We start from the raw sequence: 53332 nt of genomic DNA on the forward strand, positions 1-53332 counted from the left end.
TACGTTCTTCGCGAGCAAGCTCGCTCCTACAGGGATAGCGTTGATATCACGGCATCAGTTCTGTCAATTAAATTGCATACAATTGAATTGCTTACTATGTTTAATCTTCTTTTCTTCTTATCGAGGCCTTGCCATGAGCAACAACCTGCTGAGCATCCCTTGCACCACCATCAAGGGTGAGCAAAAGACCTTGGCCGATTTCGCCGGCAAGGCCATTTTGGTGGTCAACACCGCCAGCAAGTGCGGCTTCACCCCGCAATACAAGGGCCTGGAACAGCTCTGGCAGCAGTACAAGGACCAGGGATTGGTGGTATTGGGCTTCCCCTGCAACCAGTTCGGCAAGCAGGAGCCCGGTAACGAAGGCGCGATTTCCGAGTTTTGCGAGCTGAACTTCGGTGTCAGCTTCCCGCTGTTCAAGAAGATCGACGTGAATGGCAGCGACGCCCATCCGTTGTTCGTGCAACTGAAAAAACAGGCACCGGGCCTGCTCGGATCAAAGGGTATCAAGTGGAACTTCACCAAGTTCCTCATCGGTCGTGACGGCTCGGTGGTCAAGCGCTTCGCACCAACGACCAAGCCGCAGGACCTGACCCAAGAGATCGAAGCCCTGCTCAAATGACGGTCTCCCTGGCGCTGGACAATCAACTGTGTTTCAAGCTCTACGCCGCTTCCAGGGCGGTGACCCGCGCGTACAAGCCGATGCTCGATCAACTGGGCCTGACCTACCCGCAATACTTGGTGATGCTGGTGTTGTGGGAGTGGCACACCACAGCGCCGACGCAACCCACGGTCAAGGCATTAGGTGAGCGCTTGATGCTGGATTCGGGCACGTTGACGCCGCTGCTCAAACGCCTTGAGCAACTCAGTCTGGTCAGGCGCCAGCGCAGCGCCAAGGATGAGCGCGAAGTGCACCTGAGCCTGAGCGAAACCGGTGTGCAGTTGCGTGACCAGACCCATGTCCTCAAGACCCGGCTGCTGTGCGACAGCGGCATCGACCTGAACCAGGCTGACGCGCTGCGTGAGGGCTTGGACCAGCTGCTTGGGCAGATCAGAGATTTGTCGTCTTCGGCACCCACAGCTCCAGCAAACCACTGAGTTCCTCACGACGGAACGGCTTGGCCAGGTAGTCATTCATGCCCGCGGCCCGGCAACGCTCGCGCTCTTCGGACAGCGCGTTGGCGGTCAAGGCAACGATCGGCAGCTCCGGCCAGCGCCCGCTGCGACGGATCTGTCGGCTGGCTTCGTAGCCGTCCATCACCGGCATGTTGCAGTCCATCAACACCAGGTCGAAGCGTTGTTCCTCAAGAAACTTCAGCGCCTCGCCACCATGGGCGGCCACGACCACTTCACACCCCAGTTTGCCGAGCATACCCTTGGCCACCAGTTGATTGACCGGGTTGTCCTCCACCAGCAGGATGCGCGCGCGGTGCGCCAGGGGCGCGGCTTCCATCTGGATCGGGTCGAGGATCAGTTGCGCGTCGCTGCGCAAGGTACGTTGCAGTATCTGATACAGCGCATTGCGGCTCAGCGGCCGCGCCTGTTGTTGCAGCGGCGCGAGTGCGGCGACTTCTTCGCTGGGCATGAAGTTGCCATAGGCGGTCACCAGCAGGATCGGCGCGCTGAGGGTGGGGCGCAGGCGAAACAGGCATTCCGGGCAATCGGTGATCAGCAGGTCAGGCATGTGCCCGCTTAAGTCTTCATCACGCGGGTAGCAATGCGGAGTCAGCCCCCAGTGAGGCAGCAGGGTGGTCAGCAATTCGGTCAGGCCGCTGCCGGCACTGGTTATAGCGATCACTTCACCCCTCAGTGGTGCCGGTTGCACTGCGGGCAAATGGATCGGCAGAGGCAGGTCGGCGCAGAACTGGCTACCAAAGCCCACCTCCGAGCTGATGCTCAGCCGGCCCTTCATCGCTTCACACAGGTTGTGCGTGAGTGCCAGGCCGAGGCCCGTACCGCCGAACTGGCGAGTGATGCCGGCGCCGGCCTGGGTGAACGGCTGGAAGATCTTCACCTGGGCTTCTTGCGCAATGCCGATGCCGGTATCACAGACCTCGATGCGTACCAGGCCGTCCCGCGCGCTGAGGCGAACATCGACCCGGCCGAAACGCGTGAACTTCAAGGCGTTGGACAGTAGATTGCTGACGATCTGCCGTACGCGAGTCGGGTCGCCCAGCACCTGGGCGGGAAACTGCGGGTCGATCAGGCAGGTCAGTTCGACACTCGGCGCGGCGTTCTGCGACAACAGGTTGGCGGTGTCTTCCACCAACGAACCCAGGTCGAACGGGATGCGCTCCAACTCCAACTGGCCAGCGTCGAACTTGGACAGGTCGAGGATATCGTTGAGCAACTCCACCAACACCTTGCCCGAGTCATGGGCAATGGACAGTTGCTGACGTTGTTCGGCATTGAGTGGGCTGTCGAGTGACAGTGCGATCATCCCTAGCAGGCCGTTGAGCGGCGTGCGGATTTCGTGGCTCATGTTGGCGAGGAACGCTGCCCGCGCCTGGGCCATGCCCAGTGCATGCATCTTCGCCGCTTCCAGCTCATCGTTGGACTTGCTCAGCCGCTGGTTGCTGGTCTTGAGCTCCAGGGTGCGTGCGGACACGATGTCTTCCAGTTGTCCCAAGTATTCGGTCAACCGATCCTCGGCGTGGCGGCGTTGCTGAATCTCTGTCTCCATGTTTTCAAACTGCTGGTTGGCCACGTTTACCAGCACGCCGATTTCATCGTGCTCGTGGCCTGGCGGGCAATCCAGGCGTGCATGCCGGCGGTTGCTCAGCTCGCGGATGATGCGCACCAGCGGCTGGGTCAGCATCACGTAGAACAGGCCCAACAAGATGCCGGTCAGTAACAGGCTGCGGACGAAGCCGTTGAGCAGGGTGATCTCGGCACGGCGCAGGAAGCGGCTGCCAAAGGCATAGGTGTCCACGTCCAGGCGCAGCACACCGAGGGACTCGTTGGGCATGTGGCTGAGGAACAACCGATCCTCAAACTGACGGTTGGCGCCGAACAGGAAATCGCTGACGGGGCGGTAAGTGCTTTCTTTACGCGGGCGGTCGACATCGGCCAGCACCACGCCATTGTTGTCGATCAACTGGGCATGAATGATGGCGGGGGAGTGCAGCAGGCCCAGGGTTAGTTCCTGGGCCAGTTCGGCGTCGATGTTGTAGGCGATACGTGACGCGGGGTTGTGGCTGATTTCGATCAGCGAGCGAATTTCACGGTTGATGGATGCGTCTTCGCTGGCATAATCAATGCCGATTTGGATCAGGCTGAGCAAGGTTCCCAAGACGAAACCGACCAGCACAGTCAATCTGGCTTGTTTATAAGACAAGCGGTGGGCGAACTTGATATCCATCGAGTGTTGAACCACTTCACGTTTCCCTTCGCCCGGCAAGCATAGCTGAACATCCACAGGCTCTGGCTTACCCGGCATGAATCGTTTTTTACGCAGCCCCGTGCGGTCTGCCGCAGGGTTGCCAATACGCCATCTTTTGCAAGAACTTGCCAGAGGAATAATTGTGGATTCTCGATTGAATGCCTTTCTGGAGCGGGCCGATGCAGTGCTCGCCCGCCTGGAGCCCTTGTTACCCGCACCCCGCCAAGCCATCGATTGGAACCAATGCCTGGCTGCCCGCTGGCAGCGTGAAGGCCGCACGGGTTTCCTGTTGCCGCTGGATGTGAGCTTGGACATGCGCCTGTCCGACCTGATTGGTGTGGACAAGCAACGTGAAACGCTGGCGCGCAATACTCAGCAATTCATCGACGGCCTGCCTGCCAACCATGCACTGCTGTGGGGTTCGCGCGGCACCGGCAAATCCTCTATGGTCCGCGCCTTGCTGGCCCAGCATGCCAAAGCCGGCTTGCGGCTGATTGAAATCGAGCGAGACCATTTGGCCGACTTGCCGCGTGTGGTCGAGCAACTGGTCAAGCTGCCGCAGCGGTTTATTCTGTTCTGCGACGACCTGTCGTTCGAGGCCGGTGAAGGCGATTATCGCGTGCTTAAAAGCGTGCTGGACGGCTCCCTCGAACAGGCCCCGGAAAACGTGCTGCTGTATGCAACCTCCAACCGTCGTCACCTGGTGCCGGAAAACCAGAGCGACAACGACAACTGGAAGCGCGTGGATGGCGAGTTGCACCCAAGCGAAGCGGTGGAGGACAAGATTGCCTTGTCCGACCGGTTTGGTTTGTGGCTGTCGTTCTATCCGTTTACCCAGGAGCATTTCCTCGATGTGGTGGAGCACTGGATCGGCGAACTGGCAAGCAAAGCCGGTTTGCAATGGCAGCGCGATGAAGCCCTCGACATCCTTGCCGTACGCTGGGCCACCGGTCGTGGTAACCGTAACGGTCGCTGCGCGTACCAATTCGCCCGTTACTGGGTGGGCCTCAAATTGCTGGAGCGTCAATCATGATCGACCTACAAAGCGCCGGTACGGGCCTGGATGGCTATGCCATGCTCTGCGCGCAGTTGGAGTCGCTGCTCGCCGATGAGCGGGATTTCATTGCCAACAGTGCGCAATTCTCTGCGTTCTTGTTCAACCAGTTGGATGACTTGAACTGGGCCGGCTTCTACCTCAACCGTAACGAAGAGCTGGTGCTGGGTCCGTTCCAGGGTCAGATCGCCTGTGTGCGCATTCCGTTTGGCCGTGGAGTGTGCGGTGCGGCGGCCGCCTCGCGGCAGACCCAGCGCGTGGAGGATGTGCATGAGTTCCCAGGGCATATCGCCTGTGACAGCGCGTCCAACAGCGAGCTGGTGGTGCCTCTGGTCAAGGACGGCAAACTGATTGGCGTCCTTGACCTCGACAGTCCGTCGCTGGCGCGTTTTACCCCTGAGGATCAGGCGGGTATTGAGCAACTGGCGGCGATTTTCCTGCGTTTGACCGACTGCTGAGGGTTCCATCGGGGGCGAGCAGGCAGGCTCGCTCCTACCTATTGCTCTGTCTGCAAGCTGTCCAGTTGCATTCGCAGCTGCCTTTCCAGTTCAAGCATGCATTTTTCCAGAGCCTTGATGCCGGTTTCGATCAGTGGCAGTTCCTCACCTCGGGCACAGGCCTGTTCCAGCGCCTCGCACTGAGTGGCCAGCAGGTTGGCTTGCACAATGCGCGCGGCGCCCTTGATCTTGTGTGCCTGCTCGATGATGTCCTGGAGTGGCGCCTGTCGAGCCACCAGAGCAACTATTTCCTGGCGATCATGGACGCTGCTGCTCAACAACTCCTCCAGCAGGCGCCGGCTCAGTTGCGGGTCGCCTCCCGTCAGTGCGTCCAGGCTGCTCAGGTCCAGAAGTGTACCGGTGGGTTGCGGGCCGACCTGCGCCAGCTGCCGCTCCAGTACCGTAAGGCTGATGGGTTTGAACAGGCAGTCGTTCATTCCCGCTTCAGTGCAGCGCCGTTTCTCTTCCGGTTGGGCGTTGGCCGTGAAACCCAGTATGACGCAAGGGGTTAACTGCTCGCGTTGTTCATATTCACGGATTGAGCGGCTTAACTCATAGCCGTTCATGATGGGCATGTTGCAGTCGGCAATGACCAGGTCGAAGTGTTCCTGGCGCCAAGCCTGGAAGCCGGCCGCACCATGCTGGGCTGCGGTGAACTGGTGGCCGAGGTAACCTAACTGCTGGCACATCAGCAAACGGTTCGCGGGGTGATCATCCACCACCAGCACATTGAGTACCGGTGCAGGTGTGGGTGTCGCCGCCTTGAGTTCTTCTACAGCTTGCGCGGGCTGCAGGCTTTGCATCTTAAGACTTACGTGCACCTGCGTGCCCACCATGGGGACGCTGCTCAGGCTCAATTGCCCGCCCATCATTGCGCACAGGCTGCGGCAGATCACCAACCCCAGGCCCGCCCCGCTGCGGGCCAAGTGCCCTGAGTTGTCGGCCTGGGAAAAGGGTTCGAACAAGCGCAATTGGTCTTCCCGGCTGATGCCTATACCCGTGTCCTCGACCACCAGCCTCATTTCGACTTGTTGCGGCAGGTCGGTAGGTTGCACGTCCACCTTGACCTTCACCTCGCCGCGTTCAGTGAATTTGATGGCATTGCTCACCAGGTTCGACAGCACTTGCTTGAAGCGCAGCGGGTCGATCAGGACGTCGGTGTCGTTAAGCCCAGGTTTGAACTCCAGCAGCAAACTGAGCGTCTTCTGGCGCGCCAGGCCGTCGAACACGCGAACCACCGACTCAATCACATCCTTCAGGTTTACCCGCTCGGGGGCCAGGCTCAGTCGGCCTGACTCGATGCGCGCGATGTCGAGGATATCGCCGATCAGCTCCAGCAGGTCCTTGGCCGAGTGGTAGGCGACCTCGATGGCCGGGCGATCCAGATGGCCCTGATCCGCTCGCTTTAGGGTCAGTTCCAGCATGCCGATAACGGCGTTCATCGGTGTGCGTATTTCGTGGCTCATGGTCGCAAGGAAGGTACTTTTGGCGCGGTTGGCCTCGTCGGCACGCTCCTTGGCCGCGCGCAGCTCATCGAACAGTTGGCGCCGCTCGCTGATGTCGATCCAGCCTCCGATGATGCCCTGGACTTCGCCGGTCGAGTCGCGATAGGGGAGGATCCAGTGATAAATCGTCAGTTTCTTTCCGCGAATGTGCAGGGATCGATCCAGGATCAGTGGGTTGCCTTGCGCGACCACTCGCTGGTAGTCGGCGTGGTATTGCGACGCTTCTGTTTCCAGTGCCGTATTGATCTGCAGGGCACTTTTCCCGATCACATCTTCACGCTTTACATCGAATACCTGCAGGTAGCTGTCGTTACAGGTCTGCAGCAGGCCCTTGCGGTCGCGTACGTAAATCGGATGAGGCGTTTCATTGACCAGCGCGCGCATGAACTCGAACTGATCGTTGAGGGCGCGCTCGGCCATCCGGCGATGTTTTATCTGGCGGCGCATGTAGGCGTTCCAGCCCAGCGAGATCAATAGCAGCAGCCCGGTGCCGATGATGATCTTGGCAATCAAGTCATGGTAATCGCGCCAGTAGCTGTCGGAGGCGGCGGTGTAGCCTCGCCAGCGGCTGTTGATCACGCCGAGTTCGTCCGGAGCGATACTGAGCAGCGCCTTGTCGAGTATCGAGCTCAATTCCGTGGCGTCGCGTGAGGTGGCCAGCGAGAAGAGGGCGGGCAGGGTGCCGATGCTGGTGCTGATCTGTAATCTGTCCTGGAAGATGTGTGAGGAAAGCAGGTAGTTGGCGACCACCAGTGAGTTCACCGCACCTTCGACTTGCCCTTGGGCCAGCAATTCCGACGCTTTGAAGGTGTCACTGGTTTCCACCAGTTGGATGTGTGGGAAGTCCTTGCGAAGAACGACTTCCAGCGGGTTGCCCTCGGTGATCGCCAGGCGTTTGCCGGCCATTTGCTCCAGGTTTAAAGGGGCGTCAGGCTCTTTGCGCGTCAGCAGTACGTAGGAGTTTTCCAGGTAGGGGCGGCTGAAATTCAGCTCCGTCTCTCGCTCGTTGCTGGGCACAATGGCGCCGATGATATCGGCTTTACCGGTGTCGATTTGTTCGATCATCGCGTTGATGTTACGCCCGCGTTGAATCTCGAAGCGCAGCCCTGTACGCAGGCGTATCAGTTCCAGGAGGTCGGCGGTGATGCCACGGAAATTTCCATCGGCATCAAAGAACGTCAGCGGCGCAAAGGTTTCGTTGGCGATGACCTTGACTACGGGGTGTGCTTTGAGCCAACGCTCTTCGCGTTGGGTCAGTTGCAGCTTCTGATCGGTCAGCAGAATGTCGCTGCCGGCACTCCAGCGTTTGGCGATGTTTTCCCGTTCATGGGTGGGCAGTGCTGCCAGCACGGCGTTCACGATGTTCAATAGGATCTGCTGGTCCTGGCGCAGGGCAAAACTGAACCCGTAGGCTTCGTGTTTGCCGAAGTTGGCCATATGAATGTTTTTCAGGTAGCCCTTGTTGATCATGTAATGAGTGGAAATGGTATCGCCAAGAAACACGTCAGCCTGGTCGAATGCGACGGCGTTCAGCGCATTCTGATAGGAGGGGTAGGCACGAGTAATGGCCTTGGGGTACAGCTTTTGTACCTCCTCCAGTGGCAGGTAGTGGTAGACCAGGCTCAAGCGAAGACCGGCCAGGCCATCGCTCAGGCTGCGGGTTTCCCCTTCGCGTGTTACCAGAACAGGCTGATCCACAGCATACGGCGCCGAAAGGGTGAGCAATGGATGTGTGGCTTCAAAGCCGTTGGAAGAACCCAACAGATCGATTTCACCTGACGCCAGTGCCTGGATGGACGCCTCCCTGGTCGGGTAGCGCTGCACCCTGACGGGCAACGCCAGTGCCTTGGCCAAGACCCCAGCGTAATCGGCAGTGATGCCTTCATAGTCGCGCCCGCTCGACGTGATATCGAAAGGCGGGTAGTCGGGGGCTGCCGTACCCAGTATCAGTTCACGTTTGTTCAGCAGCCACCGGCGTTGAGTGTGGTCCAGTGGCGTGTCAAGTTGGACGTTCCCTGCTCGGCTCAGTAAATTGTAGTGCTCCGGTTGTGTGGCAGCTGCGAGCACGGTGGTGCTCAAGCACACGCCTGCGCTCAATATAATGAAATAGTCCTTTATACACTTCGGCATCCGCTTTCTCACACCAGCGCGTTTCGTTTTGCCAGCTCGATAAGTTCTACCAAGGACTTTGCTTTCAGTTTTTGCATGAGTCTCTTTTTATAAGTGCTGACAGTTTTGTTACTTAAAAACATGCCTTTGGCAATTTCCTTGTTTGTACGGCCTTGTGCAAAAAGTTGCAAAACCATTAACTCGCGATCATTCACAGTTTTGAACAGCTCCAGCTCTTCGTAGTTTGCTTCAGGTCCACACGTGTTCAAGGCCTGGCTGGGAAAATAGTTATAACCGGACAATACGGCGCGGATCGCACTCAGCAGCTCACTCAGATCACCTTCCTTGCACACATAACCATCAGCCCCTGAGCGCATGCAGCGGGTGGCGAAAAGAGTTGGGGTTTGCGCCGTGAGGATAAGGGTTTTCATCGAGGTATTCATGGAATTGAAGCGGCATAGCACTTCGAGCCCATCCAGTTTTGGGATGCCGATGTCGAGAATAATCAAGTCCGGAAGGCATTCGCGAACCATTTGTATCGCATCGCAGCCGTTGTCGGTCTCGCCAACGACTTTATAACCTTCGTGTTCCAGCAGCATTCGAATGGCCAGCCTGATAACAGGGTGATCATCGATGATGAAAACTGTGTTCATAATCACATTCCACGCAAGTGCAAATAAAGCGGGCACATTAGCTCAGAAGTTGAGGGGAGAGGACGAAGCAGCGGGGGGTGGGATGCAAAACAGGAATGTTCCTACAACAAAAACGGCTAAGGCTCACGCATTACGAAGGCTTTGCGGGCATTCATGCCGGCACTTCAGATTGTGTGAGGGGCAATCTCCATGCCTGATACTGTCTGACCCATTTCCGGTAAGTTATCTTAAAACAGGATGTTTAATTTCCTACATTGATGAAGGCCATGAGTTCGTCCTGGTTCAGCGGTTTCGATAAGTAACCAAGCATCGGCAGGTTACGCCGAAGGGCCTGCTTGCTCAGATTCTCCAGTTCGATCACGGGTAAACCACTGAGTAAAATGGCCGCCGCTATAAAACACCGGCGGCTGGCGATTTCTATCAACTCCAGTCCAGGCAGGTCGGGCAGGCATTGATCGCACAGCATGAGGTCGAAGGGGGCTGCGCACTGCGTCATCAGTTGGATCGCTTGCCCAGCGTTTTCAGCCAGCGTCAATTGGTCGAAACCAAAGTTGTTGAGCAGGCATTGGGTGGCGAGGAGCTGAAAGGGGTGATCCTCCACCACCAGGAGACGAAGGTTGGACTTGAGCATAGGTAGGGCACACGGTGAGTCAGATGGCGATTGGGCGAGACGTAAAAACGTGCGCGATTGTTCATCGGATGCTTGTACGAATTCGATCAGTCCGCTCTGTTCCCTTTGTAGGTAGCTTCCTTTCAGGGAGCAGGCGGATGATCAACCGCTATTGAGGGCTCGAGCGTCCGGTCATTTCCCGCGCCATTTCGGTGGCATAGCTGTCGGTCATGCCGGCGATGAAGTCGATCATGCGCAGAAACGATGCGTGCAGCGGCCATTCGGGGTTCGGCGCGTTGTTGCCCAACAGATCGAGAATGCGTCGGTTCTTGAACGACGGCGTGCGTCCGCCATGCTGCTCCAGTGCCGCACCGCAGAACGCATTCAAGAGAATTTCCAGAGTGGTGTAGGCGCCAATCTCATGCAAGGTCTTGCGCTTGTCCTGGAGGATCTTCTTGCGCGCCATGTCTTTGGCATCCAGCACACAGCGCTTGGCTGGGCCATGCATGTGTTCAACCAGGTCGCCGGGCAGTGTGCCGGCGAGCAAGGCGTCCTGTTGCTCGACGAAGGCGCTCGCTGCGGCGTTGGTCAAATGTTCGATGGCCTTGCCACGCAGGATCGCCAGCTTGCGTCGGCGGGAGTCCTGGGCGCCTAGTTGACGATAGGTCTGGGGCAGGTCATCGCCCACCAGGTTGAGCAGCAGCGACTCGACTTCGGCGTACTCCAGCAACTCCATTTCCAGACCGTCTTCCAGGTCGATCAGGGCGTAGCAGATGTCATCTGCCGCCTCCATCAGATACACCAGCGGGTGCCGGGCCCAGCGTTGCTCTTCGAGTTGTGGCAGGCCGAGCTTGTGGGCGATCTGCTCGAGGATTGGCAGTTCGCTCTGGTAGCAGCCGAACTTGTGCTTTTTGTAACCCAGGGAGTCGGCGTGCCGGGCAGTCCAGGGATATTTCAGGTAGGTGCCCAGGGTGGCGTAGGTCAACCGCGTGCCGCCGTCGAACTGGTGGTACTCAAGCTGGGTCAGCACCCGAAAGCCCTGGGCGTTGCCTTCAAAATTCAGGAAGTCATTGCGCTCGGCGCTGCTCATGTCGTCCAGCCAACCGCGTCCCGCGGCTTGCTGGAACCAGTGGCGGATAGCGTCTTCGCCGGAGTGCCCGAACGGTGGGTTGCCGATGTCATGGGCCAGGCAGGCCGACTGCACCACCATGCCCAGGTCGCTCGGGTCGCACCAGTCGGGCAGGGCGCTGCGCAGGGTTTCGCCGACGCGCATGCCGAGGGAGCGACCCACGCAGCTCACTTCCAGGGAATGGGTCAGACGCGTGTGAATATGGTCGTTGCTGGAGACCGGGTGCACTTGGGTCTTGCGGCCCAGGCGACGAAACGCGCCGGAGAAGATAATACGGTCATGGTCTTTGTGAAACGGGCTTCGCCCCAGTTCTTCCGGGCTGTGCAGCGGTTTACCAAGACGTTCGCGAGTCAACAGGGTGGGCCAATCCAAGGCGGGTACTCTCCGTGCGGTGAATGACCCTCCCAGCTTCCCGGTTCAGCGCGGCCTGGGCAAGCGAAAATCTACAGCCCGGCCGCGTCGATATCGATTAACAGTAAGCGCTGACCGTTATCGAAGAATTGTCCGGCGGTGAGGCAATACTGGTTGGTGGTGGCGTCGCGGTAGGTTGAAGACAACGTCAGGCGGCGCTCTTCCCAGCCCTCGGCCAGCAGGTGGTAGAAGTACGGGCGCCATGACCAGTTGTGGCCCAGGTAGCGGCTGTCGGATTGCCAGGCATCCTGGCGCCACTCGAAGTTCGGTGTGAGTTGAGTGCCATGCCGGTCGCACTGATAGAAGCGCAGCAGCCAGGGAAAAGCCGGCAGTTGCGGCAGTTGGTTCAGCGGCGATTGCCCCTGGGCCCAGGTTTGCAGGATCTTCATCAGTTCGGCCAATTGTTGGCGCAGTTGCATGACGCGCCCGCGTTCCGCCAGCTTCTGCTGGACGTAGGTTGTGCGCAACTGGGCGAAACGCGGCACGAAGGCCTCGGCGGCGAACCAGTCCAACTGCGCCTGGGCAAACAGATAGCCCTGCACATAGCGCGAGCCGCACTCCAGGGCGAAGCTCAACTGCGCCTCGGTTTCCACGCCTTCGGCAATGATCCAGCAGCCGGTCTTCTCGGCCATCTGGGCCAGGGCTCGCACCACTTCACTGCTCGGCCCACCACGAGCGGCGTCCTGAAAGAGGCGCATGTCCAGCTTGAGGATATCCGGCTGCAACGCCAGCACCCGGTCGAGCTGGGAGTAGCCGGCGCCAAAGTCGTCGATGGCGATGCGCGCACCGGCTTCGCGGTAGCGCGCCACCACGTCTGCCAGGCGCCGGATGTCGCCACCCAGTTCGGTGATCTCGAACACGATGCGCTGCGGGTCGACGCCATGGTGGTGGATCTGTTTCAGGCTTGGCAGGGCTTGACCTGGACGCAGCCGATTGATCCAACGCGGCGAGATGTTCAGGCTCAGGAACCAGTCCTCGGGCGCTTCGTGCAATCGGCTCAGCGCATTGTCGCGAATCTGCCGGTCGAGCCGGCGCAAGGTTACGCCCGGCGTGCGCGGGTCAGCGAACAGCGGGCCCACGGATTGCAGGCGGCCGTCAGCCTGGCGCAGACGGCCCAGGGCCTCGACGCCGGCAATGCGGCCGGTGGCGGTGTCGATAAACGGCTGGAAGCAGGCGAGCGGTTGCCCGTCGATCACGGGGCCTCCTTAAGAACCTTGGCGAAAAAAAAGGCCCGGCCCTCGAAAACGAGGGCCGGGCCGATTCTGTTAGCAAGAATGCAGCCAGCCAGGCTCAACTTTTACGCGAAGAGCCCTGCATGGCCAGTTTGATCAGTGGGATCAAGCCGGCGCCGAGGCGCACCAGGCGCGTCAGGCTGCTGATACCGCCGCCCTTGGCGCCTTTGCCGGTAAAGAAACCCATCAGTGTCACCGCGGCCACGCCCCACAGCGGCGCGTGCTTGATGCCCAGGCTGTCCTGCCAGTTGCTCCCCAGGTTGCGCACCTTGTTCAGCGGCAGCATCAGTTGCTGGGACTCGTGGCGGATCTCCTGACGGTGCATTTCCATGCGCAGGCGGATCAATGCCTTGCGCATTTCCCGGCGGGAAGTGGTTTGCGGGATTTCAGTGATGCTCATGGCAGCAGGCGCTCCCGGTCATTGGCCAGCTCTTCGAGGGTGGCGTGGAACGGCGTGGACTCATCGAACACCGCCGCCTTCAAGCGCACCCCGCAGAACGCGGCGGCCAAGCTGTAGAACACGCAGAGGCAGATGATCCCGGTCAGTCGGTAGCCGGTGTCCCACACCAGGATCATCACCAGGGTCGACAGCCCCACCAGCAGCAACAACGCAAACACCAGCGCCAGGCCGGCAAACAGCAGCAGGCTGACAGTGCGGGCTTTTTGTTCCTGCAATTCGATGCCAAACAATTCGACGTGGCTGTGCAGCAAGCCCAGCACGGCCGCGCCCAGACGTCTTGAGGTGGTGCCCGTGGACGAGCCCGTTTCGCCGATAGACATGGTTAGCGCCTTGTGGCCAGCAGGCCGATCAGAAAGCCCACGCCGGCGGCAATGCCCACCGACTGCCAAGGGTTGGCTTGCACGTAGTCTTCGGTCGCAGTGACCGCCGCCTGGCCGCGTTCGCGCAGGGAGTCTTCGGTCAATTGCAGGGTTTCGCGGGCCTTGAGCAGGCTTTCGTGGATCTTGCTGCGCAGTTCGTCAGCCTGATCGCCGGCGAGGACCTTGGTGTCATCCAGCAACTTTTCGGTGTCGCTGACCAGGGTTTGAAAATCCGCCATCAGTATTTCTTGAGCAGTCTTTGCAGTTCTTCTGGCCATGGTTATCTCCGTGATTGGCTGATCTGTACGTTTCGAGTCACCGGCGTCGGTGAAGGTTCAGTGCAATTGTGTGGTACAGCTTTTGCTTTGCCTTGGTGCGCCGCCCCGAAGGCTTGCGCTGAATCTGGGCGGTCAGGCAGGAAGCCTTGAAAAACCTTACCCTAAATAACTGAAATTCGCGGAAAAACCCTGTCGGCAACGGCCTGTTGTGTTGATCGCTGCGCTAAAGCGGTTCACGCCCTCTGAAGAGGGGTGGGACCGGCGGTGCCAATTTAGTGCGCGCAACCTGCGCTTGAACCGCTTTGGTGCTTTTTGCCTTTATCGCAGGCCTGCCAATCTCCATGGAAAATGTGCAAAGTGCAGTGGACACCCTCGTCCACAGTTCCAATACCCTGTTTATCCTGATCGGCGCGGTCATGGTCCTGGCCATGCACGCCGGCTTCGCGTTCCTCGAAGTCGGTACGGTGCGCCAGAAGAACCAGGTCAACGCCTTGTCGAAGATCCTCAGCGACTTCGCCATTTCCACCCTGGCCTATTTCTTTATAGGCTATTGGATCTCCTATGGCGTGAGCTTCATGCAACCGGCGGCGGTGATCAGCGCCGATCACGGCTATGGCCTGGTGAAGTTTTTCTTTCTGCTGACCTTTGCGGCGGCAATCCCGGCGATCATTTCCGGGGGCATTGCCGAGCGTGCAAGGTTTGCTCCACAGCTTTGCGCAACGGCGTTGATCGTGGCGTTTATCTACCCGTTTTTCGAGGGCATGGTGTGGAACGGCAATTTCGGCCTGCAGGCCTGGTTGCTCGCGACCTTTGGCGCCAGCTTCCATGACTTCGCCGGTTCCGTGGTGGTGCACGCCATGGGCGGTTGGCTGGCGCTGGCGGCGGTGTTGCTGCTGGGCCCGCGCAACGGGCGCTACCGCGAAGGGCGCCTGGTGGCGTTTGCACCGTCGAGCATTCCATTCCTGGCATTGGGCTCGTGGATCCTGATCGTCGGCTGGTTCGGCTTCAACGTGATGAGCGCGCAGACGTTGAATGGCGTCAGCGGTCTGGTCGCCGTCAACTCGCTGATGGCCATGGTCGGCGGCACATTTGCGGCCCTGATCATCGGCCGCAACGACCCAGGCTTCCTGCACAACGGCCCGTTGGCCGGGTTGGTGGCGATTTGCGCCGGCTCGGACCTGATGCACCCGGTAGGCGCGCTGGTCACAGGTGCCATCGCTGGAGGCCTGTTTGTGTGGTTCTTTATTGCGGCCCAGGATCGCTGGAAGATCGACGATGTGCTGGGTGTGTGGCCCCTGCACGGTCTGTGCGGCGTGTGGGGCGGCATCGCCTGCGGCATCTTCGGTCAGACCGCGCTGGGTGGGTTGGGCGGTGTCAGCCTGGTCAGCCAGTTGATCGGCACCGCCCTCGGCGTGCTGGTGGCGCTGGCGGGCGGCCTGTTGGTGTATGGCGTGATCAAGCGCGTCACCGGGCTACGCTTGAGCCAGGAACAGGAGTATTACGGCGCGGACCTGTCGATCCACAAGATCGGCGCGGTCAGTCAGGATTGATCGGCTCGTCTGCCTGCCGATAAAAACCGTGCAGCAGGCGATAGCGGTTCTGCCGCACTTCATCGACCCGTGCCTGTACCTGTTGGTCCGGCAGGCCTAGCAGAATCAGGGCGTGGGAGGCGAGCATCAGGCTCGACTCCAGTAACTCGGGCACCACTTCACTGGCGCCCGCGACTTTCAGTTCTGCTAACTGGCTGTCGTCGCGGGTACGCACCAGGATTGGCACGTCGGCGTTGATCCGGCGCGCTTCCTTGAGTACCACCAGCGCCACATCGGTGTTGTCCACGGCAATCACCACCAATCGCGCGCGCTCCAGGCCGACAGCACTGAGCAACGCGCCACGCCGACAATCGCCGTAATGCACGCTGCTGTCTTCAGTGGCGGCCTCCTGCACCCGTTCCGGGTCGTCATCCAGGGCGATGAAGGGCTGTTGTTCCTTGCGCAGAAAACGCCCGATGGATTGGCCGACGCGTCCATAGCCACAGATCACCGCGTGCCCGCGCAGCTCGGCGTTGAGCGCGGTGATTTCTTCCAACTGCACCTGCTGGTTGGGCTTGCGGTGCAGGCGCAGGGCGATGGCGGGGGCGGCGCGCAACAACAACGGCGTGAGCAACATCGAGCAAAAGGTAGCCGCGAGCAGCAAACCGTTGAACTCATCCGGGATCAGCCGGCTCTGCTGCATCTGTGCCATCAACGCAAAGCAGAACTCGCCACCCTGGGCCAGGGCCAGGCCGCTGCGCCAGGCGGTTTCACTGTCACTGCCGCGCAGCTTGACCAGCATGGCGACCACGCAGCCTTTGACCTGCATCAAGGTGAGAGTGAGGCCGAGGATCAGCAGGCTATGGCTGACAAACAGTTGCAGGTCGATAAGCATGCCGATGCTGACGAAAAACAACCCCAGCAGGATGTCGCGAAACGGCCGGATATCCGCCTCGATCTGGTGGCGGTAATGGCTTTCGCCCAGCAGCATGCCAGCCAGGAAGGCCCCGAGCGCAGGGGAGAGCCCCAACAGGTGAGTGAGCCAGGCCGTCAGCAACACAATCACCAGTGCCAGCAGCACGAACAGTTCCGCCGAGTGCGACGCAGCGACTTCATGGAACAGGCGCGGCAATAACCAGCGGCTGGCCAACAGCAGGCCGACAAACAGCACCACGGTCTTGCCCAGTGTCAGGGGCAGCGCCCAATACCAGGCTTGCTCGCCAGTGCCAGCGAACACCGGCACCAAGGTCAGCAGCAATACCGCCACCACGTCCTGGAAGAGCAACACGCCAATCGCGTTCTGGCCATGGCTACTGAAGATTTCCCCAAGGCTGGTCAACTCCTTGCTGACGATGGCCGTGGACGACAACGCCAGCCCAGCCCCCAGCAACAAGGCGATACCCGGCGCCACCCCGAGGATCATCAGCAACAGCCCCAGCAGCACCCCGCAGCCCAGCACCTGCAAACTGCCCAGGCCAAACACCACACGGCGCAAGGCAAGCATCTTGGTCAGGGAAAACTCCAGGCCCAGGGAAAACAGCAGGAACACCACGCCCAGTTCGGCCAGGTCGGGCAGTTCTTCGCTGTCATTCACCCAATCCAATGCGGTGGGCCCCACGGCCAGGCCGACGCACAGGTAGCCCAGCACGGGTGGCAATTGCAGGCGACGAAACAGCGCAATCACCACCAGGGATGAGGCCAGGATAATCAGCAGGTTGGCAAACACACGCATCTCCATTGCAGGGGGGCAGGCAAAAAGCCGCGAGAATCGCTGAAACAGTTATAGGCCATGGTGATCTGGGTCAGGTCTTTTCCGGTCAATGGATTGTCTTGTAGGAGCGAGCTTGCTCGCGAAGGACGCCAACGATAACGCGGACTTTCTGATTGGCCACGGTGCCAGTGGATTTTTCGCGAGCAAGCTCGCTCCTACAGGTGGCTTGGTTTGGCTTAGAATGGATGCCTGTTTTCTGATCAGGTCCTTTTGTCATGCTTCCTGAATGCCAGTTGTTCGGCACCCTGGGTTGTCACCTGTGTGAGATTGCCGAAGCCGAAATCATGCCGCTCGTCGAACACGGGTTGCTGGTGGAATTGGTGGACATCACTGATCCCGAGGACCTCACCGAAGCCTACGGCCTGCGGATTCCGGTACTTCGCCGAATAGACACCGGGGCGGAACTGGATTGGCCATTCGACACACAACAGGTTGTTGCCTTCCTTCGTTAGGTTTATGCGATGGCAGGTTTCCAAATATTAAGTTACTGTATGTTTGTACAGCGATTGAATTGAGGGAACGCCCGTGGTGAATGTCGAACAACTGAAAAGCAGCGTCAATCGCATGTCCGCCGACGTCGTGCGCGACGCGGTGAACGAGCTGCGCCTCGATGGCTTGGTCACGGAAGGCAAGACGCCGTTTAACAAAGTGCATTTCAATACCTGCTTTGCCGAGATCGAGGCGCTGTTCCAGCGCGCGGGCTACCACAAGCAACTGGATGTGGTGGGTTATCAGGGCTTGTTGTACGCGCTGTACGATCCGGGTCGCTGGGAAGCGGTGGACGTACTGCGCTGGCTCAAGGAGTTCACCGACGCCGCCAGTACTTCGCCGATCCTGCGGGCGGAGTTGGCCAAGGCTTGAGATCCGCCCTAGGCTCAATCCCGTTCCATGCGGGATAATGCCCGCCGGTTTTGTCACAGGCTTCGAGCATTTCATGTCCACCTCCGGTTTTTCCGCGTCTCAGCACCAAGCCAGCACCTTGTATCTGCCGCCCGGCCCTTGGGTGACAGTGCTGGATTGTCTGTGCGAACACTTCCCGGCGATCAGCCGTGAACACTGGCTGGACCGGATCGCCCGAGGCCGGGTGCTGGATCTCAATGGCAGCCCGATCAGCCTGGACCTGGGTTACAAGGAAGGCCTGTGCATTTATTACTTCCGTGAAGTGCCAAACGAGAAAGTCATCCCGGTGCAGGAAACCATCCTGTATGCCGATGAGCATCTGGTGGTCGCCGACAAGCCGCACTTCCTGCCCGTGACTCCAGCCGGTGAATACGTCGAACAAACCCTGCTGCGCCGCCTGATTCGCCGCTTGGATAATCCCTCACTGGTGCCGTTGCACCGCATCGACCGGCACACGGCGGGGCTGGTACTGTTTTCGGCCAATCCGGCCAGTCGTTCCGCGTATCAGCAACTGTTTCCCACACGCCAGATCGATAAATTCTACGAAGCCATCGCCCCAGCGCTGCCGGACCTGACCTTTCCCAGGGTGCATAAAAGCCGACTGGTCGATGGCGAGCCGTTCTTTCGCATGCAGGAAGCTGATGGCGTCCCCAATACCGAAACGGCGATGGAGGTGCGCGAGAAAAACGGCGATCTGTGGCGCTACGGCCTGTTCCCGGTGACCGGCAAGAAGCACCAACTGCGTGTGCACATGACTGCCCTCGGCGCGAGTATCTGCAACGACCCGTTCTACCCGGACGTGATCAAGGACGCCGTAGACGACTACGCCAACCCCCTAAAACTGCTCGCCCAGGGGGTGCGGTTCATCGACCCGGTTACGGGTGAAGAACGCCGTTTGCGCAGCCAGATCACCCTCGACTGGTAACCCCCGGAAACGACAAGGCCCGCGCGAGGCGGGCCTTGATGGCAAACGCTAAGACTTACAAGTCTTTGACGGTGCGAACCTGGTCTTTGTTGATGCGGGTTTGCTTGCCGTCCAACTGTTCGAACTCGTAGAAGCCCGAGTCCTTGTCGAATTTAGGGGTGTCGACGGCCTGGATTTCGCGACCGTCATTCAGGGTGATCACTGTCGGCGAGGCGCAACCGGCGAGGGTGGCGAGGCCCAGTGCAAGCATGAGAGCGGCGATGGTCCGTTGAGTCATGAGTCTGTCTCCGAGAGAATACTTTTTAATAGCTGACCTTGTGACGCGTGCGGCGCCGACAAAGTTCCTTGTGCGAGGTTCATTCTGACACGCCCGACGGCGTCTGTAACAGCTCCGGCGTATTAAGGTTGGCCAGGCGCGGGTCATCTGCCGGGCATTCCAGGCCCACGCCGCCCAGTTGCAGGAAGAGCTTGCGCGGGCTGCGTTCACCGGCGTGCCAGGCGCTATCCACCGCGTCGCGCAGGCCTGTCGGGACGATGCAGATCAACGGTTCCCAGAACTCGCCATGACGCACCATCACCGGCAGCAGCGGGTTGCGTTGCGCGGTCTCGCACAGCGCCTGGATCAGCCCTGCGTCGATATGCGGTACGTCGCACGGCACTATCAGCAGGTGCGGATGACGGGCGGCGGCGAGTCCCGCACGGATACCGGCGAGCGGGCCGGGGAAGTCCGGGCTGTCGTCGGTTACCAACTGATCGGCATAGGCGGCATAGCGCTGCGGGTTGCGGTTGCACGAGATGATCAGGTCATCCGTGAGCGGTCGCACTAGACGCTGCAAATGCGCGATCAAGGGCTGGCCGCGCCATTCCACCAGGCCTTTGTCCTGGCCGCCCATTCGCTGGCCGCGCCCACCGGACAGCAGCAAAACCGAACAGAGCAGTGGGGGCGAATCGATAGACATGGCAGTTCCGCAGCGGCAGCAAAAGGGGGGCCTGTGATATAACATCGGGCTGTTCCTTCGACAACCGGACCGTGCCATGAAAGCCAAGGCAGATGCGCCCTTCGTACCCCTGAATATTGCGGTATTGACCGTCAGCGACACCCGTACCCTTGAAACCGATACCTCCGGCCAGGTCTTCGTCGACCGCCTGGCGGCTGCCGGCCACAACCTGGCCGAGCGCGTGCTGCTCAAGGATGACCTCTACAAAATTCGCGCCCAGGTCGCCCACTGGATCGCCGAAGACGTGGTGCAAGTCGTGCTGATCACCGGCGGCACCGGCTTCACTGGCCGCGACAGCACCCCTGAGGCGGTAAGCTGCCTGCTGGACAAACAGGTCGATGGCTTTGGCGAACTGTTCCGCCAGATCTCCGTGGCCGACATCGGCACTTCGACTGTGCAGTCCCGCGCCCTGGCCGGTCTGGCCAATGGCACCCTGGTCTGCTGCCTGCCGGGCTCCACCAATGCGGTACGCACCGGTTGGGATGGCATCCTTGCCGAGCAACTCGACAACCGTCACCGTCCGTGCAACTTCGTTCCGCACCTGAAACAGGCTGAGCCTTGTGAATCCCGTGGCTAAGCCCGGCAAGACCGGCGCGTTGCTGCCGGTGGAAGACGCTTTGGCTCAACTCTTAGCGATGGCCGAAGCCGCGCCGATCCGTGAGCAGGAAACCCTGTTGCTGGCGGATTGCGATGGTCGTGTACTGGCGCAAGACCTGATCTCCACCCTCGACCTGCCGCCGTGGCCGAACAGCGCCATGGATGGTTATGCCGTACGGTTGGCGGATTGGACCGGCGAACCGCTGGTGGTCAGCCAGCGCATTTTCGCAGGCCAGGCGCCGCAACCCCTGGCCGCCGGTACCTGCGCCCGCATCTTCACCGGCGCCCCAGTACCGGAAGGGGCTGACTGCGTGGAAATGCAGGAAAACGCCGTGGTCCACGCCGACGAGCGCGTGAGCTTTACCGAGCCGCTGCACCTTGACCAGAACATCCGGCCCCAAGGCCAGGAAACCACCGTAGGTGAGTTGGTGTTGTCGGCTGGTACGCGCCTGGGCCCGATTGAACTCGGCCTGGCGGCGTCTCTCGGCCATGATCGCCTGGCGGTGATCCGTCGCCCACGCGTGGCGGTTCTGTCCACCGGCGATGAATTGATCGAACCGGGCCTGCCGCTCGGTCCGGGGCAGATCTACAACAGCAATCGGCGTGTGCTGTGCTCATGGCTTACGCGCATGGGCTGTGAAGTGATCGACGCTGGCATCCTGCCCGACGACCTGGAGCAAACCCGCGCGCGTCTGGGCGGTTTGGGCAGTGTCGACTTGATCCTGTCCACGGGCGGTGTGTCGGTGGGCGAGGCGGATTTCCTTGGGATCGCCCTGCGTGAAGAGGGTGAGTTGGCGTTGTGGAAACTGGCAATCAAACCCGGCAAGCCGCTGACCTTCGGCCACTTCCGTGGCGTGCCGGTGATCGGCCTGCCTGGCAACCCGGCGTCGACGCTGGTCACATTCGCGCTGCTGGCACGCCCTTATCTGCTGCGTCGCCAAGGTGTGCAAGACGTCGAGCCATTGCGCTTTGAAGTGCCGGTAGGGTTTACCTGGCCCAAGCCGGGCAACCGCCGCGAATACCTGCGCGGTCGCATCGAACACGGCAAAGCGATCATCTACCGTAACCAGAGCTCCGGCGTGCTGCGCAGTGCGGCGTGGGCGGAGGGGTTTGTGGAGGTGTTGGAAGGCACCACATTGGAAATGGGCGATACCGTCAATTTCATTCCCCTGAGCGAAGTACTGAACTAACCCTGTAGGCGCCGGCTTGCCGGCGATGGCGGTACATCAGTCAAGCATAGGTTGGCTGGAATACCATCATCGCTGGCAAGCCAGCTCCTACAAGGGGCTGTGTGTTCGGAAAAGGTCAGTAATCGTCCCCGCGTTCGGTCACGTCGCGTTCCACCGGCCCCGCATCCGGGTCATACCCCACCGGAAACTTGCCCTTCAGCGTCCACGCAAACGCAATGATTTCGGCAATCGTGCGGTACAACTCCTCTGGAATACTGTCACCCAGTTCCATCCGCGCCAGAAGCTTCACCAACTCGGCGTTTTCATAGATCGGCACTTCGTTTTCCCGCGCCAGCTTCAGGATGGCTTCGGCCAGGGCATCATCGCCCTTGGCGGTCAGGGTCGGTGCCTGCTGGCCGTCGTACTTGAGGGCAATCGCCTGGCGCGGTGGGTTGGCGTTTTTCATGCGGTTTCATCCACCCAGCGTTGCTCCAGCCCGGTTTTCGGCCCGCGTGGCGGGGTGCCGAGGTGGCAATCGAGGTCGCTGACATTGATGCCGGAGCTCACCAGGCGTTCGCGCAAGCTGCCCAAGTGACTTTCGATCAAACTGGCGGTAAACGGGCGCGAGGCCCACAACTGACTGGACAGTTTGCCCTGGCTCAATTGCGCCTGGACCTGCAACGGCCCCAGCGGCTCCATGTCGAAGGCCAGTTCGACGCGCCAGAGCATCTGCTTGGCGTCCTTTTTCTCTTTGCGTTCGGGCTGATCCTTGTCCGGCGCCGGTTCTTCGCGCTGGAACTTGACCTGCAATGGCACGATGTCTTGTAACGTGCGCATGGGAATTTCCAGCTGCCAGGTGGTTTGCAGGCGGCCGTCAGCGGTGGTGCCGGTCTGTTCCAGGCTCGACAACTGATGACTCTGCAAGCGCGAGATCGCTCCGGCGGCCAGGCGCAGCAGGTTTTCCAAGTCACCTTCGCCTTCCAGTTTCGCCATCAGTCGTTCGGGCAAGGGAAAGCCGGCAGGTATTTGGCGGGCGCTGACCTGGCCGAGGGTGTTCAAAGGGCTGCGCACGAAGTTGGGCAGCACCTGGGCCAGGGTATTGGCAGCGAGGATGGCAGTCATATTGGTGCTGGCGGGCAGGGCCGGCAGCAAGTCGGCGACCAGGCGCAGCAAGGCGCCTTTCATGTCCAGCGGTGGGACCTGCGGGTTTTGCCCGGCGAGCAGCCTAGCTTCCAGAAATGCACCGCTGTTCTGGATAACTTGCGCCAGTACCTTGGGGTTACTGACCTGGGCCAGGTCGGGCAGGGCAGCGAGTAAACGCTCAGCGGCGCCGCGCAGTTCGGCCGAGGTGCTGTCGCCGCGTGGCAAATTTTGCAATGCAGTGAAGACTGCATCCAGCGAGCCCTGGCGGCTTTGCTGGGTCGACAGTTGCTGCGTGACCGCCAACTGATCCTTGAGCCCGCTCAGCGGCACAAAGCTCAAGGTCTGAGCGTTCTGTATCACGGCGCTGAGCAGGCTGCCGACGCGCAACGGCTGCGGACTTTCCACGCTCAGGCTCGCGCCAGCCAGCGTGCTGTTGAGCACAGTCACCAGCGAGCGATAGATGGCCGGTTGCGCCGTACCTTGGGGCAACATCTGGGTGGTCAGTACCTTGGCCTGCAACAGCGTGCCCACCGGCATCTGGTTCGTGTCGATGCGGGTGAGGGCGGCGACATTGGCGCTTAAGGCCTGTTGCAGGCTGAGGGTCAGGTTGCCGGTGGGCGTCTGGCTCACTGCCACATTGCTGCCCAACGGCAGCGGCTGCGGGCTGCTGGCCTGCACCAGCGTCTGACGGCCGCCTTCAAGGGTCAACTTGAGCAGCAACTGAAAGGCTTCACCACCTTGTTTCAGGGCGATGACTTCGGCGTTCGCGGTTTTCCCAGGGTCGATCAGGCCGATCTGCGGCTCCAGCAGTTTCAGCAACTCGCCGGCAGCAGGCGCCGGGCCGGGCCCGGCCGCCGGGGCGGGTGGAAGCGTAGGAAGGTTGATCTCACCGGTCATCGCGCGCGTCGTCTCTGGGGAAATTGCCCTCTTTAGAGTAGGGCATCACATGTATAATGCCGCCCGTCTGCAACGAGAGCGGTAAAAACCTCACAACTATTTGATCCAGCTCTCTAAAATCGGTCGCCAAAGCCGTTATTGTGCATTTCTCTTTAACGGCCGCTGCACCGCCGACTTGAACCGTAAAGGCCCGCGATCTTTTGACCAGCCCTCTTCTTGAAGCCGTAGCGCTCTCCTGTGAACGCGACCTGCGCCTGCTGTTCGAGCACCTCGAACTGCGGCTGGCGGGCGGCGACATGGTGCAGGTTAGCGGCCCCAACGGCAGCGGCAAGACCAGTTTGTTGCGCCTGTTGGCCGGGTTGATGCAGCCAACCGCAGGCGAAGTTCGGCTCAATGGCAAGGCGCTCCACGAACAACGCACAGAACTTGCGCGCAACCTGATCTGGATCGGCCACGCCGCCGGCATCAAGGACGTGCTCACCGCCGAAGAAAACCTTAGCTGGCTCAGTGCCCTGCATCATCCCGCGTCCCGCGATGCCATTTGGCAGGCCCTGGCCGCCGTCGGCCTCAAGGGTTTCGAGGATGTTCCCTGCCACACCCTGTCCGCCGGCCAGCAGCGCCGCGTGGCCCTGGCGCGTTTGTATCTGCCGGGCCCGCCGCTGTGGATTCTCGACGAGCCCTTCACCGCCCTCGACAAACAAGGCGTCGCCCAGTTGGAAGAACACCTGGCCCAACATTGCGAGCGGGGCGGTCTGGTCATCCTCACGACCCACCACACCCTGACGCGCATGCCCGCCGGCTACCGTGATCTTGACCTGGGGCGGTGGTCGGCATGAGCGTATTCGCCCTGTTGGTCGCCCGGGAAGCGCGCTTGCTCTGCCGTCGCCCGGCGGAACTGGCCAACCCGCTGGTGTTCTTCGCGATTGTCATCGCGTTGTTCCCGTTGGCCGTCGGCCCCGAGACTAAACTGTTGCAAACCTTGTCCCCAGGACTGGTGTGGGTGGCGGCGCTTTTATCGGTCCTGCTCTCGCTGGACGGGCTGTTTCGCAGTGATTTCGAAGACGGTTCCCTGGAACAGTGGGTCCTTTCGTCGCACCCCCTGCCACTTCTGGTACTGGCCAAGGTACTGGCACACTGGGCTTTTTCCGGCTTGGCGCTAGTCTTGCTCTCGCCGCTGCTGGCGATGATGCTGGGCTTGCCCGTCGAATGCCTGCCGGTGTTGCTCCTGTCCTTGTTGCTCGGTACGCCGGTGCTCAGCCTGTTGGGGGCGGTGGGCGCAGCGTTGACCGTGGGTTTGAAGCGGGGCGGCCTGTTGCTGGCCCTGTTGATTCTGCCTTTGTACATCCCGGTGTTGATCCTGGGCAGCGGTGCTTTGCAGGCCGCGCTCATGGGCATGCCGGCGACCGGTTACCTCCTGTGGCTTGGTAGCCTGACCGCCCTGGCGGTAACCCTGACACCCTTTGCTATAGCGGCCGGCCTGAAGATCAGCGTCGGCGAATAATGAGGTCTGGTTAAGCGTTGTCTTAACCAGTAAAGACCCTAAGCTTTTCGCAACGACGAAAAGCTACCGTGATGGAAACAGCAATGAACTGGACCTGGTTTCACAAGCTCGGCTCGCCCAAATGGTTCTATGGCATCAGCGGCAAGCTGCTGCCGTGGTTGAGCATCGCTGCCGTATTGCTGATCGGCATCGGCCTGGTCTGGGGCCTGGCCTTCGCGCCGCCGGACTACCAGCAAGGCAACAGCTTTCGCATCATCTATATCCACGTTCCCGCCGCGATGCTGGCCCAGTCCTGCTACGTGATGCTTGCGGTGTGCGGCATCGTCGGCCTGGTGTGGAAGATGAAGCTCGCGGACGTGGCCCTGCAATGCGCCGCGCCTATCGGCGCCTGGATGACCGCCGTCGCGCTGGTCACCGGTGCGATCTGGGGCAAGCCCACCTGGGGTTCGTGGTGGGTGTGGGATGCGCGATTAACCTCCATGTTGATCCTGCTGTTCCTGTACTTCGGTCTGATTGCCCTGGGCAACGCGATCAGTAATCGTGACAGTGCCGCCAAGGCCTGTGCGGTGCTGGCGATTGTTGGCGTGATCAACATCCCGATCATCAAATATTCGGTGGAGTGGTGGAACACCCTGCACCAGGGCGCCACCTTCACCCTCACCGAAAAACCGGCAATGCCCGTGGAAATGTGGGCGCCGTTGCTGCTGATGGTGCTGGGCTTCTACTGTTTCTTCGGCGCCGTGCTGCTGATGCGCATGCGCCTTGAAGTGCTCAAACGTGAATCGCGCGCCAGCTGGGTCAAGGCCGAAGTGCAAAACAGCCTGGGAGCGCGCGCATGAGTTTTGCTTCTTTCAGCGAGTTTCTCGCCATGGGCCATCACGGCCTGTATGTCTGGACGGCCTATGGCATCTGCCTGGCGGTGCTGGCCCTCAACGTCGCGGCGCCGATCCTGGCCCGCAAGCGTTACCTGCAACAAGAGGCGCGTCGTCTGCGCCGGGAGACCGAAAAGTGAATCCGCTGCGTAGAAAGCGTCTGTTGATCATCCTTGCCATCCTGGCCGGCGTCGGCATTGCCGTGGCCCTGGCCTTGAGTGCCCTGCAGCAGAACATCAACCTGTTCTACACCCCGACCCAGATTGCCAATGGCGAAGCCCCTGTGGATACGCGGATTCGCGCCGGCGGCATGGTAGAGCAGGGCTCGCTGAAGCGTTCCGGTGATTCCCTCGACGTGACCTTCGTGGTCACCGACTTCAACAAAGCCGTGACCATCACTTACCGCGGCATCCTCCCGGACCTGTTCCGCGAAGGCCAGGGCATCGTCGCCCTGGGCAAGCTCAACGCCGACGGCGTGGTGGTGGCCGATGAAGTGCTGGCCAAGCACGATGAAAAATACATGCCGCCTGAGGTGACCAAAGCCCTCAAAGACAGCGGCCAGTCCGCCCCCACCCCCGCCAAGGAGGGTTGAGTCATGAACGCCGCTCTGTTTATTCCCGAACTCGGCCAGTTGGCGATGATCCTCGCCCTATGTTTTGCCGTCGTCCAGGCCGTGGTGCCGTTGCTCGGTGCCTGGCGCGGTGATCGCCTGTGGATGAGCCTGGCGCAGCCGGCAGCCTGGGGCCAGTTTGCTTTTCTGCTGTTCGCCTTTGGTTGCCTGACCTACGCCTTCATGACCGACGACTTTTCCGTCGCCTACGTCGCCAACAACTCCAACACGGCCTTGCCTTGGTACTACAAGTTCAGCGCCGTGTGGGGCGCCCACGAAGGGTCGTTGCTGTTGTGGGCCTTGATCCTTGGCGGCTGGACCTTCGCCGTGTCGGTGTTCTCGCGCCAACTGCCGCAAGTGATGCTGGCCCGGGTGCTGGCGGTGATGGGCATGATCAGCATCGGCTTCCTGCTGTTTTTGATCATGACCTCCAACCCGTTCAGCCGCATCCTGCCGCAGATTCCTACAAACGGGCATGACCTCAACCCGCTGCTGCAAGACATCGGCCTGATCGTGCACCCGCCGATGCTCTACATGGGTTACGTGGGTTTCTCGGTGGCCTTCGCCTTCGCCATCGCCGCGCTGCTCGGTGGGCGTCTCGATGCGGCCTGGGCGCGCTGGTCGCGGCCGTGGACCATCGTGGCCTGGGCTTTCCTGGGGATTGGTATCACCTTGGGCTCTTGGTGGGCGTATTACGAACTCGGCTGGGGCGGCTGGTGGTTCTGGGACCCGGTGGAAAACGCCTCCTTCATGCCATGGCTAGTGGGCACGGCGCTGATTCACTCGCTGGCCGTCACCGAAAAACGCGGCGTGTTCAAAAGCTGGACCGTGTTGCTGGCCATCGCGGCATTTTCCCTCAGCCTGCTTGGCACTTTCCTGGTGCGTTCGGGCGTGCTGACGTCGGTGCACGCATTTGCCTCCGACCCGGAACGCGGCGTGTTCATCCTGATCTTCCTGCTGTTTGTGGTCGGCGGCTCCCTGACGCTGTTTGCGTTGCGCGCGCCAGTAGTCAAGAGCCAAGTCGGTTTCAATCTGTGGTCGCGGGAAACATTGTTGTTGGGCAATAACTTGGTGCTGGTGGTGGCAGCGTCGATGATTCTGCTCGGCACCCTGTATCCATTAGTGCTGGATGCCCTGAGCGGCGCCAAGCTGTCTGTGGGGCCGCCGTATTTCAACGCGTTGTTTATCCCGTTGATGGGGCTGTTGATGGTGGTGATGGCCGTTGGCGTGCTGGTGCGCTGGAAAGACACCCCGGTGAAATGGCTGGTGGGCATGCTGATGCCGGTGCTGCTCGGCAGCGTGGCCTTGGCGGTGATCGCCGGGTTTGCCTATGGCGACTTCAACTGGGCCGTACTCGCGACCTTCCTGCTCGCCGCCTGGGTATTGCTGGCCGGCGTGCGCGATATCGTCGACAAGACTCGCCACAAAGGCCTGCTCAAAGGCCTGCCCAGCCTGACCCGCAGCTATTGGGGCATGCAGATCGCCCACATCGGCATCGCCGTATGCGCCCTTGGCGTGGTGCTCTCCAGCCAGAACAGCGCCGAGCGCGACCTGCGCCTGGCGCCGGGTGAGTCCATGGACCTGGCCGGTTACCACTTCATCTTCGAGGGTGCCAAGCACTTCGAAGGGCCGAATTTCACGTCGGACAAAGGCACCGTTCGTGTCGTCCGCAACGGCAAGGAAATCGCTGTGCTGCACCCGGAAAAACGCCTGTACACCGTGCAGAGTTCGATGATGACCGAAGCCGGCATCGACGCCGGTTTCACTCGCGACCTGTATGTGGCACTGGGCGAACCCTTGGGCGACGGCGCCTGGGCCGTGCGCGTGCACGTCAAACCGTTTGTACGCTGGATCTGGTTCGGCGGCTTGCTCACCGGTTTCGGTGGTTTGCTGGCCGCGCTGGACCGGCGTTATCGGGTCAAGGTCAAGAGCCGGGTGCGTGAAGCACTGGGCCTGCAAGGGGCGGCGGCATGAAGCGTTGGTTGATGGTTGTGCCGCTGGCGATGTTTCTGGTGGTCGCGGTGTTCTTGTATCGCGGGTTGTATCTGGACCCGGCCGAGCTGCCTTCGGCGATGATCGGCAAGCCGTTCCCGGCGTTTTCGCTGCCGACCGTGCAGGGCGACAAAACCCTGACCCAGGCCGACCTGCTGGGCAAACCGGCGCTGGTCAACGTGTGGGGCACCTGGTGCATCTCCTGCCGCGTCGAACACCCGGTGCTGAACAAACTGGCCGAGAAGGGCGTGGTGATCTACGGCATCAACTACAAGGACGACAATGCGGCGGCCTTGAAGTGGCTGGCCGAGTTCCACAACCCGTACCAGCTGGATATCCGCGATGAAGACGGCAACCTCGGCCTGAACCTCGGTGTGTACGGCGCCCCGGAAACCTTCTTCATCGACGCCAAGGGCGTGATCCGCGACAAGTACGTCGGCGTGATCGACGAAGTGGTCTGGCGCGAGCAACTGGCCGCCAAGTACCAGGCGTTGGTCGATGAGGCCAAGCCATGAAGCGTCTGTTAGCCGCTGCGGTGTTGGCGCTTGGACTGGTCGGCGTCGCCCATGCCGCCATCGACACCTACGAATTCGCCAAGGACGGTGACCGCGAGCGTTTCCGCGAACTCACCAAGGAACTGCGCTGCCCCAAGTGTCAGAACCAGGACATCGCCGACTCCAACGCACCCATCGCCGCCGACCTGCGCAAAGAGATTTTCCGCATGCTGGGGGAGGGCAAGGACAACCAGCAGATCATCGACTTCATGGTCGACCGCTACGGTGATTTCGTGCGCTACAAACCGGCCCTCACCGGCAAGACCGCGCTGCTCTGGTTCGGCCCTGCCGGGCTGTTGCTGGCCGGCGTCGTCGTCATGGCCGTGATCGTGCGCCGCCGTCGCGCCGCGCCGACTGACGGTTCCGACGCGCTGTCCCCTGATGAGCGTAAACGCCTCGACCAATTGCTGGACACCAAGACTGATGATTGATTTCTGGCTCGCAGCCGGCTTGCTGCTTCTGATTGCCCTGAGTTTCCTGTTGATCCCTGTACTGCGTGGCCGCCGCGCCCAGCGTGAAGAGGACCGCACCGCGCTGAACGTGGCGCTCTACCAGGAACGTGTGGCCGAGCTGCAAGTGCAGCAGGATGAAGGCGTGCTCAATGCCGCTCAACTCGACACCGGCCGCGCCGAAGCCGCCCGCGAATTACTGGCCGACACCGAAGGCGTGGAAAAACCGCGCGAATCACGCCTGGGCAAGCCATTGCCATTTTTGGCGGCGTTTTTGGTGCCTGTCCTCGGCGTTGCGCTGTACCTGCATTACGGGGCCAGCGACAAGGTTGAACTGACCCGCGAATTCTCTCAGCCGCCGGTGTCCATGGAAGACATGACCCAGCGCCTGGAACGCGCCGCCGCCGCCCAGCCGGACTCGGCGGAAGGCCTGTACTTCCTCGGCCGTGCTTACATGGCCCAGGACCGTTCCGCTGATGCGGCCAAGGTCTTCGAACGCACCGTGGCCCTGGCCGGGCGCCAGCCGGAACTGCTCGGCCAGTGGGCCCAGGCGCAGTACTTTGCCGACAACAAGCAGTGGTCGCCCAAGGTTCAGGCGCTGACCGATGAGGCCTTGAAGCTGGATCCGAAGGAAGTCACCAGCCTGGGTCTGCTCGGTATCGCGGCGTTTGAAGGCCAGCGTTATCAGGAGGCGATTGACTACTGGAACCGGCTGTTGGCGCAACTGCCACCGGAAGACAACTCCCGCGCAGCGCTGCAAGGTGGTATTGATCGCGCTGCTGAGAAGCTGAAAGAAAGCGGCGGCACCGTCGCCCCTCAAAAAGCCGCGATGAAAGTTCGGGTGGATCTGAGCGCCGACGTGAAGGCCAAAGCCCTGCCGACTGACAGCGTGTTCATCTTTGCCCGTGCGGTCTCCGGCCCACCGGCGCCATTGGCCGCCAAACGCGTCACCGTCGCCGAACTGCCGATCACCGTCGAACTGGGCGATGCTGACGCAATGATGCCGCAGTTGAAACTGTCGAACTTCCCCGAAGTCCAACTGGTTGCGCGCATATCCCGGGCTGGTGTTCCGACAGCTGGCGAGTGGATCGGCCGCAGCCAACCCTTGGCCAGCACCACGACTGCCCTGCAGCAGCTGACCATCGACAGTCCGGACAAGTAAATCGAGGAAACGCCTATGACCGCATTTGCACGCATCACCCTGCTTAGCCTGGTATTGGGCTTGAGCGCTTGTGCGGTCCACCGCCCACCTCCCGCGCCTACCGGCCCGACCATCCCACCGTCAGGCCCGTCGACCCAGCCGAGCACCAAGCCCTCGGGCCCGGTGACTCCAGCACCGAAACCGGTCCCCACCAAATCCGCGACCTTCGCCCCACCACCGGGCGCTGTGAGCCACTGGGACGGCAAGATGCAGGTGTATGTGCTGGACGAACAGCCCGACACCTTCTACCGCCAGCGCACGTATTACCGCTGGAGCAACGGCTGGAGCCGCTCGATCAGCCCGAACGGGCCGTGGGAAGAGACCGACGTGCAAGGCGTGCCGCCGGGACTGAGCAAGCAATACGCACAATGACAAAAGGCGACCTTCGGGTCGCCTTTTTCATGCCTATTTATAGCATCCCCCCTGTAGGAGCTGGCTTGCCAGCGAAAAACGCCCAGGCGCCACGCCCATCCTGAATGCCCACGTCATCGTTAACGACCATCGCTGGCAAGCCAGCTCCTACAGGGGATCGCGTAGGCTGTCAGTCCACCGGACACGCCTGATTCAGCGCTTCATCCACCGTGGGAACGATCATTCGACCACTTCCAACCTTTCACAAAACCTTCATCCAACCGTCCCCCTCCAGTCATGCGCAAGTCATAGGGCTGACACCTCCCGCGCCTACTGTCGTTTGAACTCAACCGCAGCCATCCCCTGGCTGTTCAAACAAGACAGAGAAGCCCATGAATCACGCTATCCATGTCGATCACTTGAACAAGACCTTTGCGAAGAAATCCGCGTTGGTCGACCTCGAACTCACCATTGCCCCAGGTGAGATGGTCGCGCTGATTGGCGCTTCCGGTTCCGGCAAGTCCACTTTGTTGCGCCACTTGGCGGGCCTGGCCTGTTGCGACAAGAGCAATGGCGGCAGCGTCAAGGTGCTGGGCCGGGAAGTGCAGGCCAGTGGGCGCTTGAATGGCAAGGTGCGGCGGCTGCGCGCAGACATCGGCTACATCTTCCAGCAATTCAACCTGGTCAATCGCCTGAGCGTGCTCGACAACGTGCTGCTCGGTTGCCTGGGCCGCATGCCGCGCTGGCGCGGCAACCTGGGCTTGTTCAATGCTGAAGAGAAAGCCTTCGCCATGGAGTCCCTGGCACGCGTTGGCCTGGCCGACCTGGCCGCGCAAAGGGCCTCGACCTTGTCCGGCGGCCAGCAGCAGCGCGTGGCGATTGCCCGTGCATTGACCCAGCGCGCCGAGGTGATTCTGGCCGACGAACCTATCGCTTCGCTGGACCCGGAGTCGGCACGCAAGGTCATGGAGATCCTCGCCGACATCAATCGCCGCGACGGCAAGACCGTGGTGGTGACCCTGCATCAAGTCGATTACGCCATGCGTTATTGCCCGCGTGCCGTGGCCCTTAAAGGTGGCCGCATTCATTTCGACGGCCAGGGCAGCGAGATGAGCAGCCACTTCCTCAATGATTTGTACGGTGCCGACGTCGACACCAGCCTGATGTTTTCCGACCAGTCCCGCCACACCACCGTCACCCCTCGGCTGGCCCTGGCGCGCGCTTGAAACCCTACTCACGACCCACAGGAATCCTTTCCATGTTGAACCGTATCGGTCATGTTTTTCTGTCTGCGGTGTTGCTGGCCAGTGTGGCCTTGGGCAATGCCCATGCCGCCGACAAAGCGATCAACTTCGGCATCATGTCCACCGAGTCTTCGCAGAACCTCAAGAGCATCTGGCAGCCGTTCCTGGATGACATGCACAAGAAGACCGGCCTGACCATCAACGCCACCTTCGCCTCCGACTACGCCGGCCTGATCCAGGGCATGCGCTTCAACAAGGTCGACGTGGCCTGGCTCGGCAACAAGGCCGCGATGGAAGCGGTGGACCGTTCCAACGGCGAGATCTTCGCCCAGACCGCCGCCGCCAACGGCGCCGCCGGTTACTGGAGCGTGCTGATCGTGCGCAAGGACAGCCCGATCAACAACGTCGAAGACATGCTCAAGAATGCCAAGAACCTGACCTTCGGCAACGGTGACCCGAACTCCACCTCGGGCTACCTGGTACCGGGCTACTACGTGTTTGCCAAGAACAATGTGGATGCCGCCACCGCGTTCAAACGCACGCTTAACTCCAGCCATGAAGTGAACGCCTTGAGCGTCGCCAAAGGGCAGTTGGACGTCGCCACCTTCAACACCGAAAGCTGGGAACGCCTGGAAGTCACCCAGCCGGACAAGGCCGCCATGCTCAAGGTGATCTGGAAATCGCCGCTGATCCCGGCTGACCCGATGGTGTGGAGCAAGGCCTTGAGCGACAGCGAGAAAACCAAGATCCGCGACTTTTTCGCTCACTACGGTGACACCGATGAAGAGAAGGCAGTGCTGAAGAACATGCAACTGGGCAAGTTCCTCGCCTCCAGCGACGACCAACTGTTGCCGATCCGCCAGCTGGAGCTGTTCAAGCAGCGCACCACCATCAGCGCCGACAACAAGCTGGAAGCGGCTGACAAGGCCAAGAAGCTCGCCGACATCGATGCTGATCTGGCCAAGCTGCAACAGCGCATCTCTGAACTCGACAAAAAAACCGCCTCCAACGGCTAACCGGCCGCCACCTATCACTGTAGGAGCGAGCTTGCTCGCGAAAAACTCGAGGACGCCACGGTTCTCCAGGCGCCCCGCGTCATCGTTGGCGATCTTCGCGAGCAAGCTCGCTCCTACAGAAAGCGACTGAGAGTGACCCATGACAACCTTGCACGCTGAAGCCGTCGGCAAACGCACCTGGCCGCAATACCTCGGCTGGGGCCTGTTCCTGGTCCTGCTGGCCTGGGCCTGGCACGGCGCTGAGATGAACCCGCTGGCGCTGTACCGCGACTCCGGAAACATGGCGACCTTCGCCGCCGACTTCTTCCCGCCGGACTTCCACGAATGGCGCTCCTACCTCAAGGAGATGATCGTCACCGTGCAAATCGCGCTCTGGGGCACGGTGTTGGCGATTGTCTGCTCGGTGCCGCTGGGCATCCTGTGTGCCGACAACATCACCCCGTGGTGGATTCACCAGCCGCTGCGTCGGGTGATGGACGCCTTTCGTTCCATCAATGAAATGGTGTTCGCCATGCTGTTCGTGGTCGCCGTCGGCCTCGGTCCTTTTGCCGGCGTTTTGGCCCTGTGGATCAGCACCACCGGCGTCCTCGCCAAGCTGTTTGCCGAAGCCGTCGAAGCCATCGACCCAGGCCCGGTGGAAGGCGTACGTGCCACCGGCGCCAGTGCCTTGCAAGAAGTGATCTACGGCGTGATCCCCCAGGTGATGCCGCTGTGGGTGAGTTACGCGCTGTACCGCTTCGAAGCCAACGTGCGCTCGGCCACGGTGGTCGGCATGGTCGGGGCGGGCGGGATCGGCGTGATCCTTTGGGAAAACATCCGCGCCTTCCAGTTTGTACAAACCTGCGCGGTGCTGCTGGTGATCATCGTGGTGGTGAGTTTGATCGACGTGTTGTCCCAACGCCTGCGCAAGCAGTTCATCTGACGTCGGAGGGGTGCCCGCGCGGCGCTTTTTTTAAGCATGCAGTTGTCTAGACAAGATGAGCCGGTGTACCGCGAACTCGCGGATATCCTGCGCCGTGAATTGAGCAGCTACAGCGCCGGCGACTTCCTGCCCGGCGAGGTGCACATGGCCGAGCGTTTTGGCGTCAACCGCCACACCTTGCGCCGTGCCATCGACGAGCTGGTATTCGAAGGCAGCCTGTTGCGCCGCCAGGGCAAGGGCACCCAGGTACTTGATCGCCCCTTGATCTACCCGATGGGCGCCGAAACCTCCTACAGCCAGTCACTGTCGGCCCAGGGCGTGGGCGTCGAGGCGGTGCTGCTCAAGCGCCGCTACTGCTACGCCAGTCGGGATGAAGCGCAGCACCTGGGCATTGCCGAAATGGCGCCGATGATCGAGCTGCAGACCCTGCGCAAGCTCGACCACCAGCCCGTCAGCCTGATCCGCCATCGCTACTGCGCCAGCCGTGCGCCGTTGCTGGCTGACTACACCGGTGGTTCGCTGCGCCAGTACCTGCGCGAACGCGACCTGCCGCTGACGCGCACCCAAAGCCTGATCGGTGCGCGCTTGCCCAACCGTGATGAAGCCGCGCTGCTGATGATGCCTCGGCACTTGCCGGCCCTCACCGTATTTACCCTTTCCCGCGATCGCGACGGCCGCCCGGTGGAGCTGGCGCAGTCCACCAGCCGTTCGGATCGCTTCCAGTACCAAGTGGTGACCTGATGGAGACCCTGATGAATCTGTCCCCGCGTCAGCATTGGATTGGTGTGCTCGCCCGCGCCCAACTCAGTGAACTGCAACCTCACGAAGCCGCGTTGAAAGACGCGGAATACCAGCTGATCCGCGCCCCGGAAATCGGCATGACGCTGGTGCGCGGCCGCATGGGCGGTAATGGCGCACCGTTCAACGTCGGCGAAATGAGCGTGACCCGCTGCGTGGTGCGCCTGGCCGATGGCCGCACCGGCTACAGCTACCTGGCCGGTCGCGACAAGGCCCACGCCGAATTGGCGGCCCTGGCCGATGCCCATTTGCAAGGCGCGCAGCCAAGTCTTTGGCTCAGCGATCTGATCACTGCGCTGGCCAATGCCCAGGCCGCCCGCCGTGCACAAAAAGAAGCTGATACCGCCGCCACCAAGGTCGAGTTCTTCACCCTCGTGCGAGGAGAAAACTGATGAATGCGCAACTGTTGCAACCGGCGTTTGTCGACCCGGTCCTGGACGCCCAGCGCGGTTTTCGTGCGGCCCTCAAAGCCTTGGCCGAACCCGGTTTGATCCAGCACCTGCCGTCCGCACCGCGCCTCGATGGCCTGGCGCCCGCCACCTATGCCCTGTGCCTGGCGATGCTGGATGGGGACACGCCGCTGTGGCTTGCACCGAGCTTCGACACGCCGCTGATCCGCGCCAACCTGGCGTTCCACTGCGGTTGCCCGTTGACGGCGAACCGTGAAGACGCGGTGTTCGCCTTGCTGGGCGAGCAAGACCTGCTCGACCTCAGTGGTTTTGACCACGGCAATGATCGCTATCCCGACCAGTCCTGCACCTTGCTCGTGCAGCTTACCGACCTGGAGTCCGGTCGCGGCCTGCGCTGGCGCGGCCCGGGTATCAAGGCCCAGCGCCAGGTGCACCTGCCGGTGCCACAAGCCTTCTGGCAGGAACGTCAGCGCCGCGAAGCTTTCCCCCGTGGCCTGGACGTGCTGTTTGCCGCCGGCCATCACCTGATCGGCCTGCCGCGCAGCAGCCGTGTCGCAGAGGAGCACGCCTGATGTACGTAGCCGTCAAAGGTGGCGAACAGGCCATCGACAATGCCCACCGCCTGCTGGCGAAAAAGCGCCGGGGCGATACCGCGATTCCCGAACTGAGCGTGAAGCAAATCCGCGAGCAACTGCCCCTGGCCGTGGCGCGGGTGATGACCGAAGGCTCGCTGTTCGACGAAGAGCTCGCCGCGCTGGCGATCAAGCAAGCGGCGGGGGACCTGGTGGAAGCGATCTTCCTGCTGCGCGCCTACCGCACCACGCTGCCGCGCTTCAGCCCGAGCCTGCCGATTGACACTGCGCAAATGTCGCTGAGTCGGCGCTTGTCGGCCACGTTCAAGGACGTGCCCGGCGGCCAGTTGCTCGGCCCGACTTTCGATTACACCCACCGCCTGCTGGATTTCTCGTTGCTGGCCGAAGGTGAATACCCCGGCCCGCAAACCACGCCCGACGCGCGCATCCAAGCCTGCCCACGGGTGCTCGGCCTGCTCGCCAAAGAAGGCCTGATCAAGACCGAAACCGACGACAACGCCAGCGTCGCCGATATCACCCGCGACCCGCTGGAATACCCGGCCAGCCGCGCCGAGCGCTTGCAAGCCCTGGCCCGTGGCGATGAAGGCTTTTTGTTGGCGCTGGGCTACTCGACCCAGCGTGGCTACGGCCGCAACCACCCGTTTGCCGGCGAGATTCGCATCGGCGACGTCGAGGTGTGGATAGACCCGGAAGAACTGGGTTTTCCCATCTGCCTGGGCAGCATCGAAGTCACCGAGTGCGAGATGGTCAATCAGTTCGTCGGCTCGGCTACCGAATTGGCGCAGTTCACGCGCGGGTATGGCCTGGCCTTTGGACATGCCGAGCGCAAGGCCATGGGCATGGCATTGGTCGACCGCTCGCTGCGCGCCGGGGAATACAACGAAGAGATCGTCTCGCCGGCCCAGCGTGAAGAGTTCGTACTGGCCCACTGCGACAACGTCGAGGCGGCCGGTTTTGTGTCGCACCTCAAATTACCGCACTACGTGGACTTCCAGTCCGAACTGGAACTGATCCGCAAACTGCGCCAACCGGCCGAGGGCCCGAGCCATGAATGACGCTGCCTACAACTTCGCCTACCTCGACGAACAGACCAAGCGCATGATCCGCCGCGCCTTGCTCAAGGCCGTGGCGATCCCCGGTTACCAAGTGCCGTTCGGTGGCCGCGAAATGCCGTTGCCTTACGGCTGGGGCACCGGCGGCATGCAATTGACCGCCGCGATCCTCGGCGCGGACGATGTGCTCAAAGTCATCGACCAAGGCGCGGATGACACTACCAACGCCGTGTCGATCCGCCGCTTTTTTGCGCGCACCGCAGGCGTCGCCACCACCGAAGCCACGCCCGACGCCACGGTGATCCAGACCCGCCACCGCATCCCGGAAACACCCTTGCAGGCCGATCAGATCATGGTCTACCAGGTGCCGATCCCCGAACCGCTGCGCTTCATCGAACCGTCGGAAACCGAGACCCGCACCATGCACGCCCTGAATGATTACGGGGTGATGCACGTGAAGCTCTACGAAGACATCGCCACCTTCGGCCATATCGCCACCAGCTACGCCTACCCGGTGATGGTCGACGAGCGCTACGTGATGGACCCATCGCCAATCCCCAAATTCGACAACCCGAAACTCGACATGAGCCCGGCGCTGATGCTGTTCGGCGCCGGTCGCGAAAAGCGCTTGTACGCGGTGCCGCCCTACACCCAGGTCACCAGTCTCGACTTTGAAGACCACCCGTTCGAAGTGCAGAAGTGGCAGCACAACTGCGCCATTTGCGGCAGCCACGATTCGTTCCTCGATGAGCTGATTCTCGACGACGCGGGAACCCAGCGTTTTGTGTGTTCCGACACCTGGTACTGCGCGCAACGCGTCAAGGAGAACAACCAGTGAGCCAGCCGTTATTGCAAGTGCGTGACCTCTCCCTGTTGTACGGCCCGGAAAAGGGCTGCCAGGGTGTGAGCTTCGATTTGTACCCCGGTGAAGTGCTGGGCATCGTCGGTGAGTCCGGCTCGGGCAAGTCCACCTTGCTCTCGCTGTTGAGCGGGCGCCTGCCGCCGCAAGCGGGGAGCATCGGCTACCGCAGCAAGGACGGCGAATGGCTGGATTTGTACTGCGCCAGCGAAGCTGAACGCCGCACCTTGCTGCGTACCGAGTGGGGCTTCGTCGAGCAGAACCCCCGCGACGGTTTACGCATGGGCGTGTCAGCCGGCGCCAACATTGGCGAGCGCCTGATGGCCCAGGGCGTGCGCAATTACGCGCAACTGCGCGGTGCCGGTCTCGATTGGTTGGGCCAGGTGGAAATCGACCCGCAACGCATCGATGACCTGCCGCGCACCTTCTCCGGCGGCATGCAGCAGCGCCTGCAAATCGCCCGCAATCTCGTCTCCAGCCCGCGTCTTGTGTTCATGGACGAACCCACCGGCGGCCTCGACGTGTCGGTGCAAGCGCGCCTGCTTGACCTGCTGCGCGGGCTGGTGCGTGAGCTGGATCTGGCGGTGGTGATCGTCACCCACGACCTGGCCGTCGCGCGCCTGTTGGCCGACCGCCTGATGGTGATGCGTCGCTCCCGTGTGGTGGAAACCGGGCTCACCGACCAGATCCTCGACGATCCACAGCACCCTTACTCTCAACTGCTGGTGTCTTCGGTATTGCAGCCATGACAAATGCCTTGATCGAGGTCCGTGACCTCTCGAAAACCTTCACCCTGCATCAGCAACATGGCGTGGTGCTCAACGTGCTGCGCGGCGTCGAGTTCAGTGTGCAGGGCGGTGAATGCCTGGTGCTGCACGGCCAGTCCGGCGCCGGTAAAAGCACCTTGCTGCGTACCCTCTACGGCAACTATCTGCCGGCGGGTGGCAGCATTCGTGTGCAGCATGCGGGCGAGTGGCTGGAGCTGGTCGGCGCCGAGCCGCGTGACATTTTGCAGGTGCGCCAGCAAACCCTCGGCTACGTCAGCCAATTCCTGCGGGTGATCCCCCGCGTGGCGTGCCTGGATGTGGTGATGGAGCCGGCGTTGGCCCGAGGCTGGTCGAAGGCCAATGCGCAGTCGCGTGCCGAGCACCTGCTGACCCGCCTGAACATCCCGCAACGCCTGTGGCAGCTGGCGCCCGGCACCTTCTCCGGCGGCGAGCAACAGCGCGTCAACATCGCCCGCGGCTTCATGGTGGCCTGGCCGGTGATGCTGCTGGACGAACCCACCGCGTCGCTGGACGACAACAACCGCCAGGTGGTGCTGGAGCTGATGAACGAAGCCAAGGCCGCCGGCGCGGCGCTGATCGGCATCTTTCACGATCGCGCCGCCCGTGAAGCCGTTGCCGACCGCCATTTCGACATGACCCCCACGCCTGTTGCCCAAGAGGAATACGCCCATGCCCGCTGAACAGATCCTCAGTAATGCCCAGATTGTCACGGCTGATCGCATGTTCCTCGGTTCGGTGGTGCTGCGCGACGGCAAGATCGTCGACCTCGCTGAAGGGCGCAGCCAGTTGCCCCAGGCCCAGGACTTGGGCGGTGATTTCCTGTTGCCGGGCCTGGTGGAGCTGCACACCGACAATCTGGAAAAACACATGACCCCGCGCCCCGGCGTGGACTGGCCGTCGACCTCGGCCGTGCTCAGCCACGACGCGCAGATCATCGCGGCGGGCATCACCACGGTGTTCGACGCCGTCTCCATCGGCGACGTAAATCCCAAGGGCAACCGCATGAAGAAGCTGCCGGCGATGCTCGATGCCATCGCCCAGGCGGAAGGCGCCGGGTTGACCCGCGCCGAGCACCACCTGCACCTGCGCTGCGAGCTGTGCCACCCGGACACCCTCAGCGTGTTCCGCGACCTGGTGGAAAACCCGCTGGTGCAACTGGTGTCGGTGATGGACCATTCGCCGGGCCAGCGCCAGTTCGTGCTCGAATCCAAGTACCGTGAGTACTACATGGGCAAGTACCACCTGAACGACGAAACCATGGACGCGTTCATCGTGCTGCAAAAGGCCAATTCCCTGGCGTACAGCGACCGTTATCGCGCCGCCATCGTCGAGCATTGCCTGGCGCGCGGCCTGTCCGTCGCCAGCCACGACGATGCGACATTGGCCCATGTACAAGAGTCGGCGCGCTACGGCATGACCATTGCCGAATTCCCTACCACCCTGGAAGCGGCGAAGGGCTGCCAGGCGCTGGACATGAAAGTGTTGATGGGCGCGCCGAACGTGGTGCGCGGCGGGTCGCACTCGGGTAATGTGGCCGCCGCCGGCCTGGCGGCCGAGGGATTGCTGGATATACTTTCCAGCGATTACTACCCGGCCAGTCTGTTGCAGGCTGCCTTCGTGCTGGCCGACCAGCAGGACGGCGGCGACCTGTCGCGGGCGGTCAAGATGATCAGCCTGGCACCGGCAAAAGCCGCGGGCCTGAGCGATCGCGGCGAAATCGCCATTGGCCTGCGCGCGGACCTGGTCCAGGCCCGCAGCCGCGAAGGGCTGCCGGTGGTGCAACAAGTATGGCGACAAGCGAAGAGGGTGTTTTGATGGCAGGCAGGTTGATCTATCTCATCGGGCCCTCCGGCTCGGGCAAGGACAGCCTGCTGGATGCCGCACGCCCACGCCTGGCCGAGCGCGGTTGCCGCATCGTGCGCCGCGTTATCACCCGCTCGGCGGAAGCGGTGGGCGAGGCCGCGCAAGGGGTCAGCCCGGAACAGTTCGCCGCGCTGCAGGCCGAGGGCGCCTTTGCCCTCAGCTGGCAGGCGAATGGCTTGTCCTACGGCATTCCCAAGGCGATCGACGAGTGGTTGGCGGCGGGTGACGACGTGCTGGTCAACGGCTCCCGCGCGCACCTGGCACAGACCCGTGCACGTTATCCGACGTCGCTGGCGTTGCTGCTGACGGTGGATCAGGCAGTGCTGCGCCAACGCTTGATCGCACGTGGACGTGAGGCCCTGGCTGACATCGAGGAGCGCCTGGCACGCAATGCACGGTTCACTGCCGAATTGATCGCTGGCAATGGCGCGGGATTGTTCGTGCTGGACAACTCCGGACCGCTGGAGCACACGGTCGAGCGCCTGCTGTGCTGCCTCGACCACGGACACTCGGCATGCGCCTGACGCTGCTCGGCACCGGTGACGCGCGGCAAGTCCCGGTGTACGGCTGCGAATGCCCCGCGTGCGGTCTGGCGCGCAGCGACGCAAGCCTGCGCCGCCGCCCATGCAGCGCGCTGATCGAATGCGGCGACCAGCGCTGGCTGATCGACAGCGGTTTGCCCGACCTCACCGAACGCTTCCCACCGCGCAGCTTCAACGGGATTTTCCAGACCCACTACCACGCCGATCATGCCCAGGGTTTGCTGCACCTGCGCTGGGGGCAGGGGTTGGTGATTCCGGTGCACGGGCCGGCGGATCCGGAGGGGTTGTCCGACCTGTACAAGCATCCGGGCATCCTGGATTTCAGCCAGCCTTTTGCCGAGTTTGAAACACGCCAGTTTGGCGAGTTGAGCGTCACAGCGTTGCCGTTGCAGCATTCCAAACTGACGTTGGGTTACTTGCTGGAAGGCGAAGGGCGGCGCATCGCTTACCTCACCGACACGGTCGGCCTGCCACCGGCGACCCTGGCCTGGCTGCAACGCGAACCGCTGGACGTGCTGGTGCTGGATTGCTCCATGCCGCCGCAGCCGCAAGCGCCGCGTAATCACAATGACCTGACGCTGGCGCTGCAGAGCATTGAGCAAACCGGTGCGCAACTGGGGGTGTTGACCCATATAGGGCATACGTTGGATGGGTGGTTGCTGGAGCATCGGCGCGAATTGCCACGGCATGTCACGGTCGGCTGGGACGGCCGGATTATCTGAACGCCTACGGTTGCACAGAACGCTACTTCCTCAATAACCCCTCAACGTATTCGATAAATGCCTTGGCCTTGGCACTCGGCATTCGCCCCGTCGGCAATACCGCCCACAGGTCCTTTGGAGGGAGCTCCCAATCGGTCAATACGGGCTTCACCTCACCCCTGGCCAATTCCGGCGAGAACATCCATTCGGACGTCATCGCCAGGCCGTGGTGGGCGAGCACACCTGCGCGCAAGCCTTCGGAGGAGGTGACGCGCAAGCGTCCTTGAGCGGCGATGGTGTGTTCGTGAAGGCCTTGTTTGAAGGGCCAGAGCGGGCTTTCCCCGAGGCTGTAGATCACCGCCTGGTGGTTGAGGATATCCGCCGGGCTTTGTGGCTCTCCGAAACGTTCGAAGTAGGCCGGTGTACCGAACACCCGGCACGGACTTTGGCCAAGCCGGCGAGCAGTGAGGCCAGAATCACTCAGGTTGCCGATACGCAGGGCGACGTCGATGCCGTCTTCAACCAGGTTCAGGAGTCGGTCGTCGAGCAACACGTCGATGTTCAGGCCTGGATGTTGGTCCAGGAACGGTCCCAGGTTAGGAATGATCCGCATGCGGGAGAACGTCACGCCGGCACTGACCCGCAGGTTGCCCGTCAATCCGGCACCGGCACCGCGGGCGGCATCGTCGGCTGCGTTGGCTTCATCGATAGCCCGCTTGGCCCGTTCGAAGTATACCAGGCCCGCCTCGGTGGGGGTCAGGCCCCGTGTGGAGCGCATCAGCAGCCGCACGGCCAGGCGTGCTTCCAATTGCGCAATGCTCTTGGACACGGCGGGCTGGCCGATGCCCAGGCGTTTGGCGGCAGCGGAGAACGAGCCGGTTTCGACGACGTGGACGAAGGTTTCCATGGCGGTGAGGCGGTCCATCGGGTGTTCCTGTCTGGCTTGGCGGGGTTCAAGCCTAAGACGGTGACCCGGATGTGTCATGCGTTTCCAGTGTTGGGCGGGTGGGTTTTCAATATCCAGTAAAACAGCCGTCAGTCAGGCTCGCGTATTTTGTGCTTGAGTAAAGATAACTCTAGGGTTACTTTTATTCAGGCCAAGCCAAGGAGGCTCGGGTGCAAAGCAGGTTATTGATCAAGGAACTGCAAGAGGCAGGTTGGGTGCTGGATCGGGTCACGGGCAGTCATCATATTTTTACCCACCGCTATAGCCCGTACACCATCCCTGTGCCTCACCCCAAGAAGGACCTGCCGCTGGGCACCGTCAGAAGCATCAGGAAACGCGCCGGCTTGTTTCAGTTTTAAGGAGAACGTTCATGCAATACCCAATCTGTATCGAATGGGGCGATGACTTCACCGCCACCGGTATCCAGATCCCCGATATCCCAGGTGCGGTCACCGCCGGGGACAGTTTTGAAGAGGCCCACAACGCCGCAGTGGAAATCGCGCACATCATGCTGCAAGAGATTGCCGCAGAAGGCGGGCCGATTCCGATGCCGACGTCGGTGGCCACCCATCACGCGCACGAGGACTACGCCGGCATGGGTTGGGGGATGTTGGAGTTGGACATCTCGCCCTATCTGGGCAAGACCGAAAAGGTCAACGTGACCTTGCCTGGTTATGTCATTCAGCGCATCGACCGGTATGTGCGTGAGCACAAGGTCAAGAGCCGCTCTTCCTTCCTGGCGGATGCTGCGCTGGAGAAGCTGGTGCGGTCCTGAGGAACGTTTAAGGGATGTGTCCCGGTCAATGGGAAAACCGCGTACTTGAGTGAGCAGTGCTTTTTTAGATTTTGTTTTTCTCTTGCCAAAACAACTCGATGCTGTACGGGCTTTTGTGTTGTCGAGTGTTTCAATTGCAAAGGAATTCTTGGGTGTATCGCCTCGTGTTTCAGGGGCTTAGGGTGTTTCGGTTGGTATTGACTTTGCGGTGGTATCGGATTTTTCAGCGTGCGAGTTTCCCTATGGAACTGCTGGCTAGCGATCAGTTGGCCAGCTCTCTTTATTGAAACCAAAGGCGATGCACAATGAATAATTATGATCTGCGAAGTATGAGTCCTCTGAACAATCTGCCGTTATCGGACCCCGGCCCGTTTGGCGCAGGGTTTGGTAACAAGCCTTCTTACACAACGGACCAGGCAGCTAAACAGCTCTCGCGGGAAAACCTGCGTTTTCATGACCGTAATGGCGATTCGAAAGTCGATGTGAATTACACGGTGGATAGCAGTTTCACCTCCCAGCAACAGCGACGCGTCCGCCAGGCGACGCAGTCCTGGCAGGATGTGGCCAACATCAATTTCCGCGAGCAAGCAGGCGGGACCGACGGCACGCTCAACATCCGCAATAATCCACGCGGTGATCGGGGGGTTGCCACATCCCCCAATCGTTCTACTTCCAATACGACGGCCACGATTGGCACGCTGAGAGAGGGCGCGTCACCGGCGTTGGGCAGCCACTTTTCGGTCACGGCCATTCATGAGATTGGTCACGCCATCGGCCTGCATCATCCGGGTCACTACAACGGCGGTGCCCCCAATTACCAGTCGGGTGCGAACTATGCCGAGGATACAAAAGCGCGCACGGTCATGAGTTATTTTTCGGAGAGAAACCAGAAGGCGCACGACTTCAAGGGGCATAACCCCTCCGCGCCGATGATGGACGATATCGCGGCGGCGCAACGCCTGTATGGGGCTAACCATCAGACCCGTAACACCGACACTACCTATGGCTTCAATTCCAATACCGAGCGGGAGGCGATGACTCTCAAAAGTGCTGCGGACAAGCCTGTTTTCTGTGTCTGGGACGGCGGTGGTGTAGACACCATGGATTTCTCCGGGTTTTCCCAGGACCAGAACATCAACTTGAACGCCGAATCGTTTTCTGATGTGGGCGGGATGAAAGGCAATGTGTCCATCGCCAAGGGATGCACGATTGAAAACGCGATTGGCGGCTCTGGGCGAGACAATCTATCGGGGAATGAGGCGGCAAATCGGATCAAGGGCGGTGGGAAGGGTGACTCCCTGAGAGGCGGCGGCGGCGCGGACACCTTTGTCTACGACAAGGCCAGCGATTCTACGCCGGCCGACCCGGACATGATCGAGGATTTCACCAGTGGTACGGATAAGATCGACGTATCAGGCGCATTGAAGGACGCCGGTGTGAGCGGTCTGGTCTTTACTGATCGGTTCACCGGGAAAGCCGGTGAGGCGATGCTCAAGCACGATGCCAGCACTGGCCATTCCAGCCTGGCGATTGACCTCAAAGGGACGGGCAACGCGGCCCTGTTGCTCAAAAGCAAGGGGGAGATCAAACCCGCCGATGTGTTGTGGGGTGGGAAGGCGCCCGAGGTCCAGCCTTCACCGACGCCTTCACCGGCGCCGACGCCGACGCCGACGCCGACGCCGACGCCGACGCCGACACCAGCCCCGGCTCCCGCCCCCTTGCCAGATAAAGCGCAGGACAGCGTCGCGGGTTTGATCCAAATGTTCGCCATCTCGGTGCTGGCGTTTTTCTCACAGTTGATGAGCGCGCTGACGCCGCCATCAGATCAGCCATCCGCGAAAAAAACCCAGCCTTGAACCCATCCCTCAAGCAGTGGCAACCGTGGCCTGACGTGAAGCACTCAGGAACCGCAGCAGCGCGATCAAGGGGAACGCGCTGCCCACCAGCATCACACCCAGCCAGCCGCCGTGCTCGTACACGCTGCTGGCAATCGCCGAGCCGAAGGCACCGCCGATGAAGATGCTGGTCATGTACAGCGCGTTCAGGCGGCTGCGGCTGTTGGCGTCGAGGGCGTAGATGGCGCGCTGGCCCAGCACCATATTCATCTGTACGCAGAAGTCCAGGACCACGCCGGTCACCGCCAAGCCGATGACGCTGTACAACGGGTGCACGAAGGCCGGCAGGAAACTCAGCGCCGCAAACAGCATGGCCAGCAACGACGCGCGGTGGGTGTGACCGGCATCGGCCAGGCGACCGGCGATGGGCGCGGCAATGGCGCCCAGCGCACCGACCAGGGCAAACAGCGCGATCTCGCTTTGGCTCAGGCCGTGGTTGCGCGCCAGTTCCAGTGGGGCAGCGGTCCAGAACAGGCTGAAGGTGGCGAACATGCAACCCTGATAGAACGCCCGTTGACGCAACACTGGTTGCTCACGCAGCAAGGTACCGAGGGAGCGCAGCAACTGGCCATAGGTGGCACTGTGGTCGGGCTGGCGCTTGGGGATGGTGATCAGCAACACCACGCTGATGAATGCCATCAACGCCGCTGCCGCCATGAACATCGCGCGCCAGCCGAAGTGGTCCGCCACCACGCTGGACACGGGGCGTGCCAGCAGGATACCGAGCAACAGGCCACCCATGATGCTACCGACCACCCGGCCACGGGACTCGGCGGGTGCCAGGTGCGCGGCCAATGGGATCAGGATCTGCACCGACACCGAACTGAAGCCGATCAGCAGCGATACCAACAGGAACAGATTCGGCTGTTCGGTAAACGCCGCACCCAACAGACTGGCGATGGCCAGTACGGTGGTGGCGATCATCAGCTTGCGGTTTTCCAGCAGGTCACCCAGGGGCACCAGGAAAAACAGGCCCAGGGCGTAACCGATCTGCGTCAAGGAGACGATCAGGCTGGCCATCGCAGGCGTGAGGCCGATATCCGGCGCGATCAGCTCGATGATTGGTTGTGCATAGTAGATATTGGCAACGATGGCGCCGCAGCAAAACGCAAACAGCATCACCATGCTCCGGGTCATGGTGGTTGTAGCGTGGGACGTAGCGTTCATGGTGTTCTCATAAATGCGAAGGAAAGTGGGGCGAGCCTAAAGACAACACCGTAGCCCGGGTAGGCCGCTGGCAGTGATAACACTCATGCCCGGTAATGATGAGTGAATCGTTAACTTTCTGCGCGAAGGGTAATGATACATTCAGAAACAACTGCCGAAACAGGAAATCCCATGAAGATCACGTTGAACAAGATGCTCCTGGCTTCCACCCTGGCTGCCGCGATGGCCGTAGGCCTGGCACAGGCTGCCGAGGCGCCCCGCGTGGGCGTGCGCGGCGCCATTACCGCGATGGAAGGCGATGCGATGCACGTCAAGGTCAACAGCGGCGAAGACGTCATCGTGCACCTGACCCCAAGCACTCAAGTGCGCGCGGTCACCCTGGCCAAGATCGATGAGATCAAGCCGGGCAGCTACATCGGCTCCGCCGCCATGCCCAACGCCGATGGCACCCTGACCGCGCTGGAAGTGCACGTCTTCCCTCCGGCCATGGCTGGCACGGGCGACGGGCATCGCGCGTTCGATCTGAAAGAAGGCAGCAGCATGACCAACGGCACCGTCGGCGACCTGGTCGTGAGCAACGGGCGCACCTTGACCGTGAAGTACAAAGGCGGCGAACAGAAGATTGTGGTGCCGGAGGATGTGCCGATCGTCAACCTGGAACCGGGGGATCGCAGTTTGCTCAAGGCGGGGGTAAAGGTGGTGTTGTTTGCGGCGCAGGGGGCGGATGGGACCATCACTGCCCAAGCGATTTCGGCGGGTAAGGATGGCGTGACACCGCCGATGTAACGCAAAAATTGTAGGAGCCGGCTTGCCGGCGATGAGGCCAGCGGCAGCACCGCCAGCCTCACGATTGAATCGCCGGCAAGCCGGCTCCTACAAGGGGTGGTGCAGTTATTGGCCGGAGTAGATCTGGTCAAACACCCCACCATCATTGAAGTGGGTCTTCTGCACCGTGCGCCAGTCACCAAAGGTCTTCTCTACCGACAGGAAGTCGACTTTCGGGAAGCGATCGGTGTACTTGGCCAACACTTTCGGATCACGTGGACGCAGGTAGTTGTTGGCCGCAATTTCCTGGCCTTCCGGCGACCACAGGTACTTCAGGTAGTCTTCAGCGGCCACGCGGGTGCCTTTCTTCTCGACCACTTTGTCGACCACCGATACCGGTGGCTCGGCTTCGGCGGAGACGCTTGGGTAGATCACTTCGAACTGATCGCGGCCGAATTCACGGGCGATCATTTCCGCTTCGTTCTCGAAGGTCACCAGCACGTCGCCGATCTGGTTGGTCATGAAGGTGGTGGTCGCCGCACGGCCGCCGGTATCCAGTACTGGTGCTTGCTTGAACAGCTTGCCGACAAAGGCCTTGGCCTTGTTTTCGTCACCGCCGTTCTTCAGTACATAACCCCAGGCCGACAGGTAGGTGTAGCGGCCGTTACCCGAGGTTTTCGGGTTGGGCACGATCACCTGCACGCCGTCTTTCAACAGATCCGGCCAGTCTTTAAGCGCTTTCGGGTTGCCTTTACGCACGATGAAAACGGTGGCGGAGGTGAACGGCGCGCTGTTGTTCGGCAGGCGGGTGACCCAGTTGTCCGGCACCAGCTTGCCGTTGTCGACCAGGGCGTTGATGTCGGTGGCCATGTTCATGGTGATCACGTCAGCCGGCAGGCCGTCGATCACCGAGCGCGCTTGTTTGCTGGAACCACCGAAGGACATCTGCAGGGTCAGCTTGTCGTTCGGGTGCTCGGCTTCCCAGTGCTTCTGGAACGCGGCGTTGTAGTCCTTGTAGAAATCGCGCATCACGTCGTAGGAGACGTTGAGCAGTGTGACGGGGGCGGCCTGCACGGCGCCCGCCAGGGCAAGGCCGGCGGCCAGGAGAGAGGCGCTAACGAGTTTTTTCACTGCTCATTCCTTGTTGTTCGAGAAGGTTGCTTGATAAGTGAGGGCAATTTGCCAGCGACTATAGCTGGCGCTGCATAGACGTTTAAAGATTAAAACGTACTTTGCTTATTCCACTTTACGGAAAAGGTTACTCCCGCAACGCGAGCAGAAGGCGGCATTCGGTTCATGGCTGTTCTTCTTGCACACCGGGCAATCATGTTGCAGTTGCTCACCCCGCATGGCGCTGGCCAATTCGGCGGTGAAAATCCCGGTGGGCACGGCAATGATCGAATAACCGGTGATCATCACTAAAGACGAAATCACCTGGCCCAGCGGCGTCTTCGGCACGATATCGCCAAAGCCCACGGTGGTCAGGGTCACGATGGCCCAGTAGATACCTTTCGGAATGCTGGTAAAGCCGTGCTCCGGGCCTTCGATCACGTACATCAAGGTGCCGAACACCGTGACCAGCGTGCACACGCTGACCAGGAACACCACGATCTTCTGCTTGCTGCCGCGCAGCGCCGCCATCAGGTAGTTGGCCTGCTTGAGGTACGGGCTGAGCTTGAGCACGCGGAAGATCCGCAGCATACGGATGATGCGGATGATCAACAGGTACTGCGCGTCGCTGTAATACAACGCGAGGATGCCGGGCACGATGGCCAGCAAGTCCACCAGCCCATAAAAGCTGAAGGCGTAGCGCAGCGGCTTGGGCGAACAGTACAGCCGCAGCCCGTATTCGATCAGGAAGACGAGGGTGAAGCCCCATTCGATGTAGGCCAGCACATCGGCATAGTTCTGGTGGATCTGGTCGATGCTGTCGAGCATCACGATCACCAGGCTGGCCAGGATGATCAGCAACAGGATGCCGTCAAAGCGCCGCCCGGCCGTGGTGTCACTCTGGAAAATCATGACGTAGAGCCGCTGGCGCCAGTCGTTGTTGCTGTCCATAAATCCCGCCTGAAACTGATATCCAGCAAGCCTAGGGGGATTCGAAGGGGCTGTCCATGCGGGGTTTGCGCAGCACTCGAGCGCCTGCACGCACCAGCCAGCAGGCGAGGATGAACGGCGCGGTCAACGCAGGCAGGTGCAGGGCGGCAAAGCCGGGTGTGAGAGTGATCGCCAGCAGGATGCCCAACAGCGGCAGCCAGGGCTGGCGACGTACTTGGCTCAACGCCACGGCAGCCAGCGCCGGGTTGTAGCTGTGCAGGCCGAGGAGGGCGCTGGCGGGTTCGTCGAGCCACAGCGCAATCAGCACGCCGACACTGGCGCCGATCAAGGCCCAGGTGGCGGCGCGGCGGTTGGCTAGCCACAGGCCGAGCGCAATCAGCGCGCCCGACACCGGCTGATCCAACAGCATGATTTGCGCGAGGCCGGTAAAAGGTGCGGTGAGGGTGGCCAGAGTGTCGGGTTCGCTCAGGGCAACGGTACTCTCCGGCACCGTGCCCAGCAGCAACCAACCCAGGCCGACAAAAGGTGCGGTATAGGCCGGCAAATCATTGGGTTGAGTGGCACGTTTCAACCATTGCCGCGTCAGGATCGCGCTCAAACCTGCGCATGCCAGGATCAACGGCGGCAGCAAGGCTGACCAGGCGAAGTGCTGGCTGATCAACAGGCCCAGCAACACGCCGTTATAGCTATACAGCCCGGCCTGGCGCTCAGTCTTGGGATAACCGCGGCGCTGGGCCGTGAGCAATCCCGCCACGCCACCCAGCAGCGCGCCGCCGAGCAAGGTCGGCGCGCCGATCAGGATCGCCAGCAGGCACAGCAGGCCGCACAGCGGCTGGCGTTGCAGGAAGATCTGGCTGAAGCCGTTGAGCAGGGCTTCGGCCCAGTCGGGGCAGGTGTGGTTGTGCATGGTGGCAATACAATTGGATGGGTAAACACGCATCTGTAGGAGCCGGCTTGCCGGCGATGGCGATCTTGAGACCGCTATCGCCGGCAAGCCGGCTCCTACAAGGGGGTGTGTTAGATCAAGGTTTCGATGCGCAGCGAGTTGGTCGACCCTGGCTGCCCAAACGGCACCCCCGCCGTAATCACCAATGTATCCCCACGTTCCGCCATCCCCTGCGCCTGGGCAATCTCCAGCGCCGTGGAGCACACCTCATCTACCTGACGCAGCCGATCGTTGACCACCGAATGCACGCCCCACGCCACGCTCAACCGCCGCGCCGTGGACAGGTTGGGCGTAAGGTTGAGGATCGGCGCGACCGGCCGTTCCCGCGCCGCGCGCAGGCTGGAGCTGCCCGACTCGCTGTAGTTCACCAGCACCGCCACCGGCAGAATGCTGCTGATACGGCGGATCGCGCAGCTGATGGCGTCCGATACCGTCGCATCCGCCTTCGGTCGGCTGACATCCAGTTGCGCCTGGTAATCCGGGCCGTTTTCCACCTGGCGGATGATCTTGCTCATCATCTGCACGGCTTCCAGCGGGTATTCGCCGGAGGCGGTTTCCGCTGACAGCATCACCGCGTCCGCGCCTTCGGCCACGGCATTGGCGACATCGGTGACTTCGGCACGGGTCGGCGCCGGTGAGAAGCGCATCGACTCCAGCATCTGCGTCGCCACCACCACCGGTTTACCCAGTTGGCGGCAGGTGCTGATGATGTCCTTCTGGATCTGCGGCACGCTCTCGGCCGGTACTTCCACGCCCAGGTCGCCTCTGGCCACCATGATCGCATCGCTCAGTTCGGCGATTTCCTGCAGGCGCTGCACGGCCGAGGGTTTCTCGATCTTGGCCATGAGGAACGCCTTGTCGCCGATCAACTCGCGGGCCTCGCGAATGTCTTCCGGGCGCTGCACGAACGACAGTGCCACCCAGTCCACGCCCAACTCCAGGCCGAAGCTCAAATCGCGCCGGTCCTTGGCGGTCAGTGGGCTGAGTTCCAACAGGGCTTGTGGGACATTCACGCCTTTGCGGTCAGACAATTCGCCGCCATTCAGCACGGTGGTGTCGATGGCATCGGCATGTTTGGTGATCACCCGCAGGCGCAGCTTGCCATCGTCCAGCAGCAGGTCCATGCCGGGTTCCAGCGCCGCGATGATTTCCGGGTGGGGCAGGTTGACCCGGCGCTGGTCCCCCGGTGTTTCGTCCAGGTCCAGGCGCAACGCCTGGCCGCGCACCAGTTGCACCTTGCCCTCGGCAAAACGCCCGACGCGCAGCTTCGGCCCTTGCAGGTCCATGAGGATCCCCAGTGGGTAATTCAGCTGGCGCTCGACCTGGCGAATCCATTGGTAGCGCTGGGCATGGTCGGCGTGGTCGCCGTGGCTGAAATTGAGCCGGAAAATATTCACCCCGGCCTCCACCAGCTCGCGGATGTCATCGATACCGTCGGTGGCCGGGCCCAGGGTGGCGAGGATTTTGACCTTCTTGTCAGGCGTCATGTTTGGCAGTCTCAAGGATCAGGATGGCGCGGAAGTCGTTGACGTTGGTGCGCGTGGGCTCGGTGATGATCAAGCCGTCGAGGGCAGCGAAATAGCCGTAGCCGTTGTTGTTATCCAACTCATCGCTGGCCGACAGACCGAGGGCTTCGGCGCGCGAATAACTGCACGGCGTCATGATGGCGCCGGCGTTGTCTTCCGAGCCGTCGATACCGTCGGTGTCACCGGCCAGCGCGTACACGCCGGGCAGGCCCTTGAGGCTGTCGGTGAGGCTCAACAGGAATTCCGCATTGCGCCCGCCACGGCCATTGCCGCGCACGGTCACGGTGGTTTCGCCGCCGGAGAGGATCACGCACGGCGCCGCCAGCGGCTGGCCGTGCTGGACGATCTGTCGGGCGATGCCGGCGTGCACCTTGGCCACGTCCCGTGCTTCGCCTTCCAGGTCGCCGAGGATCAACGGGCTGAACCCGGCCTGACGGACTTTTACCGCCACCGCTTCCAGGGATTGCTGGGGTCGGGCGATCAATTGGAAGTGGCTGCGGGCGAGTACCGGGTCGCCAGGCTTGACGGTTTCCGAGGCCGGGTTCTGCAACCAGTTGCGCACCGAGGCGGGGGCGTCGATGTTGTAACGCTTTAGGATCGCCAGCGCCTGTTGCGACGTGCTCGGGTCGCCGACCGTGGGGCCGGACGCGATCACCGTGGCTTGGTCGCCGGGCACATCGGAAATCGCGTAGGTGTAGACCGTGGCTGGCCATGCGGCTTTCGCCAGTCGGCCGCCCTTGATGGCCGAGAGGTGTTTGCGCACGCAATTCATCTCGCCGATGGTCGCGCCGGATTTGAGCAGGGCTTTGTTGATGGCCTGTTTGTCGGCCAGGGTGATGCCTTCGGCGGGTAACGCCAACAACGCAGAGCCACCGCCGGACAACAGGAAGATCACGCGGTCGTCTTCCGTCAGGTTGCTGATCAGTGCCAGCACACGCTGGGCCACGGCCAGGCCGGCAGCGTCGGGCACCGGGTGCGCGGCCTCGACCACTTCGATTTTCTTGCATGGCGCGCCGTGGCCGTAACGGGTGACGACCAGACCGGTGACTTCGCCCTGCCAGACGTCTTCCACGACCAGCGCCATGGCGGCGGCGGCTTTGCCGGCACCGATCACGATCACACGGCCGCTGCGATCGGTGGGCAGGTAGGGTTCAAGGACTTGCCGGGGGTGGGCGGCGTCGATGGCTGCGGCAAACAGCTCGCGAAGCAGATGTTGCGGATCGACCGACATAAGCGGGCTCCCGGGGATTTTTTGTTATTAGAGGTGCTTCAATTTCAGGAACTGGAATGCGATCAAATGTGGGAGCGGGCTTGCTCGCGAATGCGGA

At 61.5% G+C, this 53332-nt stretch carries 58 protein-coding genes; 37 read left to right on the plus strand and 21 right to left on the minus strand.

Features of this window, described 5'->3' with window-relative positions; translation table 11 throughout:
• Positions 1 to 133 precede the first annotated feature (133 nt).
• Both CI807_RS15715 and CI807_RS15720 read left to right on the plus strand, forming a co-directional pair.
• Positions 134 to 619, plus strand: a complete 486-nt coding sequence (locus CI807_RS15715; protein ID WP_095015281.1) for a glutathione peroxidase — start codon at positions 134 to 136, stop codon at positions 617 to 619.
• Positions 616 to 1095 carry a MarR family winged helix-turn-helix transcriptional regulator gene (locus CI807_RS15720; protein WP_095015282.1) on the plus strand — a complete coding sequence of 160 codons (480 nt, stop codon included), beginning with the start codon at positions 616 to 618 and terminating at the stop codon, positions 1093 to 1095. Before CI807_RS15715 ends, CI807_RS15720 begins: the two co-directional genes overlap by 4 nt.
• On the opposite strand, the gene CI807_RS15725 is transcribed toward CI807_RS15720, so the two are convergent.
• Positions 1049 to 3358, minus strand: a complete 2310-nt coding sequence (locus CI807_RS15725; protein WP_095015283.1) for a response regulator — start codon at positions 3356 to 3358, stop codon at positions 1049 to 1051. The two genes, CI807_RS15720 and CI807_RS15725, sit on opposite strands and share 47 nt — an antisense overlap.
• 163 nt (positions 3359 to 3521) lie before the next feature.
• On the opposite strand from CI807_RS15725, the gene CI807_RS15730 reads away from it, so the two are divergent.
• Positions 3522 to 4412, plus strand: coding sequence for an ATP-binding protein (locus tag CI807_RS15730; RefSeq protein WP_016978467.1), 891 nt, complete (start codon positions 3522 to 3524; stop codon positions 4410 to 4412).
• On the plus strand, positions 4409 to 4891 hold the full coding sequence (locus CI807_RS15735) for a GAF domain-containing protein (protein WP_016978468.1): 483 nt from the start codon (positions 4409 to 4411) through the stop codon (positions 4889 to 4891). The genes CI807_RS15730 and CI807_RS15735 overlap by 4 nt, the downstream gene beginning before the upstream one ends.
• 38 nt (positions 4892 to 4929) lie before the next feature.
• Here CI807_RS15735 and CI807_RS15740 read toward each other — a convergent pair whose 3' ends face one another.
• The 8 genes from CI807_RS15740 to CI807_RS15775 all read right to left on the minus strand — a co-directional run bounded on the left by CI807_RS15740 (position 4930) and on the right by CI807_RS15775 (position 13676).
• Positions 4930 to 8565 carry a transporter substrate-binding domain-containing protein gene (locus tag CI807_RS15740; protein ID WP_095015284.1) on the minus strand — a complete coding sequence of 1212 codons (3636 nt, stop codon included), beginning with the start codon at positions 8563 to 8565 and terminating at the stop codon, positions 4930 to 4932.
• A gap of 8 nt (positions 8566 to 8573) precedes the next feature.
• On the minus strand, positions 8574 to 9197 hold the full coding sequence (locus CI807_RS15745; RefSeq protein WP_016978470.1) for a response regulator transcription factor: 624 nt from the start codon (positions 9195 to 9197) through the stop codon (positions 8574 to 8576).
• Positions 9198 to 9438: 241 nt separating this feature from the next.
• Positions 9439 to 9828: a response regulator gene (locus tag CI807_RS15750; protein WP_095015285.1), complete on the minus strand. Its 390-nt coding sequence runs from the start codon at positions 9826 to 9828 to the stop codon at positions 9439 to 9441.
• A gap of 148 nt (positions 9829 to 9976) precedes the next feature.
• Positions 9977 to 11308 (minus strand): deoxyguanosinetriphosphate triphosphohydrolase, encoded by a 1332-nt coding sequence (locus CI807_RS15755; RefSeq protein WP_095015286.1) that lies wholly within the window; start codon positions 11306 to 11308, stop codon positions 9977 to 9979.
• A 71-nt stretch (positions 11309 to 11379) separates the two neighbouring features.
• Positions 11380 to 12543: an EAL domain-containing protein gene (locus CI807_RS15760; protein WP_028615670.1), complete on the minus strand. Its 1164-nt coding sequence runs from the start codon at positions 12541 to 12543 to the stop codon at positions 11380 to 11382.
• 94 nt (positions 12544 to 12637) lie between these two features.
• The gene (locus CI807_RS15765; protein WP_028615671.1) at positions 12638 to 12979 is read right to left on the minus strand and encodes a hypothetical protein; all 342 of its coding nucleotides are present in this window, start codon (positions 12977 to 12979) and stop codon (positions 12638 to 12640) included.
• On the minus strand, positions 12976 to 13359 hold the full coding sequence (locus CI807_RS15770) for a phage holin family protein (RefSeq protein ID WP_012723020.1): 384 nt from the start codon (positions 13357 to 13359) through the stop codon (positions 12976 to 12978). The genes CI807_RS15765 and CI807_RS15770 overlap by 4 nt, the downstream gene beginning before the upstream one ends.
• Positions 13360 to 13361: 2 nt before the next feature.
• Positions 13362 to 13676, minus strand: a complete 315-nt coding sequence (locus CI807_RS15775; RefSeq protein WP_010211812.1) for a YqjD family protein — start codon at positions 13674 to 13676, stop codon at positions 13362 to 13364.
• Between the two features lie 341 nt (positions 13677 to 14017).
• Between CI807_RS15775 and CI807_RS15780 the strand changes: the two genes are divergently transcribed.
• The gene (locus CI807_RS15780) at positions 14018 to 15226 is read left to right on the plus strand and encodes an ammonium transporter (RefSeq protein WP_095017562.1); all 1209 of its coding nucleotides are present in this window, start codon (positions 14018 to 14020) and stop codon (positions 15224 to 15226) included.
• On the opposite strand, the gene CI807_RS15785 is transcribed toward CI807_RS15780, so the two are convergent.
• On the minus strand, positions 15213 to 16937 hold the full coding sequence (locus tag CI807_RS15785) for a monovalent cation:proton antiporter-2 (CPA2) family protein (RefSeq protein ID WP_157742035.1): 1725 nt from the start codon (positions 16935 to 16937) through the stop codon (positions 15213 to 15215). The two genes, CI807_RS15780 and CI807_RS15785, sit on opposite strands and share 14 nt — an antisense overlap.
• 254 nt (positions 16938 to 17191) lie before the next feature.
• On the opposite strand from CI807_RS15785, the gene CI807_RS15790 reads away from it, so the two are divergent.
• The 3 genes from CI807_RS15790 (at position 17192) to CI807_RS15800 (ending at position 18801) form a co-directional block, all read left to right on the plus strand.
• Positions 17192 to 17428 (plus strand): glutaredoxin family protein, encoded by a 237-nt coding sequence (locus CI807_RS15790; protein ID WP_016978477.1) that lies wholly within the window; start codon positions 17192 to 17194, stop codon positions 17426 to 17428.
• Positions 17429 to 17501: 73 nt separating this feature from the next.
• Positions 17502 to 17837, plus strand: coding sequence for a transcriptional regulator (locus CI807_RS15795; protein ID WP_095015287.1), 336 nt, complete (start codon positions 17502 to 17504; stop codon positions 17835 to 17837).
• A 73-nt stretch (positions 17838 to 17910) separates the two neighbouring features.
• Positions 17911 to 18801: a pseudouridine synthase gene (locus CI807_RS15800; protein ID WP_025999897.1), complete on the plus strand. Its 891-nt coding sequence runs from the start codon at positions 17911 to 17913 to the stop codon at positions 18799 to 18801.
• Between the two features lie 55 nt (positions 18802 to 18856).
• On the opposite strand, the gene CI807_RS15805 is transcribed toward CI807_RS15800, so the two are convergent.
• Positions 18857 to 19078 (minus strand): YgdI/YgdR family lipoprotein, encoded by a 222-nt coding sequence (locus tag CI807_RS15805; RefSeq protein WP_016978480.1) that lies wholly within the window; start codon positions 19076 to 19078, stop codon positions 18857 to 18859.
• A gap of 79 nt (positions 19079 to 19157) precedes the next feature.
• A complete protein-coding gene (gene mobA, locus CI807_RS15810) occupies positions 19158 to 19760 on the minus strand; it encodes a molybdenum cofactor guanylyltransferase MobA (RefSeq protein WP_095015288.1) in 603 nt (200 codons plus the stop codon).
• 76 nt (positions 19761 to 19836) lie between these two features.
• Between mobA and moaB the strand changes: the two genes are divergently transcribed.
• Both moaB and glp read left to right on the plus strand, forming a co-directional pair.
• Positions 19837 to 20376 (plus strand): molybdenum cofactor biosynthesis protein B, encoded by a 540-nt coding sequence (gene moaB / locus CI807_RS15815; RefSeq protein ID WP_016978482.1) that lies wholly within the window; start codon positions 19837 to 19839, stop codon positions 20374 to 20376.
• Positions 20360 to 21586 (plus strand): gephyrin-like molybdotransferase Glp, encoded by a 1227-nt coding sequence (gene glp / locus CI807_RS15820; RefSeq protein ID WP_095015289.1) that lies wholly within the window; start codon positions 20360 to 20362, stop codon positions 21584 to 21586. Before moaB ends, glp begins: the two co-directional genes overlap by 17 nt.
• Before the next feature lie 115 nt (positions 21587 to 21701).
• Here the strand turns inward: glp and CI807_RS15825 are convergent, their stop codons facing one another.
• A complete protein-coding gene (locus tag CI807_RS15825) occupies positions 21702 to 22031 on the minus strand; it encodes an EscU/YscU/HrcU family type III secretion system export apparatus switch protein (protein ID WP_095015290.1) in 330 nt (109 codons plus the stop codon).
• On the minus strand, positions 22028 to 23605 hold the full coding sequence (locus CI807_RS15830) for a flagellar hook-length control protein FliK (RefSeq protein WP_095015291.1): 1578 nt from the start codon (positions 23603 to 23605) through the stop codon (positions 22028 to 22030). The genes CI807_RS15825 and CI807_RS15830 overlap by 4 nt, the downstream gene beginning before the upstream one ends.
• Before the next feature lie 200 nt (positions 23606 to 23805).
• On the opposite strand from CI807_RS15830, the gene ccmA reads away from it, so the two are divergent.
• The 23 genes from ccmA (at position 23806) to phnP (ending at position 41944) form a co-directional block, all read left to right on the plus strand.
• Positions 23806 to 24441 carry a cytochrome c biogenesis heme-transporting ATPase CcmA gene (gene ccmA, locus CI807_RS15835; RefSeq protein ID WP_095015292.1) on the plus strand — a complete coding sequence of 212 codons (636 nt, stop codon included), beginning with the start codon at positions 23806 to 23808 and terminating at the stop codon, positions 24439 to 24441.
• Positions 24438 to 25106 (plus strand): heme exporter protein CcmB, encoded by a 669-nt coding sequence (ccmB, locus tag CI807_RS15840; protein WP_003189951.1) that lies wholly within the window; start codon positions 24438 to 24440, stop codon positions 25104 to 25106. The genes ccmA and ccmB overlap by 4 nt, the downstream gene beginning before the upstream one ends.
• A gap of 83 nt (positions 25107 to 25189) precedes the next feature.
• Positions 25190 to 25945: a heme ABC transporter permease gene (locus CI807_RS15845; protein WP_016978486.1), complete on the plus strand. Its 756-nt coding sequence runs from the start codon at positions 25190 to 25192 to the stop codon at positions 25943 to 25945.
• Positions 25942 to 26118 carry a heme exporter protein CcmD gene (gene ccmD, locus CI807_RS15850; RefSeq protein WP_061435869.1) on the plus strand — a complete coding sequence of 59 codons (177 nt, stop codon included), beginning with the start codon at positions 25942 to 25944 and terminating at the stop codon, positions 26116 to 26118. Before CI807_RS15845 ends, ccmD begins: the two co-directional genes overlap by 4 nt.
• A complete protein-coding gene (gene ccmE / locus CI807_RS15855; protein WP_028615684.1) occupies positions 26115 to 26570 on the plus strand; it encodes a cytochrome c maturation protein CcmE in 456 nt (151 codons plus the stop codon). The genes ccmD and ccmE overlap by 4 nt, the downstream gene beginning before the upstream one ends.
• Before the next feature lie 3 nt (positions 26571 to 26573).
• Positions 26574 to 28562 (plus strand): heme lyase CcmF/NrfE family subunit, encoded by a 1989-nt coding sequence (locus CI807_RS15860; RefSeq protein WP_095015293.1) that lies wholly within the window; start codon positions 26574 to 26576, stop codon positions 28560 to 28562.
• A complete protein-coding gene (locus CI807_RS15865) occupies positions 28559 to 29095 on the plus strand; it encodes a DsbE family thiol:disulfide interchange protein (protein WP_016978490.1) in 537 nt (178 codons plus the stop codon). The genes CI807_RS15860 and CI807_RS15865 overlap by 4 nt, the downstream gene beginning before the upstream one ends.
• A complete protein-coding gene (locus tag CI807_RS15870) occupies positions 29092 to 29565 on the plus strand; it encodes a cytochrome c-type biogenesis protein (RefSeq protein WP_017136200.1) in 474 nt (157 codons plus the stop codon). Before CI807_RS15865 ends, CI807_RS15870 begins: the two co-directional genes overlap by 4 nt.
• Positions 29558 to 30745 carry a c-type cytochrome biogenesis protein CcmI gene (gene ccmI, locus CI807_RS15875; protein WP_095015294.1) on the plus strand — a complete coding sequence of 396 codons (1188 nt, stop codon included), beginning with the start codon at positions 29558 to 29560 and terminating at the stop codon, positions 30743 to 30745. Before CI807_RS15870 ends, ccmI begins: the two co-directional genes overlap by 8 nt.
• Positions 30746 to 30760: 15 nt before the next feature.
• Complete coding sequence (locus CI807_RS15880; protein WP_095015295.1) at positions 30761 to 31156, plus strand: hypothetical protein; 396 nt, start codon at positions 30761 to 30763, stop codon at positions 31154 to 31156.
• Between the two features lie 371 nt (positions 31157 to 31527).
• Positions 31528 to 32361 carry a phosphonate ABC transporter ATP-binding protein gene (phnC, locus tag CI807_RS15885; RefSeq protein WP_095015296.1) on the plus strand — a complete coding sequence of 278 codons (834 nt, stop codon included), beginning with the start codon at positions 31528 to 31530 and terminating at the stop codon, positions 32359 to 32361.
• A 32-nt stretch (positions 32362 to 32393) separates the two neighbouring features.
• Positions 32394 to 33395 carry a phosphonate ABC transporter substrate-binding protein gene (gene phnD / locus CI807_RS15890; protein WP_095015297.1) on the plus strand — a complete coding sequence of 334 codons (1002 nt, stop codon included), beginning with the start codon at positions 32394 to 32396 and terminating at the stop codon, positions 33393 to 33395.
• A gap of 139 nt (positions 33396 to 33534) precedes the next feature.
• Positions 33535 to 34317: a phosphonate ABC transporter, permease protein PhnE gene (gene phnE, locus CI807_RS15895; RefSeq protein ID WP_016978496.1), complete on the plus strand. Its 783-nt coding sequence runs from the start codon at positions 33535 to 33537 to the stop codon at positions 34315 to 34317.
• 36 nt (positions 34318 to 34353) lie between these two features.
• Positions 34354 to 35058: a phosphonate metabolism transcriptional regulator PhnF gene (phnF, locus tag CI807_RS15900; protein WP_167351257.1), complete on the plus strand. Its 705-nt coding sequence runs from the start codon at positions 34354 to 34356 to the stop codon at positions 35056 to 35058.
• A gap of 11 nt (positions 35059 to 35069) precedes the next feature.
• Complete coding sequence (phnG, locus tag CI807_RS15905) at positions 35070 to 35507, plus strand: phosphonate C-P lyase system protein PhnG (RefSeq protein WP_095015298.1); 438 nt, start codon at positions 35070 to 35072, stop codon at positions 35505 to 35507.
• On the plus strand, positions 35507 to 36097 hold the full coding sequence (gene phnH, locus CI807_RS15910; protein ID WP_095015299.1) for a phosphonate C-P lyase system protein PhnH: 591 nt from the start codon (positions 35507 to 35509) through the stop codon (positions 36095 to 36097). Before phnG ends, phnH begins: the two co-directional genes overlap by 1 nt.
• Positions 36097 to 37173, plus strand: coding sequence for a carbon-phosphorus lyase complex subunit PhnI (locus CI807_RS15915; RefSeq protein ID WP_095015300.1), 1077 nt, complete (start codon positions 36097 to 36099; stop codon positions 37171 to 37173). Before phnH ends, CI807_RS15915 begins: the two co-directional genes overlap by 1 nt.
• Positions 37166 to 38008, plus strand: a complete 843-nt coding sequence (locus CI807_RS15920; protein ID WP_095015301.1) for an alpha-D-ribose 1-methylphosphonate 5-phosphate C-P-lyase PhnJ — start codon at positions 37166 to 37168, stop codon at positions 38006 to 38008. The genes CI807_RS15915 and CI807_RS15920 overlap by 8 nt, the downstream gene beginning before the upstream one ends.
• Positions 37969 to 38778, plus strand: coding sequence for a phosphonate C-P lyase system protein PhnK (gene phnK / locus CI807_RS15925; RefSeq protein ID WP_177409631.1), 810 nt, complete (start codon positions 37969 to 37971; stop codon positions 38776 to 38778). Before CI807_RS15920 ends, phnK begins: the two co-directional genes overlap by 40 nt.
• A complete protein-coding gene (gene phnL, locus CI807_RS15930) occupies positions 38775 to 39497 on the plus strand; it encodes a phosphonate C-P lyase system protein PhnL (protein WP_095015303.1) in 723 nt (240 codons plus the stop codon). The genes phnK and phnL overlap by 4 nt, the downstream gene beginning before the upstream one ends.
• The gene (locus CI807_RS15935; RefSeq protein WP_061435888.1) at positions 39487 to 40632 is read left to right on the plus strand and encodes an alpha-D-ribose 1-methylphosphonate 5-triphosphate diphosphatase; all 1146 of its coding nucleotides are present in this window, start codon (positions 39487 to 39489) and stop codon (positions 40630 to 40632) included. Before phnL ends, CI807_RS15935 begins: the two co-directional genes overlap by 11 nt.
• Entirely contained in the window at positions 40632 to 41204 is a 573-nt protein-coding gene (gene phnN, locus CI807_RS15940) for a phosphonate metabolism protein/1,5-bisphosphokinase (PRPP-forming) PhnN (protein ID WP_095015304.1), read from the plus strand. Before CI807_RS15935 ends, phnN begins: the two co-directional genes overlap by 1 nt.
• Positions 41195 to 41944 (plus strand): phosphonate metabolism protein PhnP, encoded by a 750-nt coding sequence (gene phnP, locus CI807_RS15945; protein ID WP_095015305.1) that lies wholly within the window; start codon positions 41195 to 41197, stop codon positions 41942 to 41944. Before phnN ends, phnP begins: the two co-directional genes overlap by 10 nt.
• Before the next feature lie 22 nt (positions 41945 to 41966).
• On the opposite strand, the gene CI807_RS15950 is transcribed toward phnP, so the two are convergent.
• On the minus strand, positions 41967 to 42848 hold the full coding sequence (locus tag CI807_RS15950; protein ID WP_095015306.1) for a LysR family transcriptional regulator: 882 nt from the start codon (positions 42846 to 42848) through the stop codon (positions 41967 to 41969).
• Between the two features lie 191 nt (positions 42849 to 43039).
• Between CI807_RS15950 and CI807_RS15955 the strand changes: the two genes are divergently transcribed.
• From CI807_RS15955 to CI807_RS15965, 3 genes are all read left to right on the plus strand, one after another.
• Positions 43040 to 43228, plus strand: a complete 189-nt coding sequence (locus tag CI807_RS15955; RefSeq protein ID WP_016978508.1) for a type II toxin-antitoxin system HicA family toxin — start codon at positions 43040 to 43042, stop codon at positions 43226 to 43228.
• Between the two features lie 11 nt (positions 43229 to 43239).
• Positions 43240 to 43644, plus strand: coding sequence for a type II toxin-antitoxin system HicB family antitoxin (locus CI807_RS15960; protein WP_095015307.1), 405 nt, complete (start codon positions 43240 to 43242; stop codon positions 43642 to 43644).
• A gap of 305 nt (positions 43645 to 43949) precedes the next feature.
• Positions 43950 to 45500 carry a M10 family metallopeptidase C-terminal domain-containing protein gene (locus CI807_RS15965; RefSeq protein ID WP_095015308.1) on the plus strand — a complete coding sequence of 517 codons (1551 nt, stop codon included), beginning with the start codon at positions 43950 to 43952 and terminating at the stop codon, positions 45498 to 45500.
• Positions 45501 to 45509: 9 nt separating this feature from the next.
• Here the strand turns inward: CI807_RS15965 and CI807_RS15970 are convergent, their stop codons facing one another.
• Entirely contained in the window at positions 45510 to 46706 is a 1197-nt protein-coding gene (locus tag CI807_RS15970) for an MFS transporter (protein ID WP_095015309.1), read from the minus strand.
• Between the two features lie 171 nt (positions 46707 to 46877).
• Here CI807_RS15970 and CI807_RS15975 point away from each other — a divergent pair, with 171 nt between their 5' ends.
• A complete protein-coding gene (locus tag CI807_RS15975; protein ID WP_028615696.1) occupies positions 46878 to 47492 on the plus strand; it encodes a DUF5666 domain-containing protein in 615 nt (204 codons plus the stop codon).
• A gap of 105 nt (positions 47493 to 47597) precedes the next feature.
• Here CI807_RS15975 and CI807_RS15980 read toward each other — a convergent pair whose 3' ends face one another.
• From CI807_RS15980 to CI807_RS16000, 5 genes are all read right to left on the minus strand, one after another.
• Positions 47598 to 48602: a sulfate ABC transporter substrate-binding protein gene (locus CI807_RS15980; RefSeq protein WP_033897617.1), complete on the minus strand. Its 1005-nt coding sequence runs from the start codon at positions 48600 to 48602 to the stop codon at positions 47598 to 47600.
• Between the two features lie 105 nt (positions 48603 to 48707).
• Positions 48708 to 49532, minus strand: coding sequence for an ion transporter (locus CI807_RS15985; RefSeq protein WP_095015310.1), 825 nt, complete (start codon positions 49530 to 49532; stop codon positions 48708 to 48710).
• 31 nt (positions 49533 to 49563) lie between these two features.
• Positions 49564 to 50439, minus strand: a complete 876-nt coding sequence (locus tag CI807_RS15990) for an urea transporter (protein WP_095015311.1) — start codon at positions 50437 to 50439, stop codon at positions 49564 to 49566.
• Positions 50440 to 50549: 110 nt separating this feature from the next.
• A complete protein-coding gene (gene pyk / locus CI807_RS15995) occupies positions 50550 to 51965 on the minus strand; it encodes a pyruvate kinase (RefSeq protein WP_016979579.1) in 1416 nt (471 codons plus the stop codon).
• A complete protein-coding gene (locus tag CI807_RS16000; protein ID WP_095015312.1) occupies positions 51955 to 53235 on the minus strand; it encodes a glycerate kinase in 1281 nt (426 codons plus the stop codon). Before CI807_RS16000 ends, pyk begins: the two co-directional genes overlap by 11 nt.
• Between the last annotated feature and the right edge of the window lie 97 nt (positions 53236 to 53332).

It is taken from the genome of Pseudomonas sp. NS1(2017) (assembly GCF_002269425.1).
GTDB classification, from domain to species: Bacteria; Pseudomonadota; Gammaproteobacteria; order Pseudomonadales; family Pseudomonadaceae; genus Aquipseudomonas; species Aquipseudomonas reactans.

Bases quoted from the DNA above. Each gene is read 5' to 3' on its own strand.
- CI807_RS15715 (WP_095015281.1), top strand. From the start codon at position 134: ATGAGCAACAACCTGCTGAGCATCCCTTGCACCACCATCAAGGGTGAG.
- CI807_RS15720 (WP_095015282.1), top strand. From the start codon at position 616: ATGACGGTCTCCCTGGCGCTGGACAATCAACTGTGTTTCAAGCTCTAC.
- CI807_RS15725 (WP_095015283.1), bottom strand. From the start codon at position 3,358: ATGGATATCAAGTTCGCCCACCGCTTGTCTTATAAACAAGCCAGATTG.
- CI807_RS15735 (WP_016978468.1), top strand. From the start codon at position 4,409: ATGATCGACCTACAAAGCGCCGGTACGGGCCTGGATGGCTATGCCATG.
- CI807_RS15740 (WP_095015284.1), bottom strand. From the start codon at position 8,565: ATGCCGAAGTGTATAAAGGACTATTTCATTATATTGAGCGCAGGCGTG.
- CI807_RS15745 (WP_016978470.1), bottom strand. From the start codon at position 9,197: ATGAACACAGTTTTCATCATCGATGATCACCCTGTTATCAGGCTGGCC.
- CI807_RS15750 (WP_095015285.1), bottom strand. From the start codon at position 9,828: ATGCTCAAGTCCAACCTTCGTCTCCTGGTGGTGGAGGATCACCCCTTT.
- CI807_RS15765 (WP_028615671.1), bottom strand. From the start codon at position 12,979: ATGAGCATCACTGAAATCCCGCAAACCACTTCCCGCCGGGAAATGCGC.
- CI807_RS15770 (WP_012723020.1), bottom strand. From the start codon at position 13,359: ATGTCTATCGGCGAAACGGGCTCGTCCACGGGCACCACCTCAAGACGT.
- CI807_RS15775 (WP_010211812.1), bottom strand. From the start codon at position 13,676: ATGGCCAGAAGAACTGCAAAGACTGCTCAAGAAATACTGATGGCGGAT.
- CI807_RS15780 (WP_095017562.1), top strand. From the start codon at position 14,018: ATGGAAAATGTGCAAAGTGCAGTGGACACCCTCGTCCACAGTTCCAAT.
- CI807_RS15785 (WP_157742035.1), bottom strand. From the start codon at position 16,937: ATGCGTGTGTTTGCCAACCTGCTGATTATCCTGGCCTCATCCCTGGTG.
- CI807_RS15790 (WP_016978477.1), top strand. From the start codon at position 17,192: ATGCTTCCTGAATGCCAGTTGTTCGGCACCCTGGGTTGTCACCTGTGT.
- CI807_RS15800 (WP_025999897.1), top strand. From the start codon at position 17,911: ATGTCCACCTCCGGTTTTTCCGCGTCTCAGCACCAAGCCAGCACCTTG.
- CI807_RS15805 (WP_016978480.1), bottom strand. From the start codon at position 19,078: ATGACTCAACGGACCATCGCCGCTCTCATGCTTGCACTGGGCCTCGCC.
- mobA (WP_095015288.1), bottom strand. From the start codon at position 19,760: ATGTCTATCGATTCGCCCCCACTGCTCTGTTCGGTTTTGCTGCTGTCC.
- moaB (WP_016978482.1), top strand. From the start codon at position 19,837: ATGAAAGCCAAGGCAGATGCGCCCTTCGTACCCCTGAATATTGCGGTA.
- CI807_RS15825 (WP_095015290.1), bottom strand. From the start codon at position 22,031: ATGAAAAACGCCAACCCACCGCGCCAGGCGATTGCCCTCAAGTACGAC.
- CI807_RS15830 (WP_095015291.1), bottom strand. From the start codon at position 23,605: ATGACCGGTGAGATCAACCTTCCTACGCTTCCACCCGCCCCGGCGGCC.
- ccmB (WP_003189951.1), top strand. From the start codon at position 24,438: ATGAGCGTATTCGCCCTGTTGGTCGCCCGGGAAGCGCGCTTGCTCTGC.
- CI807_RS15845 (WP_016978486.1), top strand. From the start codon at position 25,190: ATGAACTGGACCTGGTTTCACAAGCTCGGCTCGCCCAAATGGTTCTAT.
- ccmD (WP_061435869.1), top strand. From the start codon at position 25,942: ATGAGTTTTGCTTCTTTCAGCGAGTTTCTCGCCATGGGCCATCACGGC.
- CI807_RS15860 (WP_095015293.1), top strand. From the start codon at position 26,574: ATGAACGCCGCTCTGTTTATTCCCGAACTCGGCCAGTTGGCGATGATC.
- CI807_RS15865 (WP_016978490.1), top strand. From the start codon at position 28,559: ATGAAGCGTTGGTTGATGGTTGTGCCGCTGGCGATGTTTCTGGTGGTC.
- CI807_RS15870 (WP_017136200.1), top strand. From the start codon at position 29,092: ATGAAGCGTCTGTTAGCCGCTGCGGTGTTGGCGCTTGGACTGGTCGGC.
- ccmI (WP_095015294.1), top strand. From the start codon at position 29,558: ATGATTGATTTCTGGCTCGCAGCCGGCTTGCTGCTTCTGATTGCCCTG.
- CI807_RS15880 (WP_095015295.1), top strand. From the start codon at position 30,761: ATGACCGCATTTGCACGCATCACCCTGCTTAGCCTGGTATTGGGCTTG.
- phnC (WP_095015296.1), top strand. From the start codon at position 31,528: ATGAATCACGCTATCCATGTCGATCACTTGAACAAGACCTTTGCGAAG.
- phnD (WP_095015297.1), top strand. From the start codon at position 32,394: ATGTTGAACCGTATCGGTCATGTTTTTCTGTCTGCGGTGTTGCTGGCC.
- phnE (WP_016978496.1), top strand. From the start codon at position 33,535: ATGACAACCTTGCACGCTGAAGCCGTCGGCAAACGCACCTGGCCGCAA.
- phnF (WP_167351257.1), top strand. From the start codon at position 34,354: ATGCAGTTGTCTAGACAAGATGAGCCGGTGTACCGCGAACTCGCGGAT.
- phnG (WP_095015298.1), top strand. From the start codon at position 35,070: ATGAATCTGTCCCCGCGTCAGCATTGGATTGGTGTGCTCGCCCGCGCC.
- phnH (WP_095015299.1), top strand. From the start codon at position 35,507: ATGAATGCGCAACTGTTGCAACCGGCGTTTGTCGACCCGGTCCTGGAC.
- CI807_RS15915 (WP_095015300.1), top strand. From the start codon at position 36,097: ATGTACGTAGCCGTCAAAGGTGGCGAACAGGCCATCGACAATGCCCAC.
- CI807_RS15920 (WP_095015301.1), top strand. From the start codon at position 37,166: ATGAATGACGCTGCCTACAACTTCGCCTACCTCGACGAACAGACCAAG.
- phnL (WP_095015303.1), top strand. From the start codon at position 38,775: ATGACAAATGCCTTGATCGAGGTCCGTGACCTCTCGAAAACCTTCACC.
- CI807_RS15935 (WP_061435888.1), top strand. From the start codon at position 39,487: ATGCCCGCTGAACAGATCCTCAGTAATGCCCAGATTGTCACGGCTGAT.
- phnN (WP_095015304.1), top strand. From the start codon at position 40,632: ATGGCAGGCAGGTTGATCTATCTCATCGGGCCCTCCGGCTCGGGCAAG.
- phnP (WP_095015305.1), top strand. From the start codon at position 41,195: ATGCGCCTGACGCTGCTCGGCACCGGTGACGCGCGGCAAGTCCCGGTG.
- CI807_RS15950 (WP_095015306.1), bottom strand. From the start codon at position 42,848: ATGGACCGCCTCACCGCCATGGAAACCTTCGTCCACGTCGTCGAAACC.
- CI807_RS15960 (WP_095015307.1), top strand. From the start codon at position 43,240: ATGCAATACCCAATCTGTATCGAATGGGGCGATGACTTCACCGCCACC.
- CI807_RS15965 (WP_095015308.1), top strand. From the start codon at position 43,950: ATGAATAATTATGATCTGCGAAGTATGAGTCCTCTGAACAATCTGCCG.
- CI807_RS15970 (WP_095015309.1), bottom strand. From the start codon at position 46,706: ATGAACGCTACGTCCCACGCTACAACCACCATGACCCGGAGCATGGTG.
- CI807_RS15975 (WP_028615696.1), top strand. From the start codon at position 46,878: ATGAAGATCACGTTGAACAAGATGCTCCTGGCTTCCACCCTGGCTGCC.
- CI807_RS15985 (WP_095015310.1), bottom strand. From the start codon at position 49,532: ATGGACAGCAACAACGACTGGCGCCAGCGGCTCTACGTCATGATTTTC.
- CI807_RS15990 (WP_095015311.1), bottom strand. From the start codon at position 50,439: ATGCACAACCACACCTGCCCCGACTGGGCCGAAGCCCTGCTCAACGGC.
- pyk (WP_016979579.1), bottom strand. From the start codon at position 51,965: ATGACGCCTGACAAGAAGGTCAAAATCCTCGCCACCCTGGGCCCGGCC.
- CI807_RS16000 (WP_095015312.1), bottom strand. From the start codon at position 53,235: ATGTCGGTCGATCCGCAACATCTGCTTCGCGAGCTGTTTGCCGCAGCC.